Genomic DNA, 55,138 nt, shown 5'->3' on the forward strand with positions numbered 1-55,138 from the left:
ACGCGTGACATCAACAAGGCTCAGATCTACGCATGGCGCAAGGGCATCAAGACGATCTACTACATCCGTCTGCGTCAGATGGCGCTCGAGGGCACCGACATGGCGGAATGCGTCAGCTGCATGCTGTGATCCGTTGTTGACCTAAGAACCAGGCTGAACACGAGAAACGACGAAGAATCATGACTCCTCACCCCCCGCTCAAGCTGGTCTCCAGCGTGCAGGCGATCAACTGGAACCGCATCCAGGACGACAAGGACCTCGAGGTCTGGAACCGCCTGGTGAACAACTTCTGGCTGCCCGAGAAGGTGCCGCTGTCCAACGACGTCCAGTCGTGGAACACGCTGACGCCCGACGAGCAGCTGCTCACCATGCGGGTCTTCACCGGACTCACGCTGCTCGACACGATCCAGGGCACCGTCGGTGCGGTCTCGCTGATCCCCGATGCGATCACCCCGCACGAGGAGGCCGTGTACACCAACATCGCCTTCATGGAGTCGGTGCACGCGAAGAGCTACTCGTCGATCTTCTCGACCCTCGCGTCGACGAAGGAGATCGACGAGGCGTTCCGCTGGTCCACGGAGAATCCGAACCTTCAGAAGAAGGCTCAGATCATCATGGACTATTACCAGGGCGACGACCCGCTCAAGCGCAAGATCGCCTCGACGCTGCTCGAGTCGTTCCTGTTCTACTCGGGCTTCTACCTGCCGATCTACTGGTCGTCGAAGGCGAAGCTCACCAACACCGCCGACCTCATCCGCCTCATCATCCGCGACGAGGCCGTGCACGGGTACTACATCGGCTACAAGTTCCAGAAGGGTCTCGAGAAGGAGACCGAGGAGCGTCGCCAGGAGCTGAAGGACTACACGTTCAACCTGCTGTTCGAGCTCTATGACAACGAGGTGCAGTACACGCAGGACCTCTACGACGGCGTCGGCCTGACCGAGGACGTCAAGAAGTTCCTGCACTACAACGCCAACAAGGCGCTGATGAACCTCGGCTACGAGGCGATGTTCCCCTCGACCGTCACGAACGTGAACCCGGCGATCCTGTCGGCGCTCTCGCCCAACGCGGACGAGAACCACGACTTCTTCTCGGGCTCCGGCTCCTCTTACGTCATCGGCAAGGCCGAGGCGACGGAAGACGACGACTGGGACTTCTGAGTCACGTGTGCGGCGTCGCGAATTGCGGCGCTGCACCTCGCTCATGTTGGCGCAACGCTCACGACCCGGCGCTGACTCCAGAGTTGGCGTGACTCCGGACAGACACCGGATCTACTGCAGCAAGGACGTGGCGGGCGAAACCGCCCGTCTCCTCGCTATCAACCTCCGTCGCTCGATGGACGGCATGAGGGGACAGATCCACCTCGCCGCCCGCGCAGGTCAGCTTGTTGTCCCACTCGGTAAGTCGTCTGGACCATTCCGCCACCGAGTACGGACGTGGACTGGTGGTCGAGGTCGATGTCTTGCGGCAGCGACCGGAACAGGTGATTCGACGGTGATGCCATCTCTGTCCCGGTCTGGATTCAGGCTGCGCCCTGGCGGATCGGAGTATCGGGAAGTCGCTCGTCGCCGCACGGCATCGGAGTTCGAAAGCCCTCATAGAGCCGCCGTCGCACATCGCGGGATCGGTGAGTATTAACTCAACGTTGGTCGTTTTCGCGACAGCCTCCGCCGGGGTGTCAGTTCCCTTAGCGTGAGTATCAGCAACAAGGCGCCGCTCGACGGTTCGAGGACTTCAGCAGAGCGCGGCCCGCCCCACATGGGTCTGGCTCGTGTCCTAGAACTCAGTCGGAGGCGCCGTGGTGCTGCACAACCGGCGTCCCCAGCGTCGATTCTGCATTGCCCGGGCCGTCCCCAGCGGCCCGGGCCCCCAAGACCTGGCCGTTGGAATCGGGTCCGACGGTCATCACAGTTGGAGGTCCTGTGCTCCGGCTTCGGGGACGCCAACCCTTCTCGCCCCAAGGAGCGGGAAGGGCTGGCGTTGCCGTCGTAGAACATGGACGCATGCACGCCCGATGATGCCGCGACGAATGGAGTGATTTGAGACATGCCTAGTTCCCATTCGGCGGCGCGGCGCTGGCCGGAATCGGTGATCACGCGCTTGGAGAGCACCCCTCAGCAGATGATCAATGCCGTCGTCGGACAGTTCCCCGTGACCCGGGACGCAGTCACCGTCGTCGCCTACGATGAGACCTGGCCGGCACAGTTCGAGTACCATGCCTCTCGACTTCGCAAGAAGCTTGGACATCACGCGATCCGTGTCGAGCACGTCGGCTCCACCTCGGTGCCGGGACTCTCGGCGAAGCCCATCATCGATATCGACGTGCTGGTCGCGAGCGCGGAGGACGAATCTTCGTACATGCCACCAATGCAGGAGCTCGGGTACAGAATCGTCATTCGTGAACCGTGGTGGCACGGGCATCGTATGTTCATCGATGAAAGCGGTGCCGTAAACCTGCACGTGTGGCCAGACGGCGCCGGGGAGCCCATCCGCCATATCCTTTTCCGTAACTGGCTGCGCACACACTCCGACGACCGCGCGAGATATGCCCAAAGCAAGACGACACTTTCGCGAGAGTTCGAAGACGAACCGGACCGCTACAACCTGGCGAAGAACGCCGTGATCGACAGCATCTACGCCAAGATCTTTGAGGCGGGTCGAGTCCGCATCCGTAGCTACCGATCCGATGACGCCTCGGAGACGCTGCGCGTCTTCGAGAGAGCCGTCTCCATCACTGCGCGCTCGCACTATTCCGAACCTGAAATCGCAGCGTGGCTGGGCGCAAATCGACCGCTGACGGATTGGGGAACTGATCGAGAAGCTGTCAGTACCTTCGTTGCCGACGTGGATGGCGAGGTGGTGGGTTTTGCGGACCTCTCGCCGGCTGGATACATCGACAGGCTTTTCGTCGACCCGGACCATGGGCGTTTAGGCGTCGGCTCTACTCTGTTGAACCACGTCCTCGAGATCGCGCGTGATCGCAGCGTCGAACTGGTCTCGACTCATGCGAGCATGGTCGCCCGTCCAGTGTTCGAGAGGGCTGGGTTCGCTGTTGCGCGCGAAGAGACCGTCGAGAGGAATGGCCAGGCGCTTCGCCGTTTCCATATGATCGCGACTCTTGGGACGAGTATCCAAACTCGGACCCATATCAAATGAGTGCGGTTGCGGCGACGCGGTTCGCGGGGTGGGCTGAGGATGAAGAAGTCATCTTCGAGCGCTTCGCCGTAGTGTGCACGCCTCAGTTCGCGGACTGATTCGAGGGGCAAAGAACGGCCTCGTCACACCCGTGCCCCCATCGCCCGGGAATTCCGGGTGGTGGGGGCTTTGGCTGGGAGGCCGCGCAACGAACATTAGCTCAACGTTGCTCGGCGTGAACGGCCGGAAAGGCGGTCTCGCCGACGCGTACCGTCTCCTCTAGTCCACACAGAACGACGATAAAGAGAGACCGATGACCACCGCAATCCGCCCTACGACCGTCCAGGTATCAACGCGGGCCCGGAAGGCCCGCCTGAGCGCAGCAGCAAAAGCCACGGCGCGGGCTATCGGCTGGCTGTTCCCGCCGTCGAACGCGGACGAGGCGCGCTCAGCTCGGAAGTCGTACACCTCGGATATGACCTACGCCGGCGCCGCCTGCACTCTGCGCATTCTCTGACGGCGCTGCTCCCACGGCCCTCAACACACAAGGAAGAACGATGAAGAACAAAGTTCCCGCGACCCTCGCGGCCATAGGACTGGCAACCATGCTTGCCGTGTCCGCTACCACCGGCGTCGCCTTCGCAGACGACGCGACCGCGGACCCGACCGCTACAGCGGAGGCCCCCCAGGCTGAGCCCGCACCGGCCGCTGAGCCCGTCCCCGCCGTCGAGCCGGCACCCGAACCCGCTCCGGCGATCGGAACGGAGGCCGAGCCTGAGCCCACGGCGATTTCGGCGCCCGCCGCGGCGTCGAGCGAAGCTCCCGCGCAGGCAGACGCGCTGGCAAGCCCAGCCGTCAGCGCGTCGCCGGCCACCGCGCCGACGACGGCCGAGGCGGCTGTCGATCCTGCTGATGACGAGACGTACGGGGAGTTCACGCTGATCTCCCCCGGCCCGGACTCCATCGTCGCTTCGGGGTCGACCATCATTGCGGACTTTGGTTGCGCGGATCCCGAATCCGGCATCGTCTTTTGCGAGCTCAGGGACCACCACGGAGACGTAGTGACTCCGGGGCAGAGGGTGGTCCTCGCCGTCGGCACGTACTCCTGGTTCGGCGAGGTAACAAACGGGGCTGGGCTTGGCACCCGAAAGGTGTTCTCGTTTGTCGTCGGCAATGACACCGAGGCGCCTACGATCACAACGGACTACGTTGAGCCGGCCTCCGGGTGGGTTGGCGCTCGGAGCATCATCTTCACCGGATCAGACGATGTCGCAGGAGTTTCTCAGATCTTCATTCGTGAGCCTGGCGTCAGAACGACGAAGCTGCCCGGACCGTGGGCCGCATATACCCCCGAGCCGGGTGAGCATGTGCTCGAGTATTGGGCGACTGACCGTCTCGGCAAGGAGAGCGAGCACCACACGATCACGGTGCGCAAGGACATCATCGCTCCTCGGGTGTTCCACGAACCATTCGGTACATGGAACGACGAGATCGGCCGTGTGGAAGTAATCAAGGACTCGGGTGTCAAGCTCTCTTGGGAGTGCGAGGATGATCGCTCGGGCATCGACTATTGCGGCGCTCCCCAGGCTGCCATGCAGAACCTCGACACATCAACGCTCGGCGAACACGTCGTCGTCATTCAGGCCAAGGACTTGGCGCAGAATGTCAACGATTACGAGATCCGCTACGTCGTGGTGGCCGACCCGAACGTGCCCACGGGTCCTACCGATCCGACTGGCCCGACGAACCCTGAGGTTCCGAACGGTCCTGCAGCGCCTGCTCAGCAACCGTCCACTCCGACTCGTGCAGGTGCGGTCGCCGCAGCGAACACACCGGACCAGCTCGCTTACACCGGTGCGGACTCGACTGTCGGTCTCGGACTCGCTGCCTTCCTGCTCGCTGCAGGCGCCTCGGTGCTCGCGTTGCGTCAGTACCGTCGCCAGCGCGGCTGAAGAAACCACTGTCCGGGACGCGGCTACCGTCAGAACGGTGTGCTTACTACTGAAGCGACTGCTAGATGCCTGCGCTGGAGGATCTCGGGATCTCCAGCGCAGGCGTTGCGGTAGCAAGATGAAAGACAACGCCGAACCGCGCGCACCTCACTGCAGAATCACGACACAGAGAAAGGGGAAGTCATGCCCTGGCTGCCCGACACGTTCAGTCACCCTCAGCTCGTCGACATCGACTCGGAGCATCACATACGTCCCATTGCCGCCAGCGACGTCGATCTCGACATGGTTGCCGTGATGGGGTCCCATGAACGCCTCTTCTCGATCTATGGACAGTCTTGGGGCTGGCCCCCAGCAACGATGACTCGCGAGCAGGATCTTGAGGATCTCGAGCACCACGTGCACGAGATGCACACGCGAGCGTCGTACAACTACGCCCTCTTCGGGAAAGACGAGTCACAGCTGCTCGGCTGCATCTACATCGACCAGCCCGATGATGACAAGCATGACGCTGTAGTGAGCTGGTGGGTCATCAACGACCTGGTGGGTTCGGAGCTGGAGAGTACGGTGGACGCTTTCGTGCCGAGCTGGTTGAAGAGGGACTGGCCCTTCTCAGTCGTTCGATTCGGGGTCTGGGTCGGAGAGTGATGAGGAGCGGCTATCGGCCGCCTCGTCAGCGCGCCAGCTTGGGCCCGCGGACCCGCGTCGCGGCGGCGAGAGTCGCCGCGAGCGCGAGGAGCTCCGGCAATTCCATCTCCGTGCCTCTGGCGTACGCCGCCTCGTAGTCTCTGAGGAGTAACCCACTCGAGACCCGATCCCGGTGCATCTGCGCGTCGGCGCCCTCCGCATCGACCGGGTTGTAGGAATACCGTCGGCCGATCGCGTCTACAGCGCCGAAGATCACCGCGCCCTGCTCGTGCTTCTCCACGAGTGCCGCTGCTCCACCGAGCAGGTGCAGCAGAGCCAAGGCGCCGGGGAAGTCCCCGCCGCGTGCGGCAAAAGCCGCTCCGTTGGCCAACAAGCCGATGGCCTGCCCTGGGCGCTTGACTTCGACGAGTATCTTCCCCGCAACGTACTGACTCGATGTCAAAGCCCATGCGTTGCCGGAGCGCTGCGCAAGCTGTTGCGCTTCAGCGAGCGCATCGAGCGCGAGAGAGGGCTTCTGCAACGCACGCAGGGTCTGCCCCTTGCTCATCAGAAGCTCTGCCCTCAGCCATTCGGGAGCCTGTTCCGAGAGCGACATCGCTTCAGCGATGAGGTGTTCCGCTTCGTCCACTTCGCCGAAAAGCGACCGGCCGTAGGCGGCGTACGCGAGCAGGCGTGCGAGCGCCAACCGGTCGTCGCCCTCCTTCGCCCGTTCGATGCCGACCCGAACATACTCGAACGCTGCTTCCGCGTCTCCTGACTGATACGCGAGATTGACTCCTCCCACGAGCGCGCATGCTTCGACCGCGGGGTCGCTTGCCTGGGCGATGGCGAGCGCACGGTCGAGAACCGAACGGCCTTCCACGAGCCAACCCCGTTTGAACCAGTGCCAGGACTGTCCGCACGCCAGGCGGAGAGCCATGTTGCGGTCGGCTGCTTCGATGGAGCGTTCGGTCGCGAGCTGCAGGTCGGGTGCGAGGGTGTCGAAGAGCACGTGTGCGGATGCCGCCTCGTGGGTGTGCACCGCCGGCGCGAGGCGGTCGACCAGCGAGGCGAAGTAATCGCGGTGTCGAACGGCCCACTCGGCAGCGTCATCAGGGCGGACCATCGGTCGTACGAACGCCTTCGTCGATTCCAGCAGCCTGTAACGACGCTGGCCGTCCTCAGTCTCATCCACGGCGACGAGCGACTTCCGCGCGAGGGACAGCGCCAGGTCGCGGAGCGACCGTTCGCCGGGTGTGCAGATGTTCTCCACAGCCTCGAGCGTGAACGGCCCGGCGAAACCCGACAGTTCGACCAGTAAGTCGAACTCATCAGCCGGAAGACTGTCTGTACTCCATCGGATCGTGTTCTCCAGGCTCGCGTGGCGCTCACCATCGGTCGACCCTCCGGGCAGCGCTTCGCCGCGTTGCAGCGTGAAGGAGAGCTCACTGAGGCTGAGCATATCCGTCCGGGCGGCAGCGAGCTCCAGTGCGAGGGGCAGCCCGTCCAGCATCCGGCACATGCGACGGATCACCGTGTCGTCTCCGGGTGAAGGCGCTTCGCCACCGCGGGCAGCGGTTGCTCGTTCTCGGAACAACTCGACCGCCTCGTCCATCTGGTCACCACCGAGGCCGCGTACTCGAAGAACGAACTCGCCCGCGATAGCAAGCGGCTCCCGCGACGTCACCAGTATCGCGAGTCCGCCACAGAAGGACAGCAGTCGCGATACCAAAGCACGCGCCTCGACGAGGACGTGCTCCGCATTGTCCAAGATCACGAGCGTCGGGCGTCCGTCGAGGCGGGCCGCAATCGCCTCGATGGACTGCTCTGCAGCTCCGAGCGCATCGGCCGTGGCTGCCAGCACATCGCCGCCTTCGGGAACAGGCGCGAGATCGACCATCCACTGCTCGGCATCGATGGACTGGCTCGCTCGCCGGGAGCTCTCCACTGCGAGTCGCGTCTTCCCCGCCCCACCCGGACCGACGAGCGTCACGAGCCGATTCGACGCACGAGCGTCTTCAATCCGTTGCAGGTCCGCCTTACGTCCGACCAGCCGCGTCAGAGGCACCGGGATATTGTGTCGGATGGTCGAGGGAGCCGATCTCGTCCCGGTCACGGAATCGTCCTGACGAAGGATCGCCTGCCGCAGGGCGAGCAAGGAAGCCGACGGGTCCAGACCCTGCTCATCCGCGAGGACGCCACGCAGTCGGTCGATGACCGCCAGCGCTTCCGTCATCCGTCCAGACGCTGAGTACGCCTGCGCGAGCAGGCTCACGGTCGATTCCCGAGAGGCGTATTGAGCGACGACGGGCTCCAGGTCAGCGATGGCGGCGGCCGACTCGCCATCGCGCAGGCGGATGCCGGCGAGCTTCTCGACGATGGTGAGGAGGCGCTGCTGGAGTTCGGATCGAGCGCGTCGTGCGAAAGGAAAAGAGGACAGACCCTCGAACGGCTCGCCTGTCCAGGCGGCCAGCACTTCCTCGTACACAACGGTCGAGGGCCCAGCCGTTGATTCCGCGCGCGCCGACAGCAATTCGAATCGGAGAACATCCACGTCTTCTGCGGACACATCCAGGGCATAGCCTCCGCGTCCCCCGCGCAGGAACGGCCCGATCGCTCCCGATCTCAGCTTCGAGACCAGCACGCGCAAGGATCCGACCGCATTGGCAGGTGGGTCATCCCACAGTTCGCCGAGCAGCCGCTCGGCGGTCACCGCTTCACCCGGCGTCAAAGCAAGGCGTGCGAGCAGCGCGGAAGCGAGTCCCGCACGCACGTCGAGAACTGCGCCGTCTTGCGTGATCTCGAGCGCGCCGAAGGCGCGGACTTTCAAAAGACCGGACATTGAGTCTCCCCACACGGTGTCACCGTCACGTCGTCACTGAGAAGTGTATCGCTACACATGTCAAGATGGTCTTGTGGCATCCCGTGAACGAGTGACTCTCAGTGAGGTGGCCGCGGCGGCTGGAGTCTCGGTGATGACCGTCTCGTACACGTTCAACAATCCCGGACGGGTCGCCGAGAGCACTCGGCTCAAGGTGGTCGAGGTGGCGGAACGACTCGGGTTCAGGGGACCCGACGCCGGTGCGCGTCAGTTGCGGCGGCGCGGCGGACTTCGCTCTCTCGGCCTGGTGCTCGGCGAGAGCCTCGACTACATCTTCGACGATCCCGAGGCGACACGGTTCGTTGCGGGCATTGCCAGGGAATGCACGCGCGCAGGCTTCGGGCTCACATTCCTTCCGACGACAGGAACAGCGGACGACGTCGAGCTGATCGCCTCGGCCGCGGTCGACGCATTCATCGTGTGGACGACCACCCCGGATGATGTCTCTCTGGCCGCTGTTCGCGACTCTCATCGCCCCGCGGTGATACACGGCGGCCCTGCGGCGGAGGGGTTCACGCTGGTAAGCATCGACAACAGGTCGGCAGCGGAGGCGCTGGCCATGGAGGTGTGGTCCGGTGGATCTCATCCGGCGGTCCTGTGCTTCCCCCTTGACCGCAGTCGCGACGCAGGAACCCACTATGGGATCGACCCGCAGTCCGTCGCCTTCCCCGTCAGCCGCGACCGCCTCGCCGGATGCCAAGACGCGGCGCAGGCTCTCGGAATCGACTGGCAGCGCATCCCGATCATCGTCTGTGCGCACAACTCGGCCGAGGAGGGGCGTGACCGCGTGACCTCGCTGCTGGGGGCCGGTGCTCCGGTGGACGGTATCGTGTCGATGAGCGATCAGCTCGCGGTAGGCGCGATGGAAGCGCTGAAGTCTCTCGATCTGCCCGTGCCGCAAGATGTGACCGTCGGGGGGTTCGACGATTCCGTGCCGGCGCGGGAGTGGGAACTGACGACTGTGCATCAGTCTCTTCTCGATCAGGGGGCCCGCGCTGCCCGAATAGCGCTGGGGGTCGAGAAGCCCGGTTCGAAGCAAGATGAATGGCGCCTCATCCGGCGTCGCAGCAGTTTCCGACTCTGACCGCTCGCATGGAGCGGACGGCCGGATAGGGAATCGGTGCGTCACTTGGCCTCCTTCCACTGCGGACGTTCACGAACACGACGCTGCCGAGAACCAGACAGATCCCGACCACCTGAAGAGGGGTCAACGTCTCGGACCCGAGGATGACGCCCAGCAGAACGCCGACGGCGGGGTTGAGGAGGCCGATCACGCCCACGACACCCGCCGGCAGGTGGCGGAATCCACTGAACCAGCAGTAGAACGCGAGGGCTGTTCCGATGAGGCTCACGTATGCGAACCCAATGACGTGCCCGATCTGCAGGTCGACAGGCATCGGCTCGAACAGCGCTGCAGCTGCAACGAGCTCGAGGCCCCCAATGGCGAGTTGCCAGGAGGTGACATGCAGGACGGGGGTGCCATCGTCCCACCGTCGCATGAGGACGGCGCCCAGTGAGGACAAGCCGGTCGCCGAGAAGGACGCCGCAATGCCCCAGCCGTTCAGAGAGCCTGAGGCTGTGCCGACGATGGAGACGACACCGACCAGTCCGATCCCGGCGCCGATGATCACTCGGCAATGCGGCCGCTGCCGCAGAAGCGCCCAAGCGAAGCCGGCGATGAGTATCGGGCTCACGGCGGTGATCGATGCGGCGACGCTCGACGGAAGCAGCTGAGCCGAAAGGTAGACGAGGCAGAAGAACACGCCCATGTTCAGAGTGCCGAGGATGGTCGCTCTCCCGAGCTGTGCACGAGTCGGAAGTGCCCTGGTGAGCAGGAGCAGCACCACGCCGGCAGGCAGAGCGCGGATCGCCGAACCCCACAACGGAGAGTCGGCGGGCAGGAAGTTCCTGGTCACCCAGTATGTCGACCCGAACGCCACGGGAGCGACTGCAACGAGGAGTGGCCATCTCGCTGCTCGCCACCCCGTTTCCATACGAGAAGTAGTTTCCATGGAAATGATTGTAGCTTCCGCGGAAAGTATCCTGGTTCCATGGATGCAAACGATCTGGTCTCGGATTTCATTGAGCAGTGGAGGAGGGAGCGCCCGGACTTGGATCCGAGCCCGATGGCCGTGATCGGACGCATGCGTCGACTCTCCGATGCCTTCACCGACCGATTGATCGAGAACTACCGCGCATATGGCATCGGCGAGGGGGAATTCGACGTCATGTGTGCGTTGCGTCGAGAAGGCGAACCTTTCGTGCTGCCACAGGGGGCGATCGCCGAGCACACGATGGTCACCGCCGGAGCCACGTCGAAACGAGTCGACCGTCTCGTCCGGGCGGAGCTCGCGGAGCGGGGGCGTGACAGTGGGGATGCGCGCGGGCGGCTTGTGTCGTTGACTCCACGCGGGGTCGACCTCATTGACGAGATGTATCCGGTTCACCTGGCGACGGAAGATGAGCTGCTGGGGCCCCTCGACTCGGATGAACGCAGACAGTTGGAATCGCTTCTCGTCAAACTGACGCTCGGCGTGAAGTGAACCCGGCTCCGATAGCGGGGGCCGCGTCACGAGTTCGCGAGGAGTATCTCTCGCTTCTCCTCCGTGGTGAGGTCCGATAGAGCGAGGACTTCCTGCAAGACGGCGGACTTGCCGACCACGTATTGATCGAGGTCGAGATCCGATCGTGCGGCGAGCTCTCGTTTTACGCTTTCGTACCGAGAGCGCAAGTCCGGGCTCCGCCTGAGTGTGTCGCGTACAGCCAGGTGGTTTCGAAGAGACAGCGCGCCCTCGACGCAGACGTAGACGTTCCTTCTGGGGCCCTGCTCGGGCGCGCGCAAGGCGTGGCGGTCCGCAATTCCCTGTTCTCCGAGGTACTCATACCCGCTCGCCTGCAGAGCGCGGATCGCGCCGGAGACTGAGCGGCGCCGGACTACGACGTCGATGTCGAGGATGGGTTTCGCCGAAAGGCCCGGTACGGACGTGGAGCCGACATGTTCGATCGCGATCACGTGAACGTGGCGAAGCGCGTGTCGCAGGTCGTCGGACACCGCCGAGAACTGGCTGGGCCACTCGCTGGAGTACGAGACGACCTCGACGATCATGGTCGGAGCCCTGTCGTGATGGCGGAAGTGGAGCTGGCGCGTTCGGGCTCTGAGACCCTGCGGGATGCAGCGCTCACCATCGTGGGAAAGTGGACCGCCGTGTCGGCAGCAGCGAGCGCGACCAGCAGTGGATCGGAAGCTCGGGTGAGGACTGAACCGAACGAAAGTGTAGCGTCACACACGGTGCCATGCTACACGAGGGTGACAGCGCCTGTCGGCTCCCCGACCATCCCGGCGCGGGCGGGATCTCACTCCGATGGGCGAACCATGTGGAGGATCGGGTAGGGGCGGCCAGCCCCGTCGAGGTCGCTTCGTCCCACCCGCACGAACCCTCTGGATTCGTAGAAGGCGACGGCGTCGGAATTCTGCTCGTTCACGTCGACGTCAGTCACCCCGTCCGCCCGTCGAACGTGCTCGAGCAGCGCTGTGCCGATGCCGTGACCGCGGTACGCGTCGTCCACGAACAACATCTCGAGTCGTCCCTCGCTCGTTCCTGCGAAGGCCACCGGTTTGCCATCGCGGTCAGCAACGGTCAAGCGCACGGCCGGCAGATAGTCCGAGGCGAGAAGGTTCTCGATGGACCTCCGGTCCTCATCCGAGAGAAACGCGTGGGTCGCGTCGACTGCAGAGCGCCACACCCGCACCAGAGCGGAGTAGTCGAGATCACTGCCGGCACGGAGTACGACGGACGTGCCGCCTGAGGCGAGATCGGATCTTGTGGTGGTTCCCATTTGACGATCTTTCTGTGATGGAAGCGTGCGAGGTCGCGCGACTGGAGTCGAAGCGATGATCATCCTACGATTCCGGCGGCTCGCCTTCGCTCGCCACCGCGCGCCTGTTGGTCGCGCCCTCTCCAAACGTTGCTCGGCCATCGGGATCAGAGCCACGAACGTTGCCCGAACATTGGCGCCCGTGTCTCGTCGAGACCCGGGCTCGACGCCGCCCGTAGCTTGACTTCATCACTCCTATGACACCACAAGGATCTTCGAATGACTTCTGAACAGTCTGTCTCCATCGCCCCACTCACCGCAGAAGAAGAGCGCCGCTGGATCATGCTCGCCCATCTGGGCGGGTTGCTGTCCTTCGTGGGACCGCTCATCGCATGGCTCATCTACCGGGACCGCAGCGACGCTGTGGACCGTGAAGCGAAAGAGGCCCTCAACGCTCAGATCACCTATGCCGCCGCAGCTCTCGTGCTGTACGTCGTCGGCGGCGTGCTCGCGCTCGTACTCATCGGCTTCGTCTTCATCATCGCCGCGTCGTTGGTGCAGCTGGCCGCATTCGTCATCGCCATCATCGGCGCCGTCCGGGCGAACACGGCCGGCAGGTACCGCTACCCGCTCACCTTCCGCTTCCTGAAGTAGTCGCCGCGACGTTCCCCACTTCCCGCATCCCGTCGCGCCCGTACGGCCGACGATCCGACACTCGAAAGACAACCTCATGACAATCCAGAACTCACACAACACCCTCCCTCTCGACCCGGCGCAGCCGGAGCGACAGGCGCGCGACGAGGGGCAGGGCCCGATGCCACCCCAGGCGCCGACACCGACCCAGCCGCTCGCCCAGCCGACGCCGCAGGCGCAGGTCGTACCGCAGCCGATCGCCTACCAGCCGCAGCCCGCGGCCGCACCGAGCAACGGTGTCGCCCTGACAGCGATGATTCTCGGCATCGTCGGCGCAGTCGCCGGCTTCTGGGCGGTTGTCCCAATCACGGGCTATTTCTCGGCCGCATTCGGGTTCCCCCTCGCCGTCGCCGCGGTCATCTGCGGTCACATCGGCCGCGCCAGGTCGAAGCGCGTCGGAGGCGTCGGACGCATCCAGGCGCTCGTCGGCTTCCTTCTCGGCTACGTGTCGATCGCGGTCATGGTCATCGCGAGCGCCGCCTGGACCGTCTTCCTCTTCATCGGGTCTCTCTGACCCGCGGCTCACCCGGCCCTCGGCCCCAAGGAGAAACTTCTCATGACCACCCATCGCCGACGAGCGGCAGCCGCTGCCGCTCTCGGACTCACCCTCGCCGCAGCTCTCAGCAGTTGCGCTCTGCCCGCACTTCCCGGGCTCCCCGCCGCCGGGCGTGGCGACTCCGACGGCGTCGGCTTCGATGACGTCCAGTCCGCCACGATCCAGATCGAAGCCGTCGGCACCTTCGTCTCGCCCGAGGAAGGAGGCTACGAAGCGGCCGGGCGGGGATCCGGCTTCCTCATCAGCGACGACGGCCTCGCCGTGACCAACAATCACGTCGTCGTCGGCGCCGGCACCCTGAAGGTATGGCGCGGAGGAGACACTTCGGAGACGCTCAATGCCAAGGTCCTCGGATCCTCGGAGTGCCTCGACCTCGCCGTCATCCAGCTCGAGAAGGACGACTACCCGCACTTCGACTGGCGCAAGGGCAAGATCCCGACCGCGACCGACGTGTACGCGGCAGGATTCCCGCTCGGCGATCCCGAGTTCACGATGACCCGCGGCATTGTGTCAAAGGCCGACACGGCCATGGACACCCCCTGGGCTTCGCTGAGCCACGTGATCGAGCATGACGCGCGCATCCGCGCGGGGAACTCGGGCGGCCCTCTCGTCGATGACGCGGGCAAGCTCGTCGGCGTCAACTACGCCGGCAACGATCAGCACGATCAGAACCTCGCCATCCATCGCGATGAGGTCCAGGGAGTCATCGACCAGCTCATCGACGGTGAGAACGTCATGAGCCTCGGTATCAACGGCACCGCTCTCATGACCGAAGAAGGCGAAGGGCTCGGGATCTGGGTCAACTCCGTCGCATCAGGGTCCGCGGCCGACAAGGCCGGTATCGCAGCTGGTGATCTGCTCACCAAGATGGAAGGGGTCTCCCTCGGCGCCGACGGCACGATGGCCGACTACTGCAGCGTCCTCGAGACCCACGGGACTGACGCGACGCTCTCCGTCGAGCTGTTCCGCTCCGGTGAAGGCATCTACTACGCCGGTCCGGTGAACGGCGACGCCGTCGAGGCTGTGTCGGTGGCGCAGGAAGCCGGAGCCACTGACGGAGGAGCCCAGTCGGCGGACACGGAGTACAGCACCGTCGTCGACGACACGGAGAGCGTCGCCGTCGATGTGCCGGCGCACTGGAGCGGCGTGGACACCAGTGTCTGGACCGACCCCGCCGGCGGAGAATGGGCGCACATCGACGCCAGCCCGGACATCGCCGCCTTCCAGTCGGCGGACAGTTGGAGCACCCCCGGCATCTCGGTCATGGCCGCACCGGCCGCGACCGCGACGTATGCCCCCGAGGAGTGGTTGAGCATGGCCGCGCAGCAGCTCACCCAATCCGGATGCACGCAGGCGTCCGAGGACGTCTACTCGGACGGGTTGCATGACGGCGCCTACACCTATTGGACCGGGTGCGGGGAAGCCGGTGCCCAGTACCTGATGTTGTCGGCCTACTCCGCGGACGGCTCCTACGTGATCGCGCTGGCGGTCCAATCCGTCACCGAGGAGGATCTCGCCACCATCGATCGTGTTCTCGGAAGCTTCATCGCCAGCTTCTGACCCTCATGGTGCGCAGCCGATGCTGATCCCGGATGCCCCGTCGACGACCGTCGTCGGGGCATCCGTCTGTCAGGGGGCGGGTGTCTTCCGCCGAGCGGCCGCAGGCATCTGCGGCGGGACCGAGGCGCGCTGGTCTATCGACCGACCCCACGCCGTGCCGAGCAGGATGAATGCGATGCCGACCAGGCCGGCGGGGCGGACAACGTCAGCTGCGATCATGATCCCCGCCACCGCCGCCCAGATCGGCTCGGTGCCGAGGAGAAGGCTGACACGGGCCGGTGACGTCTGTCGGACAGCCCACGTCTGCACCAGAAACGCGAACACGGTGCAGATGAGAACGAGGTAGACGAAGAGGATCGCACTGCCGAGGTCGAAGCCGGCCAGGTAGGCGGGGATGGACGGCCCCTGGAAGAGCGTCATCACACCGAACACGGCAGCACAGGTCGACATCTGCACAGTGGTGAGGCGCATCGAGTCCATCTCTCGGCCTGCCGTCAACTTGTGCATGCAGGTGACATGGACCGCACGGACGATCGCCGCGCCGAGCACCAGGAGATCGCCGAGCGCCGGAGGTCGGAGGGTTCCATTGCTCGCCAAGAGCGCGACGCCGGCCACGGCCACTCCACTTGCGAGTAGGAACGCGGAGGAGACCCTGCGCCTCGATACCGCGGCGTCCAACAGCGGCGTGAAGACGATCGTGAGGCTGATGATCAACCCGGCGTTCGTTGCGGATGTGTGCGCGATCCCGAAGGTCTCGAGCAGGAAGATGCCGGCCAGCAGCAGGCCCAAGGCGAAGCCGGTACGCCACTCGGCGCGCGACGTGACGCGTCGCCGAAGAGCGAGGACGAGCCCCAGCGCCGCCGCCGCGAAGAGCATGCGAGCGGCGAGCAGAGCCAACACCGCTCCGTCACCTATCAGTTCCTTCGCGACGAGATAGGTGGAACCCCAGGCGATGGCGACCAGAAGCACGTAGAGGTCGACACGAGACCAGGAGAACAAGGAGAGCACCGCTTCATCGTGACGGCACCTGCTGCGACAGGCAAGACTAAATGTTGTGACGACATGGATTAGATTGGACTAATGGAAATCGCGCAGCTCCGCGCCATCCGCGAACTCGGCGAACGCGGCAGCATCGCTGCCGTCGCCGCAGCCCGGAGAGTCACTCCGTCGTCGATCTCTCAGCAGATCGCCGCATTGCAACGACAATCGTCCACACCTCTCACGTACAAGCGCGGAGGACGAACGGTGCTCACCCTGTCGGGGCAGGCGCTGGCCGATGCGGCGGTCGACGTCGAGGTCGCCATGACGCGCGCGCGCGAGACGCTCGCGAGGTTCCCCGATGAGGCGGGTGGCGCAGTCGCGGTCGCCGCCTTCCACAGCGCAGGACTCGCACTCTTCGGCCGCCTCCTCGCTGCCACCGCCGACACGGGCGGGCCGACGCTGGCGCTGAGCGATTTCGATGTCGCCCAGGCCGAATTCCCCTCGCTGGCGACCGACCACGATCTCGTGATCGCGCATCGGTTGGCCGGAAGCAGGGCCTGGTCGGCATCCGTGCAGGTGCAACCCCTCTTCTTCGAGCCGCTGGACATCGCCGTCAGGCGAGATCACCCTCTCGCTTCCGAGCGCGTGATCCGCGCTTCCCAACTCCGAGGCGTCGACTGGGTGGCCGTCCACGAAGGGTTTCCACTGGAACAGGCGCTCGCGGTCATCGCGACGATCTCGGGACAGTCCGCAGCCGTCTCGCACCGGATCAATGACTTCCTCATCGCGGCGGACGTCGTCGCGTCCAGCGGCAGCATCGCGCTGATGCCACGCTTCACGACCGACCCACGACACCGCCCGGATGTCGTCCTCCGCCCGCTGGACGTTCCCGGAATCGGCCGATACGTCGATTGCCTCGCCCGCCCCGAAGCGCTGGAGCGTCGCGCGACGCGAACGGTTCTCGATCACATCCAGCGGATCGCCGCAGGGCTGAGCTCCCGAGGAGCGGAGTAGCGGCACCGCACACGTGGCGAGGCGCCCGGCACGCATCGCGCTACGGGTTAACCCAACGTTGCTCGGCGACGGATGCGACCCGACTGCGCCTCACCTCTTCGTAACCTTCTCGAGGTCGCCCCGCACAGCCGCCGAGATCTCTGCCGGGTTGAGCGCGGACGCGGGTGGCATGGCTCGGGCCCGACGCCGACAGCCCGCGCTCGCGCCGCACCCCCGCGCGTTCCACAATCCGTCCCGTCAGGAAGTCCTCCGTGTCTCTTCATCGATCATTCCTCGTGAGCGTCGCCTCACTGCTGACGCTGTCAACCCTGGTCGCATGTGCGGCCGGCGCAGACTCTTCTTCAGAGACTCCGCGAGACTGGTCATTCGCATCCGTCGAGGAGAGTGCTCGGGCTCTGACGCTCACCGAACGCGACCTCGATGTGTTCCTCGCGAATCAGCTCGGGCTGGACGACGAGACGGGGCTGTCGATCGAAGAGGCCGCGGAATGGCTGCCTCGGGCCGACGACGCGACGACGCCGCTCGCGGGCGTCGACTCTCCTGATTCGGACCCGACTGGATCCATTGACGCTGCTTCCCACGCCCGACTGACGACCGCATCAGCAGTCTCGCCCGCGGATTACCCTGTCCCGCAACCCGACATGGAGACGGTCGGGGCTGCGGCGAACGGTCTGAGCCTCGTGCACCAACTGCTGCGGGACGCGCTCGGCGAGGCCTCGATGAACTCGACCGATCGCAGCGCCGTGCTCTCAGACACAGTAGGTGACCCCGCGTTCGGATGGAGCGTGGAGAATGGTCTCGCCGCAGGCAAATACACCAGCTCGATCAGCGATACCAACGAGGCAGGTGACGCCGTCACCGTCGCGCTCGAGGGAGAGTTCGAAGTTCACGCGTGCCCCACCGCAGACGGCGTATCGGAAGGCGAGTTCTCCACCACGGCAGCGGTCACCTTCACCCCGCAGGGCGGCACCCCCCGGCGCACCACGCTGAACATCAGCATGATGACCATCTCGCACGTCACCGACGAGGCATACGCCGCCGATCTGTGGGCTCGCGTCGACGCCGCTGTGAACACGGGTGCGCCCAAAGCCGATTCCTCCACCGAAGTCTCAAATCCCGACAGTACTCGAGAGGAGTACAACGCCTATGCGTTCACTTTCGGAGACACCGGGGTGGCGGACCGCGGCGAATTGACCGCGGACAAGCAGTTGGACGGCGCGTTCTCCGTGCAGGTCGATGACCTCGCCGAGCAGATAGCCCTGCTTGTCGGACGCGCAGCAGAGGACTACTGGCGCGACGGCAACTGCGTCGACGTCCTCATCGAAGGAGAGGACATCAACCCCCAGCCCGGCGACAAGCAGCAGCTCTGGGTGGACGCGGTCAGCATGGTCGACGGCAAGAAGATCACCCGGGGCACGGTCGAGGTCACAGAAGTGCTCGGAGACTCCACAGTCAATCCGACCGGCCGGCAGCCCATCGACGAGGCCGACTACCAGTTCATCGCCGGACAGCAGATCGGCAAAGCCGACCCGGCGTTCGAGGTGGTCTCACGCCGTGGCATCGGACGCTTCGACGTCGGCATCACGGTCGGCACGGATGCCTGGACCATCAACCAATCGTTCGCCGGAGCGAACTACACCGGGAAGAGCTGCGACGGCATCCACGGCCCGTGGTGGATCGAGGTGAGTATGCCCCAGATCGCGGAGAGCTGGGGAACGGAGCTCATGTTCGACAACAACCTGCGGTCCTACTTCACCGCCCCACCCACCAACGGCGGGGAGTGGGTGCACACGGACGAACAGTTCTGGCTCGAGCCATCGGGCGACGGCTACGTCATGCACAACGAACTCGGGGGAGATGCGCAGCTGCTGATGAGCCGCGCCGATCCTGCGGTGTGCGCCGAATAGGGCGCTCTCCGCGGCGCTCACAACGCTGCGATCGGTGCGCGTCATGGTGTGCTCACCTTTCGGAGATCCGAGCGAGCTCCTCGAGGAATGCTCGGACGACAGGGGTCGCGTTGTCGGCGCGCCAGATGACCCCGATCGTCCAGGCTGCACTCTCGCCCTCGAGTCGATGCATCGAAACCCGCGAAGGGGCGATGTTGCGCGCGCTCTCCGGAACGATCGCCGCACCGACGCCGGCGGCGACGAGGGCAAGGACCGTCTGCAGATCGTCGGCTTCCTGGATGACGTCGAATGGAGCACCGACATCAGCAAGGTAGCGGCCCGCCTGCCCTGCCAGGCCGGGGCCACGGCCGGGTGACAACCGCACAAGAGGGTGTGCCTGCAGCCACTCGGCCGGCGACAAGGCCTCGGGAGGAACATCCCATGCTTCGGGGTATGCGACGACCAGCCGGTCCGAAAGCACCGGCACCGCGCACAGATCGCGGGGTGCCGGCATCCGAGCGAAGGCGATGTCCAGGTCGCCGCGACGCACCCCCTCTATCTGAGCCGCAGACGACATGTCCTCCAGGCGTACCGCAACTCCTGGGAAGGCCGAGCGGAATGCTGCGATCGCACGAGGCGCCACCGCGATACTCGACAGTCCGAACCCCACCGCCAAGTACCCCTCATCCCCGCTCGACATCCTCTTCACGCGTGCCTCGAATCGGTCAGCGAGCTCGACGATGGCCCGCGCATCCGCGAGAAGAGCGCTACCCGCGGCGGTCAGAACGGACCCGTGGCGGCCGCGACGGAACAGCGGCATGCCGACGAGCGACTCCAGCTGCTGGATCTGCTTCGTGAACGCAGGCTGAGTGATCGACAGTGCCGTAGCCGCTTCGCTGAACGTCGGGCGGTCCGCAGCCAGGACCAGCGCGCGCATGAGTCGAATGTCCATTCACACAGGTTATGCCAGTTGGTCGAGTATTCATTGGAAGTTATCTCACGCATCGCTTTGACTGAGGTGAACAAACACGAGAGGAACGGCCAGATGATGTCAACCACCACCGACCTTCGGGTGTCCGTGGTCCAGTTCGAAGCTGTGCCGTCCGACAAGACTGCCAACCTCGCGATCGTGCGGCGTCTCGCCGAGCAGGCTGTTGCTGACGGCACGCAATTGGTCGTCTTCCCGGAGATGTGCCTGCTGGCGTATTGGCACCTGACCAAGACGACGGTCGAGCAGCTGCGCGAGCTCGCCGAGCCCGCAGATGGACCGCTGGTGCGCGCGGTCAGCGAACTGGCGACGGAACTGGGCGTCGGCATCGGCGCCGGCTTCCTCGAGGCGGAGGGCGATGCGCTCTACAACTCCTATGCCGTGTGCTTCCCCGACGGTGCGGTGCACGTGCATCGCAAGCTGCATGCTTTCGAGCATGAGGCGATCTCCAGCGGGGATCGCTACACGGTGTTCGACACGCCATGGGGCGTGCGGATGGCCATCCTGATCTGCTGGGACAACAACCTCGTCGAGAACGTGCGCGCCGTGACGCTGATGGGTGCGAAGGTGCTCATCGCGCCGCACCAGACCGGCGGCACGAGCTCGCGGAGTCCGCACGGGATGAAGGTCGTCTCGTCAGAGCTCTGGCACAACCGCGCCAACGACCCCGAGGCGCTGCTCGACGCCGTCAACGGCCCCTACGGGCGCGGCTGGCTCATGCGCTGGTTGCCGTCTCGCGCCCATGACAACGGGATCTTCCTTCTCTTCAGCAACGGCATCGGCCCTGATGACGACGAGATCCGCACCGGCAACGCGATGATCATCGACCCGTACGGCCGCATCGTCGCCGAGACTCCGGTCGCCGACGAGTCCGTCGTCACAGTCGACCTCGACATGGATCTTCTGCCTCTCTCGACTGGCCGCCGCTGGCTCCTGGGCCGCCGCCCGGAACTCTACGGAGTGCTGACGCAGCGGTCGGGCCTGGAACGCGACGCGCGCACCGCCCGGCATTCCGACGCTCCGGTGCCCGACGACTTCCAGATCGAGAACTGACCCGGCCGCGCCACAGCGTCAGATGACGGCTTCCCTCGTGGCGCGGTCGTACCAACTGCCGAACCTCCCCATTCGGCCGTTCGAGCCTCCGGCGCCCCCAGTGTCGGGGGCTCGAACACCTCTCGCCTGGTTCCGCCTTCTGAGCAGGACGGACGGGACGAGACGAACCCTCGATTGCGATGAACACAACAGTTTCCGCGGAAACTACTACTAGACTCCCACATGTCGTCGATCTCCAGGAGAGAACTCATGACTCACATTCGACTGGTCCCCGCGTCCGTCGCGTCGCTGGAGGCGTTCCTCCGACATCCGAACGAGCTCTCCGCGATGATCGACTCGCCGGTCCCCGACGGATGGCCGGAGTTTCCGGAGGCGATACCGCACACCTTGTCTGTGCTCAAGAGAGATCCCGCTCATTCCGAATGGTGGATGTACTTCTTCATCGAGGAGCGAAGCCGGCAGTTGGTGGGGTCGGGCGGTTTCGCCGGCCCGCCGGAGGACGGCGTCGTGGAGATCGGATACGAGATCGCTCCGGTCTTCCGCAGGCTGGGTCACGCAACCGCTGCGACGGAGGCACTCGTACAATTGGCCGTTCGGACCGGGGTCGTCGATGAAGTGATTGCGCACACACTTCCGGTCGACGAGGGATCCCCAGGTGTTCTGCGCGCTGCGGGATTTCAGCGGTCGGAGGTCATCCACGACCCCGAGCACGGAGAGATCATCCGGTGGCGGCGGAAGTTGCTCTGACCATCATCCCGAGAACTGTGGCGACTCACGAGTCATGAAGGAGCGCTGCAACCGATCGCCTTCTTGACGACGGTCTCCCGCGGACGCCCGTCACCTCTGTGCTCGCGGGGCCAGCGTTCTTGAATCGCCTGATCTTGTCGAAATGGAGCAGCTATGGACGCAAAAGAACATATCGTCACCATGCCGAACGGGCGCCGCCTCGCTGGATCGAGCTACGGTCCCGAGAACGGTCGACCCGTGCTGTTCGTCGCGGGTGCAGCGACGGGGAGAGCCATGAGGTTCGGGGAGCGCGATCTCATGACGCGCGGTATCCGGCTTCTCACGTTGGACCGTCCCGGCATGGGATCCTCTTCTGAGGATGAGGGCCGTAACATTCAGACCACCGCCGAGGACTATCGGTTCTTCGTCCACTCCGTGGCAGGCCGTGCCGCAGCCGCGTTGCCGGTGGTCGCGAACTCCCAGGGGAGCGTGTTCGGTTTGGGCGCCGCCATCGCTGGTCTATCGTCACGACTGATTCTCGTCTCACCCGCCGACGAAGTGGCTCACCCACGAATCCGCGAGATGCTTCCGCCACATGCCGCAGCGCTGGTCGACCTCGTCGCGAAGGATCCCATGGCGGCAACCGGTGAGCTGTCGAGGTTCACCCCGCAGGCGATGGAAGAAATGGTGGTGGGTGGCGCTTCGGATAGGGACCGACGCGTCTATCAGTCCCCGGACTTCATTGACATGTACCGCCGTTCGCTGGACGAAGGTTTTGCGAACCGAGGCGTCGGATACGTGCGCGACACTCTGATTGCGATGCGGCCTTGGGGCCTCCCGCTCGCGGACATCACGTGCCCGGTCGACATCCTCGTCGGAGAGGCGGACTTCGGTCACTCTCCCGATCTCGCTGAGACGCTCGCGACCCGGATACCGACGGCGACGCGGAAGCTGATTGCGAACGCCGGCGGTGCCTTGCTCTGGGAACACGCCGACACGGTCTTTCGGCATGCGTTGAAAGAATGAAGATGGAGACTTTCGGCGCGGCGCGGCGCTGCGATACAGAGGCGGCGCCTGAGGGCAGCGAGCGCAATGGGACTTCGATTCTCAAGGCGGAGGTACGGGAGTCTGGAGGGCTCGGAAGGGGCCGTCGAGGAGTGCCCACTGGATCAGCATGATGGTCTTCCCATCCGTGATCTCGCCGGTGCGGATCATCGAATGAGCGTCGTCGATGGAGATCTCCAGCACTTCGATGTCCTCGCCTTCTTCGACCAGGCCGCCGCCGTCGGTCTCGCGGTCGGGCGGCGCGAAGGGCGCGGCGAAGAAGTGCAGCCGTTCCGTCACGGATCCCGGACTCATATAGGACTCGAAGACCCGAGTGACCGAGCCCACGGTGACGCCCAGTTCCTCCTGGACCTCACGACGGATCGCGGCTTCCGGATCGTCGCCCTCCAGAAGCCCGGCTGCGCACTCGATGAGCATGCCGTCGGGGTGGTCGTTCACGTAGGCCGGGTAGCGGAACTGCCGGCCCACGAGCACAGACTGCCTTTCTGTGCTGTAGAGCAGGATCACCGCGCCGTTACCTCTGTCGTAGGTCTCGCGCTCTTGTCTGGCCCAGTTGCCCCGGCGGTCGCGGTAGTCGAATGCGGTTCGTCGAAGTACGTGCCAGCCGTCCGAAGTCACCTCGACGCTCCGCACGGCTACGTTCGGGTTGCGGCGAAGACCCATTCCTACGCGATCAAGACCCGTGCGGCCTCGGCGATCCGGTATGTCGACTCCAGGTCGATCGGTGCTCCCCATGTAGTGCTCCTCGTGAGGCGTGTGCCGGTGTGCGGTGCGGGCGGGCAGTCAGGGTCGTCATTCGCCTCTTCTCTCGCCACGATACTATGAATCGTGCAGAAACCTGCAATTTCGTGAAACATCACGTTTAACGGTGGAATCGGCGTCGAAAGGAACGACGAACTGTGTGGCCACGGATTGAAAGCCATCGCACCCTCGAACTCGGCACGAGAGGGGAGTGGCGAGAAGAACTCAACACTCTTGTGCTGGCCGGCGCGAAGACCTCCACGATGGGTCTCGTCGACGACTATCAGCTCGAGGGTGAGGACTTCGAGCACGCGGGCGAGGTCCTCGGTCTCCTCGGCAACGAGGGGGAACTCGTCACCTGGATCACCGTGACTCGTCATGACGTGGTGAGCTTCGGTCAGCTCCACGGCGAGTATGGAGAATCGGTCGCGAGATCCTGCGGAGAGGGTCACGCGGACGCCGCTGACTACCGCCGCGGGTACGCCGAGTACTGGCGGAAGAGCGGAACAAAGGTCTCGGATGAGACGCAAGTTGCCGTTGTCTGGTTTACCCTCACGGCCGCTTGCCCGGAGCTTCCAGAAGACAGCCGCTGACGCATGAGCGCGACACATACAGTCGCGCACTGCAAGACACGACGAAGGGGCGGGATGCTGCGGCATCCGCCCCCTTCTTCTTGCTGCTCCCGCTACTTCCGGTTCTCGCGGTAGTAGGCGAGCAGCGCCCTGGTCGAGGCATCCTGCGCCTCGATGGCCGACTCGTCGCCGCCGATCGCCGGTGCGATCTGCATCGCGAGCTGCTTGCCGAGCTCCACACCCCACTGGTCGAACGAGTTGATGCCCCAGATGGTGCCCTGGGTGAACGTGATGTGCTCGTACAACGCGATGAGCTGACCGAGCACGCGCGGGGTCAGCGCGGGCGCGAAGATCGACGTCGTCGGGCGGTTGCCGGCGAAGGTGCGCGCGGCGACGAGCGCACCCGTCGTGCCCTCGGCCTCGACCTCCTCCGCGGTCTTCCCGAAGGCGAGCGCCTTGGTCTGGGCGAGGAAGTTGGCGAGGAACAGCTCGTGGACGTCCTGACCGCCGTCGGACAGCGGATACGCGGGGTTGACGAAGGCAATGAAGTCCGCCGGGATCAGCCGCGTGCCCTGGTGGATGAGCTGGTAGAAGGCGTGCTGGCCGTTGGTCCCCGGCTCTCCCCAGAACACCTCGCCCGTGTCGGTGGTGACGGGGGTGCCGTCCCAGCGCACGGACTTGCCGTTGGACTCCATGGTCAGCTGCTGCAGGTACGCGGGGAATCGGCTCAGCTGCTGCGCGTAGGGCAGCACCGCGTGCGACTGCGCGCCGTGGAAGTTCCCGTACCAGACGTTGAGCAGGCCCATCAGCACGGGGACGTTGCGCTCCAACGGCGTCGTGCGCACGTGCTCGTCGACGTCGTGGAAGCCCGCGAGCAGGTCGCGGAACGCCTGCGGTCCGAGCGCGATCGCGAGCGAGAGGCCGATCGCCGAGTCGACCGAGTAGCGTCCACCCACCCAGTCCCAGAATCCGAACGCGTTGGCGGGATCGATGCCGAAGGCTGCGACCTTGTCGAGCGCCGTCGACACGGCCACGAAATGGTGGGCCACCGCGTCGCTGCGGGCGTCGTCTGCGTCGGAGATCGCTCCGGATGCCGTGAGCCCCGCCCACAGCCATTCGCGCGCGAGGCGGGCGTTGGTGAGGGTCTCGAGGGTGGTGAACGTCTTCGAGGCCACGATGAAGAGGGTCGTCTCGGGATCGAGGTCCGACGTCTTCTGTGCGAGGTCGGTGGGGTCGATGTTCGACACGAAGCGCGCCTCGATGCCGGCATCCGCATAGGGCTTGAGCGCCTCGTACACCATCACCGGGCCGAGATCGGATCCGCCGATGCCGATGTTCACGACGTGGGTGACCTTCTTGCCCGTGACGCCGAGCCAGTCGCCACCGCGGACCCGGTCCGCGAAGGCGCTCATCGCGTCGAGGACGCTGTGCACGTCGGCATCCACGTCCTGCCCGTCGACGACGAGGGCGGGGGAGGCGCCGGCGGGCCGACGCAGCGCCGTGTGCAGCACCGCGCGGTCCTCGGAGGTGTTCAGGTGCGCCCCCTCGAGCATCGCGGCGTACCGCTCGGCGACACCGGTCTGCTCGGCGAGACGCAGGAGAGCTGCGAGGATGTCGTCGGTCACGAGGTTCTTCGACAGGTCGACGTGCAGGTCGGCCAACGGGAACGAGAACCGCTCGGCGCGGCTCGCATCAGCGGCGAACCAGCCTCGGAGATCGGCACGGACGGACTCGTGCAGGGCGGTGAGCTCGGACCAGGCGGGAGTGGCTGTCGGATCAACGGGAGCGGTCATGGATCCACGCTACTGCGGTCGGCGACGCCATGGCAGCGTCATGACGTTTCGATCGATCGTGACGAGGTCGTGACCTTCCGCCGCGCCGAATCATCTCGCGCGTGTACACGCGGAGGCGCGCGCGGGGGTACGGTTTCCTTCATGGGAAGACTGCGATACGACGGCACATCGGAGCCGATCCTCATCGACGATGAGACGCTCGCTCACCTGAAGGTGATCGTCGGCACGAAGCTGCGCCGCCAGGAGAGCTTCATGATGACCTGGCATCCGCGCGAGGGCGGGGATACCGGACGGCTCACGGTGTGGATCCACCCGGCGATCCCGCTGCAGTTCCTCTTCACCTCCGCCGACCCCCAGAACATCGAGAAGCACCGCATCGAGGAGATGATGCACGCCCTCAACGCGAGCGGCGAACTCGTCATCGACGATTACGTGCAGTCCAGCGTCGTCGACGGGAGCGCGCGGAAGGCCTGAGCCACCGCGCCAGAGCTACTCCGCCGGGTACCGATCCGCCTTCAGCAGTCGGGCGACATGCGCCGCATTCCGGGCGGCCGTCGCCGTCGCCTGCGCGACCGCCTCCGGGGTCTCATCGAGATCCTTGTAGTCGATGCCCTTCATCGCCTCGCCGTTCCAGTAGATCGAGGTCTGCGCCGGCACGGTGTAGCCGATGTCGTCGAGCGCCTGGAAGACGATCCCGGCGATGTGGTGGGCCCCGTCCTCGTTGCCGACGACGCCGGAGATCGCGACCTTGTCGAACAGGATCGGGCGCCCGCTGTCATCAGTCTCGCTGAGCTCCGCGTCCAGGCGCTCGAGCACACGCTGCGCGACGCTGGAGTGCTGCCCCATCCAGGTCGGGGTGACGAAGACGAGGATGTCGGCGGCGAGCACCCTCTCCCGCAGCGCGGGCCACTGGTCGTCCCCGCCCATGTCGGTCTCGACACCCGGGCTGATGACGTGGTCGACGGCCCTGACCAGGTCGCCGCTGACGCCGTGCTCCGCGAGGGCGGCGAGGATCTGGGAGCCCAGCAGATCGGAGCTGGACTCCGCGGGAGAGGGCTTCAGCGTGCAGGAGATCGCGAGGGCGGTGAGTGGTGCGTTCATGCCTGCACGAAATCATCGATCGCGCCGACCGCACAGGGGGTTCCGTGGCTGGAGCGTCTGCGCTACGCGGTATCCTTGAGGACGGCCGCTACGACAGGAGATCCCGTGATCCTCAGCTTCATCTTCTTCATGATCCTCTTCCTCGGAGGCATCTGGCTCATGGGGCTGGCGCAGTCGCTCGAGGACTTCCAGGCGATCGTCTTCGTCGCGGGTCTGCTCATCGTCAGCCTGTCGCTGGCCTTCGTGATGCGTCAGCGCGGATCGGCCACGCGTCGCGACGACAACTGGTCGGGCAACGCCACCGAGTAGTCAGCACCAGTAGTCAGCCTCGCCGGGCGAGTCGCGCTTCGAGGTTCGCCTTCACCGCCGGCCACTCCGGCTCGATGATCGAGTACTCGACGCTGTCGCGCAGTGCTCCGTTGCGATAGCGGCTCATTGCCCGCATGACGCCGTCCTGCTTGGCCCCCAGACGCTCGATGGCCGCTCTGGACTGGAAGTTGACCCACTGGGTCGTGAGCCCCACCCGGAAGACGCCGAGGTCTTCGAACGCGTGCCGGAGCAGCAGCAGCTTGGACTCGGCGTTGGTCCCGGTGCCATGGGCGGACGGGCGGTTCCACGTGTACCCGATGTGCAGTCGAGGGACCTCCTCGTCGATGTCGTAGAACGAGGTGAGGCCGAGGGTGCGGCCGTCGGCGTCGAACGCGGTGAACGGGATCATCCCGTTCGACTCGATCAGGCCGATGCGTCGATCGATCTCCGCGGCGAGCCCGTCGGGCGAGGGGACCGACGTGTACCACGCGTTCTGCCACAGGTCGCCCTCCGTCAGCGCCTCGAGGAGGCCGTCGTGATGCGACGTCTCCAGCGGTCGGAGCTCGACCAGGCGGCCGGTGAGAGTGATCGGGCGGGGCGTGATGCGGAAGGTCATGGTGTCATTCAATCAGCGCCGTGCCGACATCGCCCGAGTCGCAGACGGTGCGGTGCGCCCATTGGTCGCGCCCCATGCGCGGGTCGACGTAGGTGGCGTCGCCGACGCGGCGCAGCAGTCGCTGATAGGCGGTGACGATCTCGACCGTGACGTCGAGGTCGAAGGCGAGGCTCGCGGGGTGGGCGCCTCGGACCGCCTCGGCCTCGGCGTAGGCCTTCGGCGTGATCAGCAGTCGTGCCGCCCATTCGTCGGCTCGACGCTCCTGGCGGGCGCGCAACGCGGGGTCGGCGGCCGGACGATGACCGAGGATCGCATGGGCGAGCTCATGCGCCAGAATGCTACTGGTCGCGCGACGGCTCAGCCCGGGCGCGACACGGATGGTGGCGGTCGTCGGCTCATAGCCGCCCCACGATCTCCCTGGTCGTTCGATCACGGTCAGCCCGTTCTCGTCGATGAGGCGAAGGAGCCGGTCCACGGGCCCTCCTTCGAGCTCTGAGCGTCAGTCGTAGAGATCGTCGGTGTCGCGGGCGTGCGACAGAGAGGAATCGAAGGCGACCTCGGACTCATCCTGGCGGTGGCCGCCGACATCGGTGCGGCGGGGGAGCTCGGTGATGGTCGCCGTGCGCCGCCCGTCCTCGGCGGCGAGCCGTTCCTCCGCGCGCCGGAGGATGAGGTGGGGCTCGACGTCGACCACATCCCCGACCGCGAACACGATGGGCACCGGGATGGCGCGCTTCCCCGTGACGTAGTTGTCGAGTGCGCTGCGCGCGATGCCGATCTCGCGTGCCATGGCGGCGATGCTGCTGCCGGCGGCACCGATCTCCGCTCGCAGCTGCCGACCGACCGCTGCGTTGAACTGCTCGCCCGGTGTCTTCACGTGAGTCACGATAGCACCGGCCCGACGCCAGGATGCCGTGATATCGCGCGACTCCACTGCGCATGAAGGCGGGCGAGGCGGTAGTGTCGTCAGATGACGACAGAATCGCGCCAGGCGGTGGCATCAGCCGTGATCTCGGCGATCGGGCACGCGGGACGCACGCCGCAGTGGCTCGCCGAGCGATCGGGCATCGCGCCCCGCGCGCTCCAGGAGATGCTCTCGCTGCGGCGCGACTTCACCGTCGTCGATCTCGGCGACATCGCCGACGCTCTCGGCATCTCCGTGTCGGAGCTGGTACCGAGGCGTTCCGTGCGCTGAGTCTCGCGCCCCGACCGACCCGCGCACTAGCGTGGAGGGATGAAGACCGTTCCCTTCGGATCCGCCACCGCCCCCGCCGTCGTCGCCGGAATGATGCGCATCGATGACAAGGATGATGCCCAGATCCGCGAGCTCTATGACACCGCCCGCGGCGCAGGCATCGACTTCTTCGATCACGCCGACATCTACGGCGGCAGCATGCACTTCTGCGAGGCGCGGTTCGCGGAGGCGCTCGGCCTGAGCGCGGCCGAACGCGACGAGATCGTGCTGCAGACGAAGTGCGGCATCAACCCGGCGGAGGGGACCTTCGACTTCTCGTACGAGCACATCCTCGCGCAGGTCGAGGGGTCACTGAAGGCGCTGCGCACCGATCGCCTCGACGTCCTGCTGCTGCACCGCCCCGACGCGCTGGTCGAACCGGAGGAGGTCGCCAGGGCGTTCGACGAGCTCGAGGCGGCCGGCAAGGTCCGCGCCTTCGGCGTCTCGAACCACACCCCGCGCCAGATCGATCTGCTGCGCACCGCGGTCACGCAGCCGCTCGTGGCGAACCAGCTCCAACTGTCCATCACGCACGCCCCGATCCTCGCGCAGCCGGTCGCCGCCAACATGGCGGGGGAGGACCAGAGCATCGTGCGCGACGGCGGCGGGATCGTCGAGTACTGCCGCATCAACGGGATCACAGTCCAGGCATGGTCGCCTTTCCAGGGCGGGTTCTTCACGGGAGTCTTCCTCGGCAACCCGGAGTACGCCGCGCTCAACGAGGTGATCGATCGCCTCGCCGCCTCCTACGCCGTGGAGCCGATCGCGATCGCCACCGCCTGGATCACCCGGCATCCCGCGAAGATGCAGGTGGTCCTGGGCACCACGACTCCTGAGCGCGTGCGGGATGCGGCAGCCGGTGCCGACATCGAGCTCACCCGTGCCGAGTGGTACGAGCTGTTCCGCGCGGCGGGTCACCTCCTGCCCTGACCGGGCAGGACTCCCGCTCGTCGTCTACCCTGAACACATGCCGTTCCTGTTCTCCCTCCTGGTCATCGCACTGATGGTCGGCGCGCTCGTCGACATCATCCGGCGCGACGATTCCCAGGTGCGGTTCCTGCCGAAGATGGCCTGGGTCATCATCGTCATCCTGCTGCCGCTGATCGGCAGCATCCTGTGGTTCGCGATCGGTCGGGAGTACTCCGAGGCGGGTCTGCGGATCCCGCGGATGCGACCGGCCGCGCGGCCGACCGCTCCTCAGCCCGATCTCCGCCCGACCACGCCGGTGGACACCAGGAGCACCGAGCAGCAGATCGCCGACCTCGACCGCGAGATCGAGGAGTGGCGGCTCCGCCAGGAGATCGAGAAGCGCCGGCGTCAGGACGGCGACTCCTCGACCGATGCGGAGCCGACCGCCGGTTAGACGGCTGCTCCGGAGAGCGCGTCCGCGCGCTCGAACGAGTCGCGCACGGCTTCCTCGAGCTTCGGATGGGCGAACTCGAACCCGGCGAGCGTCAGCTTCTCGGGGATCACCCACCGGCTCTTCAGGATCAGCTCGGTCTCGGTCCGCATGCCGATGGCCCCGATCTCGAGCATCCAGCGCGGCATCGCCGGGCCGAATCCGACACCGAGAGCCTGGCGCACGATCGACATGAACTCGGCATTGTCCGAGGGGTTCGGCGAGGCAGCGTTCACCGCACCGTCCAGTGACGGAGTGGCCTCGATGAAGTCGATGATGCGGGCGACGTCCTCGATGTGCACCCAGCTGAAGCGCTGCCGGCCGCGGCGGGCTCCGAACTCGTGACCGGTGCCCGCGCTGCGCCGTGCTCGGCTGATCGGCCACGGGCCGTCGTGCTGGGCTCCGCCGAGTCCGAGGCGCGCCATGCTCCGCAGCGGTCCGAGCACGCCGCCGTCTCCGAGGACGATGGCGCTGCGCAGCGCCACCCTGCGGGTGCGGGGCATGTCGTCGGCGAAGAGCGCGCGCTCCCAGGCCTTGGCGACCTCGACCGAGAAGCCCTTGCCGATCTCGCCGGATGACTCCGTCATCGGCCGGTCCTCGGCGTGCCGGTAGATGGTCGCGGTCGAGGAGTTGATCCAGAGGGGTGGAGGGGTGGATGCCGCGGCGATCGCCGCGCTCAGCGACGAGGTCGTGTCCAGGCGCGAGCGGAAGATCGCCGCGCGGTTGGCCGCGGTGTAGCGGCAGTTCACGCTCTTGCCCGCCAGTCCGATCACCAGCGAGGAGCCGTCGACCGCACGGTCGATCGCACGCTGATCTCCCCAGGCGATGTCGGCGCCGGTGCGCGAGATGGTGATGACCTCACGACCGGCCGCCCGCAGCCGGGGGATCAGGTACTGTCCCATGAACCCGGTCGATCCGCCGATCACGACCGGTCCGCCGTGCGGCGTCGTGGAATCCGTCACGGGGTCTCGCTCTCGATCGCGTAGTCGAAGAAGCCGGTGTACTCGTAGACGCGGCCGAGCATCGGGGCGTCGATGGTCATGTTCACGTGATGCTGCTCCCGCTCGTCGTCCCACCGCTCGACGAGGGCGATGCGCGGACTCAGGAGACGTGGCACGGTGAGGCGGAGCGGACCCAGCCGCAGCCCGACGCGGCGGATGCCGAGCACGACCGCGCCGTCCCGCACGTCGATGTCGAAGGTGGTGACGACGGTGCGATGCGGCCCGATCTCGTTGCGCAGGATGCCGTTCGGCCCGAGCACCACGATGTCGGGCATGACCCAGGTGCGTCCAGGCAGCTCGAAGTGCCGTACGGCCACGGCCGCGCCGTCGACGGTGCGGTTCTCGATGCGGAACGGGACGTCGCGCTGCCACCCCGCGAAGGCCACCCCGAGCGACTCCGCGATGCGGAACATCGGCCAGAGCCACCGATGGCGGGAGCCGGCGGTGGTGAACACGCCGGTGCCCACGCCCACCTGTCCATCGGCGATGGTGCGGAAGTACCAGCCCGTCTTCGGGTGGAGCTCCGCGATGCGGTCGCCGAGTGCGCGCTCATAGGGCGAGAGGTGCGCGGTGAGGGGTTGTGTCACCCCCTCACCCTAGCGAGAGCCTGGGCGCAGCAGCCGGTCGAGCAGCGCCAGGGCCTCGTGCTGCGGGGCGGAGTCATCGAGCAGCCACTGGGTCTGCAGTCCGTCGGAGGCTGCCACCACGAGGGCGGCGACCGCGTCGGCATCCACGTCCTGCCGCATCCGCCCTGCCTCCTGCTGCTCGCGCACGGTCGCGGCGATCTCTCGTCGGAGTCGTGAGAAGCGGGTCGTGGCGAACTCGCGGGCGGCGGGGCGTCCCTCCTCCAGCGCGGTCGCGACCAGGGTCGAGTAGAGCTGCACGAGTCCGGGGACCTCGCGGTTGGTGCGGGCGGATTCGATCATGCGCTCCACCGGACTGGCGTCGGCGGGGAGCGTGTCCGGCTGCTGCCGCTCCGGCACCGTGCTCTCCTGATACACCGCGACCAGCAGCTCCTCGAGCGAGCCGAAGTAGTGCGTGAGTGCGGCGTGGGTCACACCCACGGCGCTGGCGATCGAGCGCAGGCTCGTGCGGTCCGCCCCGCGTTCGGCGAAGACCTCGATCGCGCGATCCAGGATCTCCTGACGTCGGGCGATGCCCTTCGCATATGCGCCCCGCTGGCGAGGGCGATCCGGATCGTCGGTCATGGGACGAGCATATCGAACGAAAACTTCCGCGCGGAGGTATTCGGTGATAACGTTCTCGGACAGACGGGCGACAGCGCCCGCACGTCACCGATGACCGAAGGAGAACCCCGTGGCGATTCAGACTTCCATCCAGCTGTTCACGATCAAGGACCAGCTGGAGACCGACCTCGAGGGCTCGCTGAAGGAGGTCGCCGCGCGCGGCTTCACGGCTGTGGAGCCGTACGACTTCGTGCGCCGTGCGCAGCCTCTCGCCGACGCGCTGAGCGCTGCCGGCCTGGTCGCTCCCTCCGGCCACGCGTTCCTCGCCTCGACGTCGTTCGTCAACCCGGACGGCAGCGGCACGACGCTCCCGGTGCCGTCGCCGGCCGAGGTGTTCGCGGCGGCCAAGGTGCTCGGCATGGGCACCGTCATCGATCCGTACACGGAGCCCGCGCGCTGGGAGTCCGTCGAGCAGATCGAGGAGACCGCCCGTCTGCTCAACGAGGCCGCTGAGATCGGCGCGACGGTCGGCGTCCGCGTCGGCTACCACAACCACGCCCACGAGCTGGAGGCCGTGTTCGACGGCGTCACCGGACTCGAGGTGCTGGCCGGTCTCCTCGATGAGCGCGTCGTGCTCGAGGTCGACCTGTACTGGGTGGCCCGCGGAGGCGTCGACCCGGTCGCGCTGCTGCAGCGCCTGGGCGACCGCGTGATCGCGGTGCACGCCAAGGACGGCACGCTCGACCCCGCCCTGCTGAGCGCGTACCCGCCGGCCGACCAGGTGCCGGCAGGCGAGGGCACCGTCCCGCTCGTGGAGGCGATCGCCGCCGCTCCCGCGCTGGAGCTCGCGATCGTCGAGTTCGACCACTTCGAGGGCGACCTCTGGGATGCGGTCGAGCGCAGCCGCGTCTACCTCGACGAGAAGGTGGCCGGCTGATGGCGATCGGCAGCGGACCCGTCGGCGTCGGCATCATCGGCGCGGGCAACATCAGCGACCAGTACCTGTCGAACCTCACGACGTTCCCCGATGTGCGGGTGATCGCCGTCGGCGACCTGCTCGAGGAGCGCGCGAAGGCCCAGGCCGAGAAGTACGGCGTGCCCCGGGCGGGCGGGGTCGACGTGGTCCTCGATGACCCGGACATCGACATCGTCGTGAATCTGACGATCCCCGCGGTGCACGTCGAGGTGTCGGAGGCGATCATCGCCGCAGGCAAGCACGTGTGGACGGAGAAGCCGATCGGCGTCAGCCGTGAGGAGTCCCAGCGGCTGCTCGCCACGGCTGACGCGGCCGGCCTCCGGGTCGGCGTCGCGCCGGACACGGTGCTCGGCCCCGGTGTGCAGACGGCGAAGCGCGCGATCGCGCGCGGCGACATCGGCCGCCCGCTCTTCGCCCAGACGACGTTCCAGTGGCAGGGCCCGGAGATCTTCCACCCGAACCCCGCCTTCCTCTACGCCAAGGGCGCAGGCCCCCTGCTCGACATGGGGCCGTACTACGTCTCGGCTCTCGTGCACGTCTTCGGACCGGTGGCGGCCGTGGCCGCCCTCGGGCTCCAGGGCACGCCGACCCGCACGGTGCAGGTGGGGGAGCTGGCAGGGCAGGAGTTCCCGGTCGAGATCCCCTCGACGCTGAGCGTCCTGATGGACTTCGAGCAGGGCGGGCAGGCGCAGAGCCTGTACAGCACCGACTCTCCGCTGCTGCGGCAGGGTCTCGTCGAGATCACCGGCACCGAGGGAACGATCGTCATCCCCGACCCGAACACCTTCGGCGGGCCGATCACGATCACGCGTCCGCTGTCGCGTCTCTTCGTGCCGCCGGAGCCGATCGAGCAGGAGATCGTCGACGTCGAGCAGGAGGGCGTGCTCTCCGGTCGCGGCGTGGGTCTGCTCGACATGGCCAGGTCGATCGCGGCCGGACGCCCCCATGTGGCGACGGGCGAGTTCGGATACCACGTGCTCGACACGCTGCTCTCGATCGAGGAGGCCGCCGAGTCGCGCAGCTTCGTCCAGGTCGAGAGCACGCTGAGCGAGGTCGGCGCCCTGGATGCCGACTTCGATCCGTTCGCGTCGACTCTCTGACGACTGCAGTCGTGGCGGCGGAGTGTGCTCAGTGCGCCTTCGTCGCCACGTAGCGGTCGACGCTCGCCGGTGACAGCACCTCGCGGGCGACCATGATCGCCGCCCCGAGGACCGCCGCACGGTCGCCGGCCTGGGACTGCACGATCGCGAGATGCTGCGTGGCCAGCGGAATCGATCGGCGGTAGACCACCTCGCGCACCCCGGCGAGCAGGTGCTCGCCGGCGCGCGCGATGCTGCCGCCGAGCACGATGATCGAGGGGTTCAGCAGGTTCACGACGGTCGCGAGGACCTCGCCCACGTCGCGGCCGGCCTGCCGCGTCGCCTCGATGGCCGCGGCGTTGCCCGCGCGCACGAGGTCGACGACGTCCGCAGGGCTGTGCGCATCCTGTCCGCCGTCGCGCAGCGCGGCCGCGAGGGCCGATCCGCTGGCGAGGGCCTCGAGGTCGCGGTCGTCGCCGGGCTCTCTCGCCGAGCCCGAGCCGTGCGGGACCTGGACGTGGCCCATATCCCCGGCCGAGCCCTGGGCGCCGCGCTGCAGCTGACCGCCGGCGATGATCCCCGCGCCGATGCCGGTGGAGACCTTGACGAAGATCAGGTCGTCGACGTGCGGCCAGGTCGTCGCATGCTCGCCGAGGGCGAGGATGTTCACGTCGTTGTCGACCAGCACCGGCACGTCGAAGGTGCGCTGCACATAGCCCGGCACGTCGAAGCGGTCCCACCCCGGCATGATCGGGGGGTTGGTCGGTCGTCCGGTGGTGTGCTCGACCGGACCGGGCACGCCGATCCCGACGCCGAGCAGGGGTGCGCCGGACGCCGCGGAGGACTCGACCGCCGCGGAGCCGAGCAGCGCCGCCCCGTCTTCGAGGATCACGTCGAGCAGGTTCTCGGGGCCGTGGCCGATGTCGATCGTGCGGGTGCGGGAGTCGAGGATGACGCCGGCGAGATCGGCGACCGCGACCGTGGCATGCGTGGCTCCGAGGTCGACGGCGAGCACGACTCCGGCACGGGAGTTGAAGGCGAGACGGGCGGGCGGGCGACCGCCGGTCGACACGGCTTCTCCCGCCGGGCGCAGCAGATCGGCGGCGAGGAGCGCGTCCACGCGCAGGGCGACCGTGGATCGCGCGAGGCCGGTGAGGGCTGCGAGCTCCGCCTTCGTGCGCGCGGTGCCATCGCGGAGGAGCTGGAAGATCTCGCCCGCACCGGGGTTGGCCACGGCGGCGGGGCGGAGTGCATCGACCATTGCGTCAGTAAACCACAGCACTTGCGTTGGCTCTCGACCGACTTCCGATTCGTTACAAATAACTTTTGACAAAGATCTAGCAAAAGTCGACGAGGCTGTGTCAGACTCACCGGCATGACAACGGATGTCACTGACACCGGTCTCGGGACGATCCGAGCCGGCATCCTCGGCGGAGGATTCATGGCCCGCGTGCACCGCACTGCGGCCCGTGACGCGGGCGGCGAGCTGCGTGCCGTCGCCACCCGCTCCGCATCCGGCAGTCGCCGGGCCGCCGACGAGCTCGGAGCGCTCCGTGCCGAGGTGGATGCCGAGACGCTCCTCTCGGCTGAGGACGTCGATGTCGTGCACATCTGCACCCCGAACACGACCCACGCCGATCTCGCGCTGCGCGCCCTCGACGCGGGAAAGCACGTGATCTGCGAGAAGCCGCTGGCGACCTCCGCCGCCGACGCCCGGCGTCTCGCCGACGCCGCGGAGGCAGCCGCGCGAGTGGCCGCCGTGCCCTTCGTCTACCGCTACCACCCGATGGTGCGCGAGGCACGGGCCCGCGTCGCACGCGGTGACATCGGTGATCTGCTGACCCTGGACTGCTCGTACCTGCAGGACTGGATGCTGCTGCCGAGCGACGACGACTGGCGGGTGCGCGCGGCCTCCGGCGGAGCATCCCGTGCGTTCGCCGACATCGGCTCCCACCTGTGCGACCTGGTCGAGTTCGTGATCGGCGAGCGCATCCGCTCCCTCAGCGCCCGCAGTCGCCGGGTCTTCGCCGAACGCGCGGGCCAGCCGGTCGACACCGAGGACATCGTGGCGATCCTCGTCGAGACCGACTCCGGGGCCCTCGGCACGCTGCTGATCTCGCAGATGGCGGCCGGGCGCAAGAACGCCCTCACCCTCGAGCTGCACGGCTCGAGTCAGAGCCTGCGCTTCGAGCAGGAGCGCCCGGAAGAGCTGTGGATCGGCACGCGCGACGAGTCGCGGCTCCTCCTGCGCGACCCCGCGACGGCCGCGCCCGATTCGGCGCGTCTGCAGCGGGTGCCCTCCGGCCACGCCATGGGGTACCAGGACGCCTTCAACGGTTTCATCGCCGACGTGTACGCGGCGATCGCGGGGGAGACCCCGGAAGGTCTGCCGACCTTCGAGGACGGATACCGGTCGGCGGTGCTGACCGAGGCGGTGCTCGCCTCTGCCGCGGCCGACGGACGATGGACGGAGGTGGCGGCATGACCGCGACGATCACGCAGCCGGTGCTCGAGGTTTCGGGCATCCGCAAGTCCTTCTTCGGCGTGGAGGTGCTCAAGGGGATCGACTTCGACGTGCGACCCGGCGAGGTGCACGGGCTCGTCGGCGAGAACGGCGCCGGCAAGTCCACCCTCATGAAGATCATCGCCGGTGTGCAGCCGGCCGACGAGGGCACCGTGCACTACCGGGGGGACGAGGTCAGGTACGCGCATCCGCGACAGGCGATGGACGAGGGCATCGTGACGGTCTTCCAGGAGTTCACGCTGCTCCCGGAGCGCACCGTCGCCCAGAACGTATACCTCGGGCGCGAACCGCGCCGCGGCGGCTTCGTGGACCGGAAGGCGATGATCCGCCGCACCTCCGAGCTGCTCACCGACCTCGGCGTCTCGTTCATCGATCCCCAGTCGCGGGTCGGCTCGCTGACGGTCGCCGAGCAGCAGATCGTCGAGATCGTCAAAGCGCTGTCCTTCGACGCGCAGGTCATCTCGATGGACGAGCCCACCGCCGCGCTCAGCGACCGCGAGGTCGAGCTCCTGTACGCGATCATCCGCCGGCTCACCTCCCGCGGCGTCGCGGTGATCTACGTCTCGCACCGCCTGAAGGAGATCTTCGACCTGTGCGACCGCATCACGATCCTCAAGGACGGCGCCCTCGTCTCGACGGATGAGACCGGTGCCCTGACCACGGACGAGCTCGTGCGCCGCATGGTCGGCCGCTCGATCCAGTCGTACTACCCCGACACGGTCGACGGCACGGTCGTGGGGGAACCGCTCCTCGAGCTCGACGGCTGCGGCAACGCCTTCGTCGACGGGGTGTCGCTGACCCTCCGTGCCGGCGAGATCGTCGGCATCGCGGGCCTTCAGGGATCCGGACGCACCGAGCTCGTGGAGGGGATCTTCGGGATCGATCCCTTCGTCCGCGGCGAGCTGCGGGTGGACGGCGCGCCGATCCGCATCAGCAGCGCCAGGAGCGCGGTGGCTGCCGGTCTCGCCCTCGTCTCGGAGGACCGCAAGGCGCAGGGCCTCGCGCTCGGCCAGTCCGTGCTCGACAACACCCTGCTCGTCATCCGCAGCGTGTTCAGCATGCGGACCGCGACCGCGCGACGGGAGGTCCCCGGCGTCCTGAGCTCTCTGGAGGTCAGCTCCCGCGGCCTCGACCAGGAGGTGCGGTTCCTCTCCGGCGGCAACCAGCAGAAGGTCGTCCTCGCGAAATGGCTGCTCACCCAGCCGCAGATCGTGCTCTTCGACGAGCCGACCCGGGGCATCGACGTCGGCGCGAAGTACGCCGTGTACCAGCTGATGCGAGATCTGGCGGCCCAGGGCAAGGCGGTGCTGATGGTGTCCAGCGAACTTCCGGAGGTGATCGGGATGAGCGACCGCATCCTCGTGATGCACGACGGCGGGCTCGTCGCAGAGCTTCCGGCGGGCGCTGCCGAGCACGAGATCCTCGGGGCCGCGACCGGCGCCACGATCGAGGGAGGTGCGCGATGAAGCGCGTGCGGATCGACTCGACGGTCATCGTCCTCGGCATCCTGATCCTGGCTCTCATCGTCGGGGCGATCCTCGTCGGCACCGTCGGGCGCAACTTCTTCAGCGCGGGCAACATCCGCGACATCCTCACCGGCATGAGCGTGCTCGGCCTCGTCGCGATCGGCCAGACCCTCGTCGTGCTGGGCGCCTCGCTCGACCTCTCCGTCACCTACGTCATCAGCCTCTCGAGCCTGCTCGCGGCGACGATCATGAACGGCAACCCGGGCAACATCCCCGCGGCGGTCGCGGTGACCCTCCTCGTCTGCGCCGGCATCGGCCTCGTCAACGGACTCGTCGTCACGGTGCTCAAGGTGAACGGCTTCATCGCGACGCTCGGCACAGGGCTCATCCTGCAGGGCATCCTCAACACCAACTTCGAGGGGTCGGCGGGGACGGTGCCCTGGGAGTTCCAGCTCATCGGCGCCACCGGCGTCGGTCCGGTGCCGGTCTCCACGCTCATCATGGTGGCGCTGGCCGTGCTCGTCTGGTTCCTGCTGAACCGCACCCGCACCGGTGCGCACCTCTTCGCCGTCGGCGGCGATCCCGAGATCGCCCGACTGTCGGGGGTCCGGACACGTCCGCCGCTCATCGCCGCGCACGTGCTGTGCTCGGTCTTCGCCGGACTCGCCGGGCTCCTGCTCGCCAGCCGACTGGGCGTCGGCAGCCCGACCGTCGGGCAGCAGGGCGGCTACGCGCTCCTCTCGATCGCGGCCGTGGTGCTCGGCGGAACGCTGCTGCTGGGCGGACGCGGCTCGATCTGGGGTGCGCTCGGGGGCGTGGCGATCCTCGCAGTCGTCGACAACGTGATGAGCGTCATGCAGGTCAACCCGTTCCTGAAGGACGTCGTCCGCGGCGTCGTCATCGTGGCGGCGGTGGCCGTGTACAGCCGCCGATCGATCGTGCGCCGTCGGCCGCGCTTCGGCCCCGGCGGCACACGCACCGGAGGGGATGACGCGGCCAAGGCGGCCGCACCCGAGATGGCCGCTGCGGCATCCGAGCTCGCGGATACCTCGTCGACGCCCGAAGGAGGACGCGCATGAACGCGCTGCGCACCCTGGTGAGCCCCCGTGGGGCGGTGTTCCTGCTGCTGGTGATCCTGCTGGTCGCCGTCACGATCCTCAACCCGAGCTTCGCCGAGCCCGGCCAGTTCATGCGATTCATCCAGCGCGTCGCACCGATCGCCATCGTCGCGATCGGCCAGTACTTCGTCATCATCGCCGGCGAGTTCGACCTGTCCCAGGGCTCGCTGATCACGGCACAGGTCATCATCGCGGGCAACCTGGTGGGCGAGGACGACTCCCGCACCGTGCCGGTGCTCCTCCTGATGATCGTCTTCGGGGTGGTGGTCGGTCTCGTCAACGGCGTCATCACCACCCTCCTCAAGGTGCCGTCGTTCATCGTCACCCTCGGAATGATGCTCGCGCTGCTCGGCGGCGTGATGTGGTGGACGGGGGGAGCTGCCACCGGCAACCCCGCCGACAGCTTCCGGGAGATCGGCCGCGGCGGCATCCGCGACGTGCCGCTGCTGGAGTTCATCCCCTGGGCGGTGTTCATCCTCCTGGGCTGGCTCGCACTGGGGATCTGGATCACCAAGCGGCCGCTCGGCAAGCTCCTCATCGCGGTCGGCGACAACTCCACCGCGGTCGACTTCGCCGGGGCGCGCAGCGCCTGGGTGACGACCCGCGCGTTCGTGATCTCGTCGCTCTCGGCCACGCTCTCCGCCGTGCTGCTGGTCGGCTACGCCGGCGTGCACCCCTCGGTGGGACGCGGATACGAGTTCGTCGCCATCACCGCCGTCGTCCTCGGCGGAGTGGTCCTGGGCGGCGGGCGGGGATGGATCGTCGCCGCAGCGGCCGGGGCGTTCGCCCTCGAGGCCCTGTTCATGCTGCTCAACATCGCCGGCGTCCCCTCGACCCTCCGCGACGCCGTCCAGGGCGTCATCATCATCGCCGCCGTCGCCTACTCCGCCGTCGCGTTCCGTGCGCGACGCAAGCGCGGCCCCCGCGCACCCGATGTGCCCGCAGACCTTGTGACCACCAGCACCAACCACACAGAAACCAGAGGAGATTAGCAATGCGTCGATCGATGAAGATCGCCACCGCAGGGGTGGCCCTCTTCGGCCTCATCGCGCTCGCCGGGTGTACGACAGACCCGTCAGTGGCGCCGGCGGAGTCGGAGAACCCGGAGGAGTCGGCCGAGACCACGGAGTGGTTCGACCAGGAGCTCTTCGACAAGCAGATGGAAGAGCGCGGGGTCGAGCCGCAGGGCCCGGCGGACGAGCCCTACCTGCAGCACATCAACGCCGAGATGGTCGACACCTCGGAGTTCGCGAGCGAGGGCGCCAAGAAGGCCTGCTTCGCCAACGCGTCGATCTCGAACCCGTGGCGTCAGACGGGCTGGATCACGATGAACGAGCAGCTCAAGGCGCTGCAGGAGGCCGGCGCGATCAGCGAGATGGAGACCCGCGACGCGCAGGACTCCGACGACACGCAGATCGCCGACATCGACTACTTCATCGCGGAGGGCGGCTGCGATGTCTTCCTCATCTCGCCGAACAGCACCGCGGCGATGACCCCGGCCGTCGAGCGCGCGTGCGAGACCGGCAAGCCGGTGATCGTGTTCGACCGCGGTGTGAACACCGACTGCCCCGTCACGTTCATCCACCCGATCGGCGGGTTCGCCTGGGGCATCGACACCGCGGAGTTCCTCATCGACAACCTCGAGGAGGGCGACAAGGTCGTGGCGCTGCGCATCCTGCCCGGTGTCGACGTGCTCGAGCACCGCTGGGCCGCCGCGGAGAAGCTCTTCGAGGAGGCCGGCATCGAGGCGGTGGACCACTTCACCGGAGCGGACCCGGCCGAGATCAAGAGCATCATCAGCGACGAGCTCGCCAAGGGCGACGTGCAGGGGATCTGGATGGATGCCGGTGACGGCGCCGTCGCCGCCATCGAGGCGTTCGAGGACGCCGGGGCCGACTACCCGGTCATGACCGGCGAGGACGAGATGAGCTTCCTGCGCAAGTGGAAGGACACGGGTCTCACGGGTCTCGCGCCGGTGTACTCGAACTTCCAGTGGCGGACGCCTCTGCTCGCGGCGCAGATGATCTTCGCCGGCGAAGAGGTGCCGAAGGAATGGGTGCTCCCGCAGAAGCCGATCACCGAGGGAGAGCTCGACGACTACCTCGAGGCGAACGACGGGATGCCCGACGGGCACTACGCGAAGTTCGGCGGGGAGAACCTGCCCGGGTACCCGACGGTCTGGCAGGAGCGTCAGATCCCGTAACCCGCAGTGCCGCTCCCGCTCTTCCGTCCGCCCCGTGCGGATGGGAGGGTGGGAGCGCACGCGTCATCCCCGAAGGAGCAGGATGCCTCGCACGATCGCCGTCAACACGTGGGTGTGGACGTCACCGCTGACCGATGCGACCCTCGAGCCGCTGGCGCGTCGGGCGGCGGAGATGGGCTATCAGGCGCTGGAGCTGCCGCTGGAGAACGTCGGCGACTGGGACCCGGCTCGGACCCGCTACGTGCTCGACCGTCTCGGCCTCGGGGCGATCCTCGTCGGGGCCATGGGGCCTGGCCGCTCGCTGCTGGCGAGCGCCGGAGACGTGGCAGCGACACAGAACTACCTGCGGTCATGCCTCGCGGCCGCCGCGACCCTGGGCGCCGACACCGTCGCAGGGCCCTTCTACGCCCCCACCGGGGTGACCTGGCGGATGGGCGCGGACGAGCGTGCGGACGCGGTGCGCGAGCTGCGGGAGAACCTCGCGCCTCTGGCCGCCGAGGCCGAGGACGCAGGCATCACGCTCGCCGTCGAACCCCTCAACCGCTACGAGACGAGCCTGCTCAACACGGTGGACCAGGCGCTCGACGCCCTCGCGCCGCTGCTCGGACAGGGCGTCGGGCTCGCGCTGGACACCTACCACCTCAACATCGAGGAGAAGCGGCCGGCCGATGCGATCAGGACGGCCGGGTCGGCGATCGCCCACGTCCAGGTCTGCGGGAGCGATCGAGGCGCGGTCGGCGACGACCACACCGACTGGGTCGGGATCGTGCGCGCCCTCGACGACGCCGGGTATCAGGGTCCGCTCGGACTCGAGAGCTTCACCGGCGAGAACGCGACGATCGCGGTCGCCGCCTCGGTCTGGCGACCGCTGGCCCCCAGCCAGGACGAGCTCGCCCGCCGCAGCATCCAGGCGCTGAGGGCGCTGGGCGTCTGACCCCCCGCCCGTGCAGACGAAGCGAGATGAAGGAGCGTCGATGACCACCCATCCGGTCACCCTGTTCACCGGCCAGTGGGCCGATCTGCCGTTCGAGGAGGTCGCGAGACTCGCGGCCGAGTGGGGCTACGACGGGCTGGAAGTCGCGGCGTCCGGCGATCACCTCGACCTGCGGCGGGCGGACGAGGACGACGCCTATGCGGCGTCGCGTCGGGAGATCCTCGACCGCCACGGACTCGGGCTGTTCGCGATCTCGAACCACCTCGCAGGTCAGGCGGTCTGCGATGCGCCCATCGACTTCCGCCATCAGGCGATCGTCCGGGACTACGTCTGGGGAGACGGCGAGGCCGAGGGCGTGCGACGACGCGCGGCCGAGGACATGATGCGGGCGGCGCGCGTGGCCCGCAAGCTCGGTGTCGACACGGTCGTCGGGTTCACCGGGTCGTCGATCTGGCCGTACGTGGCGATGTTCCCGCCGGTTCCTGCCGAGGTCATCGAGGGTGGCTTCGAGGACTTTGCCGCGCGGTGGAACCCGATCCTCGACGTGTTCGACGGCGAGGGGGTGCGCTTCGCCCACGAGGTGCACCCGGGAGAGATCGCCTACGACTACTGGTCGAGCGTGCGAGCGCTCGAGGCCATCGAGCACCGGGACGCGTTCGGGTTCAACTGGGACCCCTCGCACATGATGTGGCAGAACATCGACCCGGTCGGGTTCATCGTCGACTTCGCGGATCGGATCTACCACGTCGACTGCAAGGACACCCGGATGCGCCCGCACAACGGTCGGGCCGGGGTGCTGGGCTCGCATCTGCCGTGGGGGGACCCGCGCCGCGGGTGGGACTTCGTGTCCACCGGTCACGGCGACGTGCCCTGGGAGGACGCGTTCCGTGCGCTCGAGGGCATCGGCTATACGGGGCCGATCTCGATCGAGTGGGAGGATGCCGGGATGGATCGCCTGCACGGGGCGCCGGAGGCGCTCAGGTACGTGCGGTCGCTGCTCTGGCCCGCCCCCACCGCATCCTTCGATGCCGCGTTCCGCAGCCAGGCCATGGAGGGCACTGCATGAGCATCCAGCACACCGTCGTCTTCCGCCTCGTCCACGACACCGGCTCCGCCGAGGAGCGCGAGTTCCTCGCCACGGGTCGAGCGGTGCTCTCGTCGATCCCCGGCGTGGACGACTTCACGATCCGTCGCCAGGTCAGTCCGAAGAGTGACCTGGAGCACCAGTTCTCGATGGTGTTCCGCGACCGCGAGGCGTACCGCGCGTACGACGCGCACCCCGCTCACACCGCATTCGTCGCGGAGCGCTGGGTCCCCGAAGTCGCGGCCTTCCAGGAGTTCGACTTCCAGGAGTACGACTTCGAGGACTGAGCGCCTGCTCGCCGCCGGTGCAGAGCCGCGTCAGGCCGCCGAGTCGCGCAGCTTCACGAGCCGCTCGTGCCCCGTCTCCTCGAGCTCGGCGATGTTGTCGCGCGACTTCAGGAAGTCCGAGAACGACCGGTAGCCGAGGGCCTTCTCGCTGAACGACGGGTCCATGCGGCGCATGTGCGTCTTCACCGCCGAGCTGTGCAGCCACTCGTCGGCATCCGCCTTGTCGTGCCCGAGGCGGAGTGCGCGCTGCAGCAGCTCCGTCGCCTCGCCCTGCTCGGTGCCGACGCCCTGCTCGTCCGCCTTCGCGGATGCGGCGGCCTTGGTCTTGGCTTTCGCGGGCTGGCGAGTCCTGGTCTTGACGGCGGGTTCGGCGACGACCTCCGGCACCTCCACCACGGGTGCCGGAGCGCTCTTGGTGGGGCGCACGACACCGGGCAGCGAGTCGTAGGCCTCGAACTCGTCGCACGCGGCGGCGAGGGACTTCGCCGTGGAGCCGGCTACCCCGACGCCGATCACGTAGCGGCCGAGCCGCTTGCACCGCTGAGCCAGCGGCACGTAGTCGCTGTCTCCCGCCACGATCACCACGTGGGTGAGGTCGGGAAGGCGGAACATGTCTTCGACGGCATCCACGGCGAGTCGGATGTCGGCGCCGTTCTTGGCGTACGCCGCGGCCGGGAAGAGCTGCACGAGGTCGACCGCCCTGGCCACCAGCTGCGAGCGGTACTCGGCGTTTACGGGCGAGGACCAGTCCGCGTAGGCGCGGGTCAGCACCAGGGTGCCGAACGAGGCGGCGTAGTCGATGATCGCGCCGACCTCGATCATCGCGCGCGACAGGCGCTCGGTGACCTCGGGATCGGAGGGGTTCTCGGTGATGCGCTGGCGGTCCTTGCCGTAGGCGTTGCGTCCGTGGACACGGTCGTACCAGGAGATGACGATGTTGTCGAAGTCCAGGTACACCGCGACGCGCGTGTCGTGTGCCTCAGCCATTGGTTGCTCCTTCACCGGGGTACCGCACGCCGATCTGGGCGCGGATCTCGTCGAGCGTGCCCATGATCGCCACGCTCTCGGCGATGGGCAGGATGTCACCCTCGAGGATGCCGTCTCGCACGAGGCGCTCGGCGGCATGCGCCTGGTACTCCATGCCGCGGCCCGCGACCTCGGAGGAGTACTCCTCGGCCACGGTGTCGTCCGGCAGCACCACCCGGAACGAAGTGGGGGCGTACCAGACGCGGTCGATGTCGATGCGGGCGTCGGTGCCGATGATGCTGGCCGCGTTCGGGCCTGCGGCGCGCGAGGACGACAGGGTGGTCGAGATCGCACCGCCCTCGTGGGTCATGAGGGTGGCGACCTCGGCATCCGCTCCGGTCTCGATCAGGCGCGCGGTCGCCTGGATGGCGGTCGGTGCGCCGAGGATGTCCCAGACGAACGAGATCGGGTAGATGCCCAGATCCAGCAGCGCGCCGCCGCCGAGCTCGAGGGCGTTCAGACGGTGCGTGGGGTCGGTCGGGAGCAGCTGCGTGTGGTCGGCGCTGACCGCGCGGATCTCGCCCAGCGTGCCGGCGGCGATGATCTCGCGGATGCGCACCATATGCGGCAGGTACCGCGTCCACATGGCCTCCATCGCCAGCAGGCCCTTCTCCGCGGCGAGCCGACGGAGGTCCTCCGCCTGGCCCTCGTTGAGGGTGAAGGCCTTCTCGACGAGGACGTGCTTGCCGGCCTCGAGCGCGAGGCGGGCGTTCTCGTGGTGCAGCGGGTGGGGCGTCGAGACGTAGATGATGTCGACATCGGGATCGGCGACGAGCGCCTCGTACGACGGATGCGCGTGGGCGATGTCGAAGCGGGCGGCGAATGCGTCGGCCGACTCCTGCGAGCGTGAGCCGACCGCGACGAGATCGAGCCCGGCGGTGCGCAGATCGGATGCGAACGCGCCGGCGATGCCGCCGGTCGCGAGGATTCCCCAACGTAGACCAGTCATGGTCTCAGCGTAGAGGGTGATGCCGAAAGGCGGGACGATCAGGTCAGCGTCGCGAGCGTCCGCTGCGGCACGAGCGGGAACAGCTGCTCGGCGATCCGGTCGAGTTCCTCGTCGAGGGGCGAGGCCTGGATGAGGAGGAGGGAGATGCCGGCATCCGCATAGTCGTGGATGCGCTCGGCGACCTGCTCCGCCGTGCCCACCAGATCCGGACGGAGGCCGCGGGTGCCGACCGAGTACTCGCGCCTGGTGAGTTCGAGCGAAAGCTTCGAGTTGCGCTGGAACTCCTCGAACGAGGCGTAGCCGGGCGAGTCGGGGTCGACCGTCGTGATCCGGTCGAGTTCGCGTCTGGCCTCCGCCTCGGTGTCGCGGACGATCACGTAGGCCGGCATGCCGAACTCCGCCACGGGCCGTCCGTGCAGCCGCTCGGAGCGGGCGTTCATGTCGGTCACGTTCGCCCTGACCTCGTCGAGCGTGCCGCCGTGCATGACGTAGGCATCGGCGAAGCCGGCGATCGACTCGCGCCCGGCCTCGCTCTCACCGCCGGCGAAGATCACCGGATGGCTCGACGGCTTCGGCTCGACGATCGTTCCATCGAGGGCGTAATGCGATCCTTCGAACGAGAACGGCGTGTGCTCCCACAGGCCGTTGAGAACCGAGACGAACTCCTCGGCCTGCACATAGCGCTCGTCGTGGGTCGTGAACCGCCCGCCGAACTGCCTGGCCTCCTCCGCCCACCAGGCGGCGACGACGTTGAGCGCGACGCGCCCCGGAGCGACCTGGTCGAGGGTCGAGACGGTCTTCGCGAGCACCGCCGGCAGGTGGAAACCGGGGCGCACCGCGGTCATCACCCGCAGCCGCTCGGTGACGGCGAGGATGGCCGCCGACAGCGACCAGGCCTCGAGGCTCGGGGCCTCGATGCCCTTGCGGTCGTTGAGGTACAGCTCCGGCACCAGCGTGGTGTGGAATCCGAGCCGGTCGGCCTTCACCGACACCTCGCGGATGTACTCCCAGGTGGCGGCCATGCGGCCCTCGTCGGTGACGTTGCGGAGGAATCCGCCGTAGACGGGGGTCCAGTAGCCGAGGTCGATTGCCATGGTGGTGATGTCTCCTGTCAGGCGAGGGCGAGTGCGCGGTCGAGGTCTGCGATCAGGTCGCTCGGGTCCTCGAGCCCGGCCGACAGGCGGATCGTCGTGAACGCGATCCCGGCGGCTCGGCGCTGATCGGCCGTGAGGTGCGAATGCGTCATGGACGCGGGATGGTTGACGAGGCTGCGGGCGTCGCCGATGTTCGCGACGAGTCGGATGACCTGCAGCCCGTCGATCACCCTGGCCACCCTCGCCTGCGTCTCGGCGTCGTCGGGCACGGCGAGATCGAACGAGAAGACCGAAGGGCCGCCTCGCGGCAGGTAGCGCTGGGCGAGCGGATGCCAGCGGTTGCCCTCGAGGCCGGGGTGGTGCACGGCGCTCACGGCCGGATGCTGCTGCAGGTGCCGGGCGAGAGCGAGCGCGGTCGCGGTCTGGCGCGACACCCGCAGGTCGAGCGTCTCGATGCCCTGCAGGATCTGCCAGGCGTTGAACGGTGACAGCGAGGGTCCCAGGTCGTGCACGTACTTCGACTTCACGAGAGCGGCGAACGCCTGGCCCGACCCGAAGCGGTCCCAGAGCGCGAAGTCGCCGACGCGCGTGTAGGGCTCGGTGAACTGCGGCCAGCGGCCCGGGTCCTTGCCGAAGTCGAAGGTGCCCTGGTCGACGACGACCCCACCGAGTGAGGTGCCGTGGCCGCTGAGGAACTTGGTCGCCGAGTGCACCACGAAGTCCGCCCCATGCTCGCCCGGGCGCACCAGGTACGGGGTCCCGACCGTGTTGTCGATCACGAGCGGGATCCCCGCGTCGTGTGCGATGTCAGCGACGGCGCGGATGTCGAGCACCTGCGCGATCGGGTTCGCGATGGACTCCGCGAACAGCACCCGCGTCTCGGGGCGGATCGCCGCGCGCCAGGCCTCAGGGTCGTCCTGATCGACGAACGTCACCGGGATGCCGAAGTCGTCGAAGGTCTCCTGCAGCAGGTCGACGGTTCCGCCGTAGAGCTGGGTGGCCGCGACGATGTGCCCGCGGCGCCCGACGAGTGCGAGCAGGGTCACCGCGACCGCCGCCTGCCCCGAGGCGACGGCGACGGCGGCGACCCCGCCCTCGAGCGCGGCGACCCGCTCCTCGAGGACCTGCTGGGTGGGGCTGGCGTTGCGGCTGTAGAGGTTGCCGGTCGTGCGCAGGGCGAAGAGGTCGGCGGCCTCGGCGAGAGAGGCGAACTCGTAGGCGGCGGTCTGGTAGATCGGCGGGACGGCGCTGTTCTGCGGCGTTCCCGGCACATAACCCGCCTGGATCTGCCTGGTCGCGAACCCGGTCATGCGCCCACCACCGCGACGCTCTCACGGGCGCGGACGATCGGCGCGCGGGCGTCGCCGCTGCGCAGCCGCTCGAGCCACAGCACCAGGGAGGCGGCGACACTGCGGTGGGACTGGTCGTTCAGAGCGTCGTGGAGTCCGTCGACCGTCTCGACGATCTCGAGGTCGGGGACGGTGCGCAGCGCCGTGATCACCTGCGCCAGCGGCGACACGCTGTCGGCGCCGCCGTGGATCGCCAGCACCGGCACCTCGATCGCCGCGAGGTCGGCCGGCGCCGGGAGCGGCTCCGCTGCGGAGAGCGGCGCGGCCGAGGCCTCGCCGGCGAGGACCCCGAGGTGCAGCGGGCATGCCGTGCGCTGCTCATCGGCGGGGAGGTCGAGCTCGGCATCCACCAGCGTGCCCGCGATCACGGCCGCATCGACCGCGGCGCCCTGCACCACCACATGGAGCACGGCGGATGCGCCGGCATCCGAGCCGACCAAGACCCGGGGGCCGTCCGTCGACTGCGCGAGCCACGCGCTCGCCGCCTCGACATCCTCCTCGAAGACGGCGACGAGGTAGCCGTCGGCGCTCAGGCGGCGGCCGAACCGCTCGTACACGCCTGCACGCTCGCCGCGCCCGGTGACGACGGCGAGCGTGCCGCGGATGCGGGCGGGCGGCGCCCAGAGCGCGGGGGAGGAGGTCGTGGTCATGGTTCCCATCCTGTTGTCGGAGTGACGAGCCCGCAGCGGACATTTCGCAGTGTTGCGCTCCGTGACCCTTCGCTTCGCGGGGATTGTGGCCCGTTCCGCGCCGCTCCTACGTTCGCTTGCATGACCTCCCGATCCCGTCTGCCCCTTCTCGCTGCCGCCACCGCCGCGACCCTCGCGCTGGCCGGCTGCGCCGGCGCATCCGCTGCTCCCTCCGACTCGTCCGATGAGACCTCGCTGACCTGGGGCTGGGCACTGCCCACCAGCTGGGATCCGGTGACCTCGACCGCCGGGTGGGACACGCACGCCCTCGCGCTGGTCTACGACGGCCTCACCCAGCTCGACACCGAGGGGGAGGTCGTGCCCGGCCTCGCCGAGAGCTGGGAGTACAACGAGGACGGCACCGCGATCACGTTCCACTTGCGCGAGGGTGCGGAGTTCACGGACGGCACGCCGGTCACAGCCGACGCGGTGAAGCAGAGCATCGAGCGCGGGCGCGACCAGGAGAACTCGACCCTCGCCGGTCAGCTGCGCATCGTCGTCGGCATCGACGTCGACGACGAGCGGACCGTCACCGTCCATCTCGATCAGGCCGACTACCAGGTGCCGTACCTGTTCGCGGGCAAGACCGGCTTCATCGTGAACCCGGCGGCCTTCGACGACGTCACCACCCTCGCCACCCAGCCGGAGGGGTCCGGCCCGTTCGCGCTCACCGAGTACGTGCCCAACGCCCACGCCGACCTCGAGAAGAACGAGGACTACTGGAACGCCGACCACATCTTCATCGACGACTTCTCGATCGTCCCGGTCACCGACCCTGCGACCGTCGTCGCCGGGGTGAGCTCGGGGCAGTGGGACGTCGCACAGGTCCCGCCGGCCCAGGTCGAAGGTGCAGAGGCCGCGAACCTCGAGGTCGAGACGATCAGGGCCCTCACCGTGCGGGCGCTCGACGTGAACAGCACCGTCGCACCCTTCGACGACCAGCGCGTGCTGCAGGCGATCAGTCATGCCACCGACCGGCAGGCGCTCGTCGACGCCGCCTACTTCGGGCAGGGCACGCCCAACTGGCAGCCGTTCCCCGAGGGGTACGTCGCGCACAGCCCCGAGCTCGATGAGCTGTACCCCCACGACGTGGAGGCCGCCAAGGAGCTCCTCGCGGAAGCCGGTCACCCGGATGGGCTGGAGATCACCCTCTCGCTCACCGAGGACGACACGGCGCTCGCCGAGGTGCTGCAGGCGCAGTGGGCCGAGGCGGGCATCGACGTCACGCTGAACGTGCTGCCCTCGGCGGCGGTCGCGCAGAACTACGTGCAGCGCACCCTGCCGTTCGTGCTCGACAGCTACTCGGGGCGGCAGTCTCCCCTGCAGGGGCTCGAGGTGCTCTACGGCACCGAGGGGCTGATGAACCTCGGCCGGCAGACGCCGCCGGAGCTCACCGCGGCGATCGACGCCGCACGAGCCACACCGACCGATGCAGACGACTACGCCGAGAAGGTCCAGGATGCGGTCGAGATCGGTGTGGAGCTGCAGCCGAACACGTTCCTGTTCAGCTGGCCGCGCATCCTCGTGCACCCGGAGAAGGTGACCGGCATCCAGCACTGGCTCGACGTGCAGCGCTGGGAAGACGTCAAGGTCGAGGGCTGAGCCGACATGTCGACAGTGACCGCCGAGACGCTCGCCGCACCGGAGCGTCGTGACGAGGCCGCCGTGCGCAGCGCGTGGCCCGCGCTGCGAGTGATCGTCGCGACTCTCGTCACGGCGGTCACCGTCTTCCTCCTCGCCACGTTCGCGACCTTCGCTCTCGGAGCGGCGAGCGGCTCGAACCCCGCCGCCGTCGCCCTCGGCGAGGTCGCCACGCAGGCCGACGTCGACCGGCTCAATCATCAGTTCGGACTCGACCGCCCGTTCGTCGTGCGCTACCTCGACTGGATCTCCGGCGCCGTCACGGGCGACCTCGGCACATCGTGGTTCACCACGATCCCGGTCGCCGACAGCATCGCCCAGGCCTTCCCGGTGAGTCTCTCGATCGCGGCAGGGGCGACGCTGTTCGCCCTGGTCTTCGGGTTCGCGGGCGGCGTGCTCGCCGCGGTGACCCGCGGCGGCACGGTCGATCGGGTCGTGACCGCCGTCAGCACGATCGCGGCCACCGTCCCCGCCTTCGTCGCGGCGATCGGCCTCATCCTGCTCTTCTCCTATGCGATCCCGCTCTTCCCGGTCGCCGGCTACACGCCGCCGGAGCAGAGCCTCGGCGCGTGGCTGGTGTGCCTCGTGCTGCCCTCGGTCGCACTGAGCCTGGATGCCGGCGCCGACATCGCGAGGCAGCTGCGGACGTCGCTCGTCGGCACGCTCGAGGAGAACTTCATCATCGGAGCGAGGGTGCACGGGCTCGGTCCCGCGCGCATCGTGTGCCGGCATGCGCTGCCCATCGCGTCGGGTCCCGCGCTCTCGGCTCTCGGGGTGCATGCCCCGCGTCTGGTCGGCGGAGCGGTCATCACCGAGGTGATCTTCGGGATGCCGGGACTCGGACAGCTCGCCAACCGCGCCGCGCTGCAGGGCGACGTGCCCGTGGTGCAGGGCGTGTTGCTCGTGACGATCGCGATGATCGTGATCGTCGGGGCCGTCCTCAACATCGTGATCTCCCGCACCGGCGGGACGGAGAGGAGCGCCGCATGAGCGTCATCGCACCCTCGGCCGCCGTGCGACTGTGGCGCGCGGGCTGGAGCGTCCGGCTCGCGCTGCTCGTCCTTCTCGGAGTGGCGCTGCTCGCCGTCGCCGGCCCCGCGCTCGCTCCTCAGGACCCGCTCGCGCAGGACGCGTCGGCCGCCCTGCAGGAGCCGAGCCTCGCCCACCTCCTCGGCACCGACTACCTCGGCAGGGACGTCCTGTCGCGGCTGTTCGCCGGGGCGCCGGCCTCCCTCGTCAGCGCCGTCGCCGCCGCGCTGATCGGACTGGTGCTCGGTGCGGTCCCCGGAGCCCTCAGCGCCTTCGTGCCGCGGTTCGCCGAGTGGTTCTCGCTGCGCATCGTCGATGCGCTCCTCGCGCTGCCCTTCATCCTGTTCGCCATCGTGTTCGCCGCACTGCTGGGCAACGGGCTGATCCAGGCGACGCTCGCGATCGGCATCCTGGTGGCGCCGGGGTTCTTCCGCATCGCTCGCGCCGCCACCCTGAGGGTGCGCGACTCGCAGTACATCGACGCGGCCGGCTACCTGGGTGCGTCCGCGTGGTGGATCCTGCGGCGGCATGTCTGGCGCCAGGTCGCGCCCAACCTCGTGGTGGCCTCCGTCTCGGCCCTCGGCGGCGCGCTCCTCGCGGTCGCCTCGCTCACCTTCCTCGGCATCGGAGTGCAGCCTCCGGCGCCGACCTGGGGAGGGATGCTGTCGAGCGATCTCGGCTATCTCGGACAGCGGCCGTGGGGGCCGCTCGCTCCGGCCCTCGCGATCATCGTCACCGTCGGCGCCCTCAACGTGGTCGCGGACGCGGCCAGAGACGTGCTCGGGGCGGCAGTCGTCGCACCGTCAAAGCGGAAGGCGGTCGCGCATGTCTGAGACCCGGTCGATCATCGAGGTGCCAGGCACCCTGCCGCAGACGGCGCTCGTGCACGACAGGCCGCTGCTGCCCTCCTTCGACGAGGCCTCCCTCGCGCGCCCGGCCACGGCCGCGGTCACCGATCTCGTGATCGCCGCCGCCGACGGCACCGAGCTCGTGCACGGCGTCTCGGCGTCGGTCCGACCCGGAGAGGCGCTGGGCATCGTCGGCGAGTCGGGAAGCGGCAAGACCCTCACCTGCCGCGCGCTGCTGGGGATCCTCCCCGCGGGCCTCGAGGTCACCGGCGGAACCGTGGAGGTCGACGGAGTCGATCTCACCGACGCGGATGAGCGCGCGTGGCGTCGGGTGCGCGGCACGCACATCGGCGCGGTCTTCCAGGACCCGGCCTCGTACCTCAATCCCGCGATCCCGGTCGGGGCACAGCTCGAGGAGACCCTGCGGGTGACCGCCGGGCTTCCGCGCCGTCAGGCCAGGCAGCGAGCGCGCGAGCTGCTCGACGACCTCGGCATCCGCCGGGTCGACCTGGTGCTGCGGCAGCGGGTCGCGCAGCTGTCCGGGGGGATGCTCCAGCGCGTCCTCATCGCGATGGCACTCGCGGCCGACCCCGCCGTGCTGATCGCCGACGAGGCGACGACAGCGCTCGACGTCACGGTGCAGGCGGAGCTGCTCGAACTGCTCAGCAGACTGCGCAGGGAACGAGACCTCGCGCTCATCCTGGTCTCGCACGACCTCGCCGTCGTCGCCCAGGTGTGCGAGCGCGTGCAGGTCTTCCGCGACGGCCGCGTCGTGGAGGCGGGGGCGACGACACGGGTCCTGCGCGCTCCCGCCCATGCGTACACGCGGGAGCTGCTCAGCGCGCACGCAGCCTATGGACTCGAGAGGTTCCTCGCATGACCGCGCCCATCCTCGAACTCGACGACCTGTCGGTCGACTACGGGCGCGTGCGCGTGCTCGATCGCCTCTCCCTGACCGTCCGCCCCGGCGAGGTCGTCGGAGTGGTCGGCGAATCCGGCTCCGGCAAGACGACGCTCGCGAAGGCCGTGCTCCGTGCGGTCGAGGTCGCCGCCGGCTCGCGCCTCGTCGTGGACGGCCGCGACGTCACGCGCCTGCGCGGCCGGGCGCTGCGGGCCTGGCGGCGGGGCGGCGCCGTGCAGTACGTGTTCCAGGATCCGCTGCGGTCTCTGGACCCGGGAATCCGCGTCGCCGACTCGATCGTCGAGGGGCTCCGCATCGCCGGCGTCCCCGCGGCCGATGCCGCGCGGCGTCGCCGCGAGGCCCTCGAGGCCGTCGGCCTCGACGAGGAGCTGATCGCGCGTCTGCCGTCCGGTCTGTCCGGCGGGCAGCGACAGCGCGCGGCGATCGCCCGCGCACTGGTCGTCGAGCCCCGGCTGCTGCTGCTCGACGAGCCGGTCAGCGCCCTCGATGCCGCGAGTCGCGATCGGGTCGTGCAGGCGCTGATCGCACTGCGGGATGCGCGCGGGGCCGACCTCGCCATGCTCGTGATCTCGCACGACATCGGCTCGCTCGCCGCGATGAGCGACCGGCTCATCGTGCTCGATCACGGTCGCATCGTCGAAGACGGCCCCACCCGCCGGGTGATCTCGCGCCCCGAGCATCCGTACACCCGCCTGCTCATCGATTCCGTCCCCCTCATCCATGCGCCACGGGCGAACCGCCCGTCGCCCGTCCCCGTCAGGAGCTGACGCCATGCCCATCGAACTGCTCGGAATGATCGCCACGACCGCAGGATCCGAGGCGAGAGCCGTCGACGGCCCCGTCGTCGACGCGGGGTACGTGCGCGAGTTCTCCCGCGCGCACGAGGAGGCGGGTTTCGACCGCGTCCTGATCGGCTACAGCGCGAGCTCGCCGGACGGATTCGCGGTCGCCGCTGCGGCGCTGCACGCGACCGAGCGGCTGAAGGTGCTCATCGCGCACCGGCCGGGATTCGTCGCGCCGACGGTCGTGGCACGCAA

58 protein-coding genes (1 of these 58 cut by a window edge) are annotated in these 55,138 nt (G+C 67.8%); 37 read left to right on the forward strand and 21 right to left on the reverse strand.

All coding sequences use genetic code 11. From position 1 onward, the window contains the following. The first annotated feature begins 179 nt into the window (after positions 1-179). The 5 genes from nrdF (at position 180) to ACESK8_RS11245 (ending at position 5,732) form a co-directional block, all read left to right on the forward strand. On the forward strand, positions 180-1,160 hold the full coding sequence (gene nrdF, locus ACESK8_RS11225; RefSeq protein WP_372968672.1) for a class 1b ribonucleoside-diphosphate reductase subunit beta: 981 nt from the start codon (positions 180-182) through the stop codon (positions 1,158-1,160). A 961-nt stretch (positions 1,161-2,121) separates the two neighbouring features. Next, positions 2,122-3,156 (forward strand): GNAT family N-acetyltransferase, encoded by a 1,035-nt coding sequence (locus ACESK8_RS11230; protein ID WP_372968673.1) that lies wholly within the window; start codon positions 2,122-2,124, stop codon positions 3,154-3,156. Positions 3,157-3,448: 292 nt separating this feature from the next. Beyond that, entirely contained in the window at positions 3,449-3,652 is a 204-nt protein-coding gene (locus tag ACESK8_RS11235) for a hypothetical protein (RefSeq protein ID WP_372968674.1), read from the forward strand. A 40-nt stretch (positions 3,653-3,692) separates the two neighbouring features. Next, entirely contained in the window at positions 3,693-5,087 is a 1,395-nt protein-coding gene (locus tag ACESK8_RS11240; protein ID WP_372968675.1) for a hypothetical protein, read from the forward strand. 183 nt (positions 5,088-5,270) lie between these two features. Continuing rightward, a complete protein-coding gene (locus ACESK8_RS11245) occupies positions 5,271-5,732 on the forward strand; it encodes a GNAT family N-acetyltransferase (RefSeq protein ID WP_372968676.1) in 462 nt (153 codons plus the stop codon). Positions 5,733-5,757: 25 nt separating this feature from the next. Here ACESK8_RS11245 and ACESK8_RS11250 read toward each other — a convergent pair whose 3' ends face one another. Beyond that, positions 5,758-8,553 carry a BTAD domain-containing putative transcriptional regulator gene (locus ACESK8_RS11250; protein ID WP_372968677.1) on the reverse strand — a complete coding sequence of 932 codons (2,796 nt, stop codon included), beginning with the start codon at positions 8,551-8,553 and terminating at the stop codon, positions 5,758-5,760. 91 nt (positions 8,554-8,644) lie between these two features. On the opposite strand from ACESK8_RS11250, the gene ACESK8_RS11255 reads away from it, so the two are divergent. Next, positions 8,645-9,676, forward strand: a complete 1,032-nt coding sequence (locus tag ACESK8_RS11255; protein ID WP_372968678.1) for a substrate-binding domain-containing protein — start codon at positions 8,645-8,647, stop codon at positions 9,674-9,676. On the opposite strand, the gene ACESK8_RS11260 is transcribed toward ACESK8_RS11255, so the two are convergent. Next, a complete protein-coding gene (locus ACESK8_RS11260) occupies positions 9,645-10,508 on the reverse strand; it encodes a DMT family transporter (RefSeq protein ID WP_372968679.1) in 864 nt (287 codons plus the stop codon). The genes ACESK8_RS11255 and ACESK8_RS11260 overlap by 32 nt on opposite strands. 135 nt (positions 10,509-10,643) lie before the next feature. Between ACESK8_RS11260 and ACESK8_RS11265 the strand changes: the two genes are divergently transcribed. After that, positions 10,644-11,135, forward strand: coding sequence for a MarR family winged helix-turn-helix transcriptional regulator (locus tag ACESK8_RS11265; protein ID WP_372968680.1), 492 nt, complete (start codon positions 10,644-10,646; stop codon positions 11,133-11,135). Positions 11,136-11,161: 26 nt separating this feature from the next. On the opposite strand, the gene ACESK8_RS11270 is transcribed toward ACESK8_RS11265, so the two are convergent. Next, a complete protein-coding gene (locus ACESK8_RS11270; protein WP_372968681.1) occupies positions 11,162-11,698 on the reverse strand; it encodes a GrpB family protein in 537 nt (178 codons plus the stop codon). Positions 11,699-11,946: 248 nt separating this feature from the next. Continuing rightward, a complete protein-coding gene (locus ACESK8_RS11275) occupies positions 11,947-12,429 on the reverse strand; it encodes an acetyltransferase (protein ID WP_372968682.1) in 483 nt (160 codons plus the stop codon). Between the two features lie 258 nt (positions 12,430-12,687). On the opposite strand from ACESK8_RS11275, the gene ACESK8_RS11280 reads away from it, so the two are divergent. The 3 genes from ACESK8_RS11280 to ACESK8_RS11290 all read left to right on the forward strand — a co-directional run bounded on the left by ACESK8_RS11280 (position 12,688) and on the right by ACESK8_RS11290 (position 15,217). Then, on the forward strand, positions 12,688-13,062 hold the full coding sequence (locus ACESK8_RS11280) for a DUF4870 domain-containing protein (RefSeq protein ID WP_372968683.1): 375 nt from the start codon (positions 12,688-12,690) through the stop codon (positions 13,060-13,062). 76 nt (positions 13,063-13,138) lie between these two features. Continuing rightward, a complete protein-coding gene (locus ACESK8_RS11285; protein WP_372968684.1) occupies positions 13,139-13,615 on the forward strand; it encodes a hypothetical protein in 477 nt (158 codons plus the stop codon). A 42-nt stretch (positions 13,616-13,657) separates the two neighbouring features. Further along, positions 13,658-15,217, forward strand: coding sequence for a S1C family serine protease (locus ACESK8_RS11290; protein WP_372968685.1), 1,560 nt, complete (start codon positions 13,658-13,660; stop codon positions 15,215-15,217). A 69-nt stretch (positions 15,218-15,286) separates the two neighbouring features. Here ACESK8_RS11290 and ACESK8_RS11295 read toward each other — a convergent pair whose 3' ends face one another. Continuing rightward, a complete protein-coding gene (locus tag ACESK8_RS11295) occupies positions 15,287-16,225 on the reverse strand; it encodes a DMT family transporter (RefSeq protein ID WP_372968686.1) in 939 nt (312 codons plus the stop codon). A 72-nt stretch (positions 16,226-16,297) separates the two neighbouring features. On the opposite strand from ACESK8_RS11295, the gene ACESK8_RS11300 reads away from it, so the two are divergent. Beyond that, positions 16,298-17,212, forward strand: coding sequence for a LysR substrate-binding domain-containing protein (locus ACESK8_RS11300; RefSeq protein WP_372968687.1), 915 nt, complete (start codon positions 16,298-16,300; stop codon positions 17,210-17,212). A 275-nt stretch (positions 17,213-17,487) separates the two neighbouring features. Beyond that, a complete protein-coding gene (locus ACESK8_RS11305) occupies positions 17,488-19,119 on the forward strand; it encodes a hypothetical protein (RefSeq protein WP_372968688.1) in 1,632 nt (543 codons plus the stop codon). 52 nt (positions 19,120-19,171) lie between these two features. Here the strand turns inward: ACESK8_RS11305 and ACESK8_RS11310 are convergent, their stop codons facing one another. Beyond that, positions 19,172-20,050: a LysR family transcriptional regulator gene (locus ACESK8_RS11310; protein WP_372968689.1), complete on the reverse strand. Its 879-nt coding sequence runs from the start codon at positions 20,048-20,050 to the stop codon at positions 19,172-19,174. A 93-nt stretch (positions 20,051-20,143) separates the two neighbouring features. Between ACESK8_RS11310 and ACESK8_RS11315 the strand changes: the two genes are divergently transcribed. The 3 genes from ACESK8_RS11315 (at position 20,144) to ACESK8_RS11325 (ending at position 22,891) form a co-directional block, all read left to right on the forward strand. Next, complete coding sequence (locus ACESK8_RS11315; RefSeq protein WP_372968690.1) at positions 20,144-21,139, forward strand: nitrilase family protein; 996 nt, start codon at positions 20,144-20,146, stop codon at positions 21,137-21,139. A gap of 222 nt (positions 21,140-21,361) precedes the next feature. After that, the gene (locus ACESK8_RS11320) at positions 21,362-21,886 is read left to right on the forward strand and encodes a GNAT family N-acetyltransferase (RefSeq protein WP_372968691.1); all 525 of its coding nucleotides are present in this window, start codon (positions 21,362-21,364) and stop codon (positions 21,884-21,886) included. 153 nt (positions 21,887-22,039) lie between these two features. Beyond that, positions 22,040-22,891: an alpha/beta fold hydrolase gene (locus ACESK8_RS11325; RefSeq protein ID WP_372968692.1), complete on the forward strand. Its 852-nt coding sequence runs from the start codon at positions 22,040-22,042 to the stop codon at positions 22,889-22,891. A gap of 81 nt (positions 22,892-22,972) precedes the next feature. Here the strand turns inward: ACESK8_RS11325 and ACESK8_RS11330 are convergent, their stop codons facing one another. Next, the gene (locus ACESK8_RS11330) at positions 22,973-23,548 is read right to left on the reverse strand and encodes an NUDIX domain-containing protein (protein ID WP_372968693.1); all 576 of its coding nucleotides are present in this window, start codon (positions 23,546-23,548) and stop codon (positions 22,973-22,975) included. Positions 23,549-23,934: 386 nt separating this feature from the next. Here ACESK8_RS11330 and ACESK8_RS11335 point away from each other — a divergent pair, with 386 nt between their 5' ends. After that, on the forward strand, positions 23,935-24,264 hold the full coding sequence (locus tag ACESK8_RS11335; RefSeq protein ID WP_372968694.1) for a hypothetical protein: 330 nt from the start codon (positions 23,935-23,937) through the stop codon (positions 24,262-24,264). Positions 24,265-24,356: 92 nt separating this feature from the next. On the opposite strand, the gene pgi is transcribed toward ACESK8_RS11335, so the two are convergent. After that, positions 24,357-26,036, reverse strand: coding sequence for a glucose-6-phosphate isomerase (gene pgi, locus ACESK8_RS11340; protein ID WP_372968695.1), 1,680 nt, complete (start codon positions 26,034-26,036; stop codon positions 24,357-24,359). Positions 26,037-26,177: 141 nt separating this feature from the next. Between pgi and ACESK8_RS11345 the strand changes: the two genes are divergently transcribed. Next, on the forward strand, positions 26,178-26,510 hold the full coding sequence (locus ACESK8_RS11345) for a hypothetical protein (RefSeq protein WP_372968696.1): 333 nt from the start codon (positions 26,178-26,180) through the stop codon (positions 26,508-26,510). 15 nt (positions 26,511-26,525) lie between these two features. Here ACESK8_RS11345 and ACESK8_RS11350 read toward each other — a convergent pair whose 3' ends face one another. Then, positions 26,526-27,137, reverse strand: a complete 612-nt coding sequence (locus ACESK8_RS11350; RefSeq protein WP_372968697.1) for a flavodoxin family protein — start codon at positions 27,135-27,137, stop codon at positions 26,526-26,528. Between the two features lie 105 nt (positions 27,138-27,242). On the opposite strand from ACESK8_RS11350, the gene ACESK8_RS11355 reads away from it, so the two are divergent. Then, on the forward strand, positions 27,243-27,446 hold the full coding sequence (locus ACESK8_RS11355) for a hypothetical protein (protein ID WP_060926872.1): 204 nt from the start codon (positions 27,243-27,245) through the stop codon (positions 27,444-27,446). Positions 27,447-27,459: 13 nt separating this feature from the next. Here the strand turns inward: ACESK8_RS11355 and ACESK8_RS11360 are convergent, their stop codons facing one another. Genes ACESK8_RS11360 through ACESK8_RS11370 form a run of 3 tightly spaced genes read right to left on the reverse strand, consistent with a single transcriptional unit; the run spans position 27,460 to position 28,939 of the window. Beyond that, positions 27,460-28,062, reverse strand: a complete 603-nt coding sequence (locus tag ACESK8_RS11360) for a GNAT family N-acetyltransferase (protein ID WP_372968698.1) — start codon at positions 28,060-28,062, stop codon at positions 27,460-27,462. Positions 28,063-28,066: 4 nt separating this feature from the next. After that, positions 28,067-28,537: an ImmA/IrrE family metallo-endopeptidase gene (locus ACESK8_RS11365; protein ID WP_372968699.1), complete on the reverse strand. Its 471-nt coding sequence runs from the start codon at positions 28,535-28,537 to the stop codon at positions 28,067-28,069. A gap of 24 nt (positions 28,538-28,561) precedes the next feature. Then, complete coding sequence (locus ACESK8_RS11370) at positions 28,562-28,939, reverse strand: helix-turn-helix domain-containing protein (protein ID WP_372968700.1); 378 nt, start codon at positions 28,937-28,939, stop codon at positions 28,562-28,564. Between the two features lie 93 nt (positions 28,940-29,032). Here ACESK8_RS11370 and ACESK8_RS11375 point away from each other — a divergent pair, with 93 nt between their 5' ends. From ACESK8_RS11375 to ACESK8_RS11385, 3 genes are read left to right on the forward strand one after another with little or no spacing between them, the layout of a single operon-like run. Continuing rightward, a complete protein-coding gene (locus tag ACESK8_RS11375) occupies positions 29,033-29,257 on the forward strand; it encodes an XRE family transcriptional regulator (RefSeq protein ID WP_372968701.1) in 225 nt (74 codons plus the stop codon). Positions 29,258-29,296: 39 nt separating this feature from the next. Further along, positions 29,297-30,226 carry an aldo/keto reductase family oxidoreductase gene (locus tag ACESK8_RS11380; RefSeq protein ID WP_372968702.1) on the forward strand — a complete coding sequence of 310 codons (930 nt, stop codon included), beginning with the start codon at positions 29,297-29,299 and terminating at the stop codon, positions 30,224-30,226. 37 nt (positions 30,227-30,263) lie between these two features. After that, the gene (locus ACESK8_RS11385; RefSeq protein WP_372968703.1) at positions 30,264-30,659 is read left to right on the forward strand and encodes a PLD nuclease N-terminal domain-containing protein; all 396 of its coding nucleotides are present in this window, start codon (positions 30,264-30,266) and stop codon (positions 30,657-30,659) included. Here the strand turns inward: ACESK8_RS11385 and ACESK8_RS11390 are convergent. Genes ACESK8_RS11390 through ACESK8_RS11400 form a run of 3 tightly spaced genes read right to left on the reverse strand, consistent with a single transcriptional unit; the run spans position 30,656 to position 32,904 of the window. After that, positions 30,656-31,597, reverse strand: a complete 942-nt coding sequence (locus tag ACESK8_RS11390; RefSeq protein WP_372968740.1) for an epimerase — start codon at positions 31,595-31,597, stop codon at positions 30,656-30,658. The genes ACESK8_RS11385 and ACESK8_RS11390 overlap by 4 nt on opposite strands. 56 nt (positions 31,598-31,653) lie before the next feature. Then, the gene (locus ACESK8_RS11395) at positions 31,654-32,283 is read right to left on the reverse strand and encodes a DUF4166 domain-containing protein (RefSeq protein ID WP_372968704.1); all 630 of its coding nucleotides are present in this window, start codon (positions 32,281-32,283) and stop codon (positions 31,654-31,656) included. A 9-nt stretch (positions 32,284-32,292) separates the two neighbouring features. Next, positions 32,293-32,904 carry a TetR/AcrR family transcriptional regulator gene (locus ACESK8_RS11400; RefSeq protein WP_372968705.1) on the reverse strand — a complete coding sequence of 204 codons (612 nt, stop codon included), beginning with the start codon at positions 32,902-32,904 and terminating at the stop codon, positions 32,293-32,295. A 109-nt stretch (positions 32,905-33,013) separates the two neighbouring features. Between ACESK8_RS11400 and ACESK8_RS11405 the strand changes: the two genes are divergently transcribed. Together ACESK8_RS11405 and ACESK8_RS11410 are read left to right on the forward strand one after the other, a co-directional pair. Continuing rightward, positions 33,014-33,820, forward strand: coding sequence for a sugar phosphate isomerase/epimerase family protein (locus ACESK8_RS11405; protein WP_372968706.1), 807 nt, complete (start codon positions 33,014-33,016; stop codon positions 33,818-33,820). Continuing rightward, the gene (locus ACESK8_RS11410; protein ID WP_372968707.1) at positions 33,820-34,959 is read left to right on the forward strand and encodes a Gfo/Idh/MocA family protein; all 1,140 of its coding nucleotides are present in this window, start codon (positions 33,820-33,822) and stop codon (positions 34,957-34,959) included. The genes ACESK8_RS11405 and ACESK8_RS11410 overlap by 1 nt, the downstream gene beginning before the upstream one ends. 28 nt (positions 34,960-34,987) lie before the next feature. On the opposite strand, the gene ACESK8_RS11415 is transcribed toward ACESK8_RS11410, so the two are convergent. After that, a complete protein-coding gene (locus ACESK8_RS11415; protein WP_372968708.1) occupies positions 34,988-36,199 on the reverse strand; it encodes an ROK family protein in 1,212 nt (403 codons plus the stop codon). Between the two features lie 114 nt (positions 36,200-36,313). Here ACESK8_RS11415 and ACESK8_RS11420 point away from each other — a divergent pair, with 114 nt between their 5' ends. From ACESK8_RS11420 to ACESK8_RS11455, 8 genes are all read left to right on the forward strand, one after another. Beyond that, positions 36,314-37,423 carry a Gfo/Idh/MocA family protein gene (locus ACESK8_RS11420; protein WP_372968709.1) on the forward strand — a complete coding sequence of 370 codons (1,110 nt, stop codon included), beginning with the start codon at positions 36,314-36,316 and terminating at the stop codon, positions 37,421-37,423. Next, positions 37,420-38,928 carry a sugar ABC transporter ATP-binding protein gene (locus tag ACESK8_RS11425; protein ID WP_372968710.1) on the forward strand — a complete coding sequence of 503 codons (1,509 nt, stop codon included), beginning with the start codon at positions 37,420-37,422 and terminating at the stop codon, positions 38,926-38,928. Before ACESK8_RS11420 ends, ACESK8_RS11425 begins: the two co-directional genes overlap by 4 nt. Beyond that, positions 38,925-40,007 (forward strand): ABC transporter permease, encoded by a 1,083-nt coding sequence (locus tag ACESK8_RS11430; RefSeq protein WP_372968711.1) that lies wholly within the window; start codon positions 38,925-38,927, stop codon positions 40,005-40,007. The genes ACESK8_RS11425 and ACESK8_RS11430 overlap by 4 nt, the downstream gene beginning before the upstream one ends. Further along, positions 40,004-41,038: an ABC transporter permease gene (locus tag ACESK8_RS11435; RefSeq protein ID WP_372968712.1), complete on the forward strand. Its 1,035-nt coding sequence runs from the start codon at positions 40,004-40,006 to the stop codon at positions 41,036-41,038. Before ACESK8_RS11430 ends, ACESK8_RS11435 begins: the two co-directional genes overlap by 4 nt. Before the next feature lie 14 nt (positions 41,039-41,052). Further along, positions 41,053-42,249, forward strand: coding sequence for a substrate-binding domain-containing protein (locus tag ACESK8_RS11440; RefSeq protein WP_372968713.1), 1,197 nt, complete (start codon positions 41,053-41,055; stop codon positions 42,247-42,249). Positions 42,250-42,331: 82 nt separating this feature from the next. Then, complete coding sequence (locus tag ACESK8_RS11445) at positions 42,332-43,183, forward strand: sugar phosphate isomerase/epimerase family protein (RefSeq protein WP_372968714.1); 852 nt, start codon at positions 42,332-42,334, stop codon at positions 43,181-43,183. A gap of 40 nt (positions 43,184-43,223) precedes the next feature. Then, complete coding sequence (locus tag ACESK8_RS11450) at positions 43,224-44,249, forward strand: sugar phosphate isomerase/epimerase family protein (protein WP_372968715.1); 1,026 nt, start codon at positions 43,224-43,226, stop codon at positions 44,247-44,249. Beyond that, a complete protein-coding gene (locus ACESK8_RS11455; RefSeq protein WP_372968716.1) occupies positions 44,246-44,554 on the forward strand; it encodes a Dabb family protein in 309 nt (102 codons plus the stop codon). The genes ACESK8_RS11450 and ACESK8_RS11455 overlap by 4 nt, the downstream gene beginning before the upstream one ends. A gap of 30 nt (positions 44,555-44,584) precedes the next feature. Here the strand turns inward: ACESK8_RS11455 and ACESK8_RS11460 are convergent, their stop codons facing one another. Genes ACESK8_RS11460 through ACESK8_RS11480 form a run of 5 tightly spaced genes read right to left on the reverse strand, consistent with a single transcriptional unit; the run spans position 44,585 to position 49,622 of the window. Beyond that, positions 44,585-45,541, reverse strand: a complete 957-nt coding sequence (locus ACESK8_RS11460) for an NYN domain-containing protein (RefSeq protein ID WP_060926890.1) — start codon at positions 45,539-45,541, stop codon at positions 44,585-44,587. Then, entirely contained in the window at positions 45,534-46,529 is a 996-nt protein-coding gene (locus ACESK8_RS11465) for a Gfo/Idh/MocA family protein (RefSeq protein ID WP_372968717.1), read from the reverse strand. The genes ACESK8_RS11460 and ACESK8_RS11465 overlap by 8 nt, the downstream gene beginning before the upstream one ends. 38 nt (positions 46,530-46,567) lie before the next feature. Next, positions 46,568-47,623, reverse strand: a complete 1,056-nt coding sequence (locus ACESK8_RS11470) for an LLM class flavin-dependent oxidoreductase (protein ID WP_372968718.1) — start codon at positions 47,621-47,623, stop codon at positions 46,568-46,570. A gap of 17 nt (positions 47,624-47,640) precedes the next feature. Beyond that, positions 47,641-48,933: an O-acetylhomoserine aminocarboxypropyltransferase/cysteine synthase family protein gene (locus tag ACESK8_RS11475; protein ID WP_372968719.1), complete on the reverse strand. Its 1,293-nt coding sequence runs from the start codon at positions 48,931-48,933 to the stop codon at positions 47,641-47,643. After that, positions 48,930-49,622, reverse strand: coding sequence for an alpha/beta hydrolase (locus tag ACESK8_RS11480; RefSeq protein ID WP_060926894.1), 693 nt, complete (start codon positions 49,620-49,622; stop codon positions 48,930-48,932). Before ACESK8_RS11480 ends, ACESK8_RS11475 begins: the two co-directional genes overlap by 4 nt. Positions 49,623-49,742: 120 nt before the next feature. Between ACESK8_RS11480 and ACESK8_RS11485 the strand changes: the two genes are divergently transcribed. The 6 genes in view from ACESK8_RS11485 to ACESK8_RS11510 are tightly spaced (at most 6 nt apart) and all read left to right on the forward strand, a layout consistent with a single transcriptional unit that may run on beyond the window. Beyond that, positions 49,743-51,263 (forward strand): ABC transporter substrate-binding protein, encoded by a 1,521-nt coding sequence (locus ACESK8_RS11485; RefSeq protein ID WP_372968720.1) that lies wholly within the window; start codon positions 49,743-49,745, stop codon positions 51,261-51,263. 6 nt (positions 51,264-51,269) lie between these two features. After that, the gene (locus tag ACESK8_RS11490) at positions 51,270-52,292 is read left to right on the forward strand and encodes an ABC transporter permease (protein WP_372968721.1); all 1,023 of its coding nucleotides are present in this window, start codon (positions 51,270-51,272) and stop codon (positions 52,290-52,292) included. Then, the gene (locus ACESK8_RS11495; protein ID WP_372968722.1) at positions 52,289-53,164 is read left to right on the forward strand and encodes an ABC transporter permease; all 876 of its coding nucleotides are present in this window, start codon (positions 52,289-52,291) and stop codon (positions 53,162-53,164) included. Before ACESK8_RS11490 ends, ACESK8_RS11495 begins: the two co-directional genes overlap by 4 nt. Beyond that, positions 53,157-54,059, forward strand: coding sequence for an ATP-binding cassette domain-containing protein (locus ACESK8_RS11500; protein WP_372968723.1), 903 nt, complete (start codon positions 53,157-53,159; stop codon positions 54,057-54,059). The genes ACESK8_RS11495 and ACESK8_RS11500 overlap by 8 nt, the downstream gene beginning before the upstream one ends. Continuing rightward, positions 54,056-54,868 carry an ABC transporter ATP-binding protein gene (locus tag ACESK8_RS11505; RefSeq protein WP_372968724.1) on the forward strand — a complete coding sequence of 271 codons (813 nt, stop codon included), beginning with the start codon at positions 54,056-54,058 and terminating at the stop codon, positions 54,866-54,868. The genes ACESK8_RS11500 and ACESK8_RS11505 overlap by 4 nt, the downstream gene beginning before the upstream one ends. A gap of 4 nt (positions 54,869-54,872) precedes the next feature. Continuing rightward, on the forward strand, positions 54,873-55,138 hold the 5' portion of the coding sequence (locus tag ACESK8_RS11510; protein WP_372968725.1) for an LLM class flavin-dependent oxidoreductase. 865 nt of this gene lie beyond the right edge of the window; only the first 266 of its 1,131 coding nucleotides appear in the window; the start codon lies at positions 54,873-54,875; the stop codon falls past the right edge of the window.

The organism is Microbacterium sp., assembly GCF_041641055.1.
Classification (GTDB): Bacteria; Actinomycetota; Actinomycetes; order Actinomycetales; family Microbacteriaceae; genus Microbacterium.

Bases quoted from the DNA above. Each gene is read 5' to 3' on its own strand.
- nrdF (WP_372968672.1), top strand. From the start codon at position 180: ATGACTCCTCACCCCCCGCTCAAGCTGGTCTCCAGCGTGCAGGCGATC.
- ACESK8_RS11230 (WP_372968673.1), top strand. From the start codon at position 2,122: ATGATCAATGCCGTCGTCGGACAGTTCCCCGTGACCCGGGACGCAGTC.
- ACESK8_RS11235 (WP_372968674.1), top strand. From the start codon at position 3,449: ATGACCACCGCAATCCGCCCTACGACCGTCCAGGTATCAACGCGGGCC.
- ACESK8_RS11240 (WP_372968675.1), top strand. From the start codon at position 3,693: ATGAAGAACAAAGTTCCCGCGACCCTCGCGGCCATAGGACTGGCAACC.
- ACESK8_RS11245 (WP_372968676.1), top strand. From the start codon at position 5,271: ATGCCCTGGCTGCCCGACACGTTCAGTCACCCTCAGCTCGTCGACATC.
- ACESK8_RS11250 (WP_372968677.1), bottom strand. From the start codon at position 8,553: ATGTCCGGTCTTTTGAAAGTCCGCGCCTTCGGCGCGCTCGAGATCACG.
- ACESK8_RS11265 (WP_372968680.1), top strand. From the start codon at position 10,644: ATGGATGCAAACGATCTGGTCTCGGATTTCATTGAGCAGTGGAGGAGG.
- ACESK8_RS11270 (WP_372968681.1), bottom strand. From the start codon at position 11,698: ATGATCGTCGAGGTCGTCTCGTACTCCAGCGAGTGGCCCAGCCAGTTC.
- ACESK8_RS11275 (WP_372968682.1), bottom strand. From the start codon at position 12,429: ATGGGAACCACCACAAGATCCGATCTCGCCTCAGGCGGCACGTCCGTC.
- ACESK8_RS11280 (WP_372968683.1), top strand. From the start codon at position 12,688: ATGACTTCTGAACAGTCTGTCTCCATCGCCCCACTCACCGCAGAAGAA.
- ACESK8_RS11285 (WP_372968684.1), top strand. From the start codon at position 13,139: ATGACAATCCAGAACTCACACAACACCCTCCCTCTCGACCCGGCGCAG.
- ACESK8_RS11290 (WP_372968685.1), top strand. From the start codon at position 13,658: ATGACCACCCATCGCCGACGAGCGGCAGCCGCTGCCGCTCTCGGACTC.
- ACESK8_RS11300 (WP_372968687.1), top strand. From the start codon at position 16,298: ATGGAAATCGCGCAGCTCCGCGCCATCCGCGAACTCGGCGAACGCGGC.
- ACESK8_RS11310 (WP_372968689.1), bottom strand. From the start codon at position 20,050: ATGGACATTCGACTCATGCGCGCGCTGGTCCTGGCTGCGGACCGCCCG.
- ACESK8_RS11315 (WP_372968690.1), top strand. From the start codon at position 20,144: ATGATGTCAACCACCACCGACCTTCGGGTGTCCGTGGTCCAGTTCGAA.
- ACESK8_RS11320 (WP_372968691.1), top strand. From the start codon at position 21,362: ATGTCGTCGATCTCCAGGAGAGAACTCATGACTCACATTCGACTGGTC.
- ACESK8_RS11325 (WP_372968692.1), top strand. From the start codon at position 22,040: ATGGACGCAAAAGAACATATCGTCACCATGCCGAACGGGCGCCGCCTC.
- ACESK8_RS11335 (WP_372968694.1), top strand. From the start codon at position 23,935: ATGGGTCTCGTCGACGACTATCAGCTCGAGGGTGAGGACTTCGAGCAC.
- pgi (WP_372968695.1), bottom strand. From the start codon at position 26,036: ATGACCGCTCCCGTTGATCCGACAGCCACTCCCGCCTGGTCCGAGCTC.
- ACESK8_RS11345 (WP_372968696.1), top strand. From the start codon at position 26,178: ATGGGAAGACTGCGATACGACGGCACATCGGAGCCGATCCTCATCGAC.
- ACESK8_RS11350 (WP_372968697.1), bottom strand. From the start codon at position 27,137: ATGAACGCACCACTCACCGCCCTCGCGATCTCCTGCACGCTGAAGCCC.
- ACESK8_RS11360 (WP_372968698.1), bottom strand. From the start codon at position 28,062: ATGACCTTCCGCATCACGCCCCGCCCGATCACTCTCACCGGCCGCCTG.
- ACESK8_RS11375 (WP_372968701.1), top strand. From the start codon at position 29,033: ATGACGACAGAATCGCGCCAGGCGGTGGCATCAGCCGTGATCTCGGCG.
- ACESK8_RS11380 (WP_372968702.1), top strand. From the start codon at position 29,297: ATGAAGACCGTTCCCTTCGGATCCGCCACCGCCCCCGCCGTCGTCGCC.
- ACESK8_RS11385 (WP_372968703.1), top strand. From the start codon at position 30,264: ATGCCGTTCCTGTTCTCCCTCCTGGTCATCGCACTGATGGTCGGCGCG.
- ACESK8_RS11390 (WP_372968740.1), bottom strand. From the start codon at position 31,597: ATGGGACAGTACCTGATCCCCCGGCTGCGGGCGGCCGGTCGTGAGGTC.
- ACESK8_RS11400 (WP_372968705.1), bottom strand. From the start codon at position 32,904: ATGACCGACGATCCGGATCGCCCTCGCCAGCGGGGCGCATATGCGAAG.
- ACESK8_RS11410 (WP_372968707.1), top strand. From the start codon at position 33,820: ATGGCGATCGGCAGCGGACCCGTCGGCGTCGGCATCATCGGCGCGGGC.
- ACESK8_RS11415 (WP_372968708.1), bottom strand. From the start codon at position 36,199: ATGGTCGATGCACTCCGCCCCGCCGCCGTGGCCAACCCCGGTGCGGGC.
- ACESK8_RS11420 (WP_372968709.1), top strand. From the start codon at position 36,314: ATGACAACGGATGTCACTGACACCGGTCTCGGGACGATCCGAGCCGGC.
- ACESK8_RS11425 (WP_372968710.1), top strand. From the start codon at position 37,420: ATGACCGCGACGATCACGCAGCCGGTGCTCGAGGTTTCGGGCATCCGC.
- ACESK8_RS11430 (WP_372968711.1), top strand. From the start codon at position 38,925: ATGAAGCGCGTGCGGATCGACTCGACGGTCATCGTCCTCGGCATCCTG.
- ACESK8_RS11435 (WP_372968712.1), top strand. From the start codon at position 40,004: ATGAACGCGCTGCGCACCCTGGTGAGCCCCCGTGGGGCGGTGTTCCTG.
- ACESK8_RS11440 (WP_372968713.1), top strand. From the start codon at position 41,053: ATGAAGATCGCCACCGCAGGGGTGGCCCTCTTCGGCCTCATCGCGCTC.
- ACESK8_RS11445 (WP_372968714.1), top strand. From the start codon at position 42,332: ATGCCTCGCACGATCGCCGTCAACACGTGGGTGTGGACGTCACCGCTG.
- ACESK8_RS11450 (WP_372968715.1), top strand. From the start codon at position 43,224: ATGACCACCCATCCGGTCACCCTGTTCACCGGCCAGTGGGCCGATCTG.
- ACESK8_RS11455 (WP_372968716.1), top strand. From the start codon at position 44,246: ATGAGCATCCAGCACACCGTCGTCTTCCGCCTCGTCCACGACACCGGC.
- ACESK8_RS11460 (WP_060926890.1), bottom strand. From the start codon at position 45,541: ATGGCTGAGGCACACGACACGCGCGTCGCGGTGTACCTGGACTTCGAC.
- ACESK8_RS11465 (WP_372968717.1), bottom strand. From the start codon at position 46,529: ATGACTGGTCTACGTTGGGGAATCCTCGCGACCGGCGGCATCGCCGGC.
- ACESK8_RS11470 (WP_372968718.1), bottom strand. From the start codon at position 47,623: ATGGCAATCGACCTCGGCTACTGGACCCCCGTCTACGGCGGATTCCTC.
- ACESK8_RS11475 (WP_372968719.1), bottom strand. From the start codon at position 48,933: ATGACCGGGTTCGCGACCAGGCAGATCCAGGCGGGTTATGTGCCGGGA.
- ACESK8_RS11480 (WP_060926894.1), bottom strand. From the start codon at position 49,622: ATGACCACGACCTCCTCCCCCGCGCTCTGGGCGCCGCCCGCCCGCATC.
- ACESK8_RS11485 (WP_372968720.1), top strand. From the start codon at position 49,743: ATGACCTCCCGATCCCGTCTGCCCCTTCTCGCTGCCGCCACCGCCGCG.
- ACESK8_RS11490 (WP_372968721.1), top strand. From the start codon at position 51,270: ATGTCGACAGTGACCGCCGAGACGCTCGCCGCACCGGAGCGTCGTGAC.
- ACESK8_RS11495 (WP_372968722.1), top strand. From the start codon at position 52,289: ATGAGCGTCATCGCACCCTCGGCCGCCGTGCGACTGTGGCGCGCGGGC.
- ACESK8_RS11500 (WP_372968723.1), top strand. From the start codon at position 53,157: ATGTCTGAGACCCGGTCGATCATCGAGGTGCCAGGCACCCTGCCGCAG.
- ACESK8_RS11505 (WP_372968724.1), top strand. From the start codon at position 54,056: ATGACCGCGCCCATCCTCGAACTCGACGACCTGTCGGTCGACTACGGG.